53 protein-coding genes and 1 pseudogene (2 of these 54 running past the window's edge) are annotated in these 56,312 nt (G+C 67.4%); 21 read left to right on the top strand and 33 right to left on the bottom strand.

The genetic code is table 11. The features are described 5' to 3' along the window. The 9 genes from CFB35_RS27425 to CFB35_RS27385 form a co-directional block, all read right to left on the bottom strand. Positions 1 to 732, bottom strand: partial view of a heme ABC transporter ATP-binding protein gene (locus CFB35_RS27425; RefSeq protein ID WP_059581923.1) — the 5' portion only. It extends 99 nt beyond the left edge of the window; only the first 732 of its 831 coding nucleotides appear in the window; it begins with the start codon at positions 730 to 732; the stop codon falls past the left edge of the window. Between the two features lie 19 nt (positions 733 to 751). Then, on the bottom strand, positions 752 to 1,840 hold the full coding sequence (locus tag CFB35_RS27420; RefSeq protein ID WP_089465829.1) for an iron ABC transporter permease: 1,089 nt from the start codon (positions 1,838 to 1,840) through the stop codon (positions 752 to 754). Between the two features lie 15 nt (positions 1,841 to 1,855). Continuing rightward, positions 1,856 to 2,773, bottom strand: coding sequence for a hemin ABC transporter substrate-binding protein (locus tag CFB35_RS27415; RefSeq protein ID WP_060968264.1), 918 nt, complete (start codon positions 2,771 to 2,773; stop codon positions 1,856 to 1,858). Further along, positions 2,770 to 3,861, bottom strand: a complete 1,092-nt coding sequence (locus CFB35_RS27410) for a hemin-degrading factor (RefSeq protein ID WP_059641480.1) — start codon at positions 3,859 to 3,861, stop codon at positions 2,770 to 2,772. Before CFB35_RS27410 ends, CFB35_RS27415 begins: the two co-directional genes overlap by 4 nt. Positions 3,862 to 3,910: 49 nt before the next feature. Then, positions 3,911 to 6,184, bottom strand: coding sequence for a TonB-dependent hemoglobin/transferrin/lactoferrin family receptor (locus CFB35_RS27405; protein WP_060011254.1), 2,274 nt, complete (start codon positions 6,182 to 6,184; stop codon positions 3,911 to 3,913). 245 nt (positions 6,185 to 6,429) lie between these two features. After that, positions 6,430 to 6,657: a hypothetical protein gene (locus tag CFB35_RS27400; protein ID WP_059581936.1), complete on the bottom strand. Its 228-nt coding sequence runs from the start codon at positions 6,655 to 6,657 to the stop codon at positions 6,430 to 6,432. A gap of 187 nt (positions 6,658 to 6,844) precedes the next feature. After that, entirely contained in the window at positions 6,845 to 7,228 is a 384-nt protein-coding gene (locus CFB35_RS27395; RefSeq protein WP_059641486.1) for a DUF6232 family protein, read from the bottom strand. 124 nt (positions 7,229 to 7,352) lie between these two features. Then, positions 7,353 to 7,613 carry a DUF2866 domain-containing protein gene (locus CFB35_RS27390; RefSeq protein ID WP_011548992.1) on the bottom strand — a complete coding sequence of 87 codons (261 nt, stop codon included), beginning with the start codon at positions 7,611 to 7,613 and terminating at the stop codon, positions 7,353 to 7,355. A gap of 206 nt (positions 7,614 to 7,819) precedes the next feature. Further along, positions 7,820 to 8,977, bottom strand: coding sequence for a porin (locus CFB35_RS27385; protein ID WP_059581942.1), 1,158 nt, complete (start codon positions 8,975 to 8,977; stop codon positions 7,820 to 7,822). Positions 8,978 to 9,286: 309 nt separating this feature from the next. Here CFB35_RS27385 and CFB35_RS27380 point away from each other — a divergent pair, with 309 nt between their 5' ends. Beyond that, the gene (locus CFB35_RS27380) at positions 9,287 to 10,093 is read left to right on the top strand and encodes a MetQ/NlpA family ABC transporter substrate-binding protein (protein WP_089465828.1); all 807 of its coding nucleotides are present in this window, start codon (positions 9,287 to 9,289) and stop codon (positions 10,091 to 10,093) included. Between the two features lie 162 nt (positions 10,094 to 10,255). On the opposite strand, the gene CFB35_RS27375 is transcribed toward CFB35_RS27380, so the two are convergent. The 4 genes from CFB35_RS27375 to CFB35_RS27360 all read right to left on the bottom strand — a co-directional run bounded on the left by CFB35_RS27375 (position 10,256) and on the right by CFB35_RS27360 (position 14,539). Further along, entirely contained in the window at positions 10,256 to 11,371 is a 1,116-nt protein-coding gene (locus tag CFB35_RS27375) for a succinylglutamate desuccinylase/aspartoacylase family protein (protein ID WP_059581947.1), read from the bottom strand. A gap of 224 nt (positions 11,372 to 11,595) precedes the next feature. Beyond that, entirely contained in the window at positions 11,596 to 12,378 is a 783-nt protein-coding gene (locus CFB35_RS27370; protein WP_059641491.1) for an ABC transporter substrate-binding protein, read from the bottom strand. A 226-nt stretch (positions 12,379 to 12,604) separates the two neighbouring features. Next, positions 12,605 to 13,525, bottom strand: coding sequence for a LysR family transcriptional regulator (locus CFB35_RS27365; RefSeq protein WP_059581952.1), 921 nt, complete (start codon positions 13,523 to 13,525; stop codon positions 12,605 to 12,607). A 66-nt stretch (positions 13,526 to 13,591) separates the two neighbouring features. Beyond that, positions 13,592 to 14,539, bottom strand: a complete 948-nt coding sequence (locus CFB35_RS27360) for a GlxA family transcriptional regulator (RefSeq protein WP_059581954.1) — start codon at positions 14,537 to 14,539, stop codon at positions 13,592 to 13,594. Positions 14,540 to 14,645: 106 nt separating this feature from the next. On the opposite strand from CFB35_RS27360, the gene CFB35_RS27355 reads away from it, so the two are divergent. Together CFB35_RS27355 and CFB35_RS27350 are read left to right on the top strand one after the other, a co-directional pair. Continuing rightward, complete coding sequence (locus CFB35_RS27355; protein ID WP_060011258.1) at positions 14,646 to 14,954, top strand: DUF3817 domain-containing protein; 309 nt, start codon at positions 14,646 to 14,648, stop codon at positions 14,952 to 14,954. After that, on the top strand, positions 14,951 to 15,352 hold the full coding sequence (locus CFB35_RS27350; RefSeq protein WP_089465827.1) for a CopD family protein: 402 nt from the start codon (positions 14,951 to 14,953) through the stop codon (positions 15,350 to 15,352). Before CFB35_RS27355 ends, CFB35_RS27350 begins: the two co-directional genes overlap by 4 nt. Before the next feature lie 174 nt (positions 15,353 to 15,526). Here CFB35_RS27350 and CFB35_RS27345 read toward each other — a convergent pair whose 3' ends face one another. Together CFB35_RS27345 and CFB35_RS27340 are read right to left on the bottom strand one after the other, a co-directional pair. Beyond that, a complete protein-coding gene (locus CFB35_RS27345) occupies positions 15,527 to 16,915 on the bottom strand; it encodes an NCS2 family permease (protein WP_059641498.1) in 1,389 nt (462 codons plus the stop codon). 449 nt (positions 16,916 to 17,364) lie between these two features. Beyond that, positions 17,365 to 18,042: a TetR family transcriptional regulator gene (locus CFB35_RS27340; RefSeq protein WP_089465826.1), complete on the bottom strand. Its 678-nt coding sequence runs from the start codon at positions 18,040 to 18,042 to the stop codon at positions 17,365 to 17,367. A gap of 48 nt (positions 18,043 to 18,090) precedes the next feature. Here CFB35_RS27340 and CFB35_RS27335 point away from each other — a divergent pair, with 48 nt between their 5' ends. Next, positions 18,091 to 18,756: an O-methyltransferase gene (locus CFB35_RS27335; RefSeq protein WP_089465825.1), complete on the top strand. Its 666-nt coding sequence runs from the start codon at positions 18,091 to 18,093 to the stop codon at positions 18,754 to 18,756. A 121-nt stretch (positions 18,757 to 18,877) separates the two neighbouring features. Here CFB35_RS27335 and CFB35_RS27330 read toward each other — a convergent pair whose 3' ends face one another. The 7 genes from CFB35_RS27330 to CFB35_RS27300 form a co-directional block, all read right to left on the bottom strand. Further along, positions 18,878 to 19,396 carry a DUF3455 domain-containing protein gene (locus CFB35_RS27330; RefSeq protein ID WP_089465824.1) on the bottom strand — a complete coding sequence of 173 codons (519 nt, stop codon included), beginning with the start codon at positions 19,394 to 19,396 and terminating at the stop codon, positions 18,878 to 18,880. A 139-nt stretch (positions 19,397 to 19,535) separates the two neighbouring features. Beyond that, positions 19,536 to 20,498, bottom strand: a complete 963-nt coding sequence (locus CFB35_RS27325; RefSeq protein ID WP_089465823.1) for a cyclase family protein — start codon at positions 20,496 to 20,498, stop codon at positions 19,536 to 19,538. Positions 20,499 to 20,517: 19 nt separating this feature from the next. After that, a complete protein-coding gene (locus CFB35_RS27320) occupies positions 20,518 to 21,633 on the bottom strand; it encodes an alkene reductase (protein WP_060011264.1) in 1,116 nt (371 codons plus the stop codon). A 69-nt stretch (positions 21,634 to 21,702) separates the two neighbouring features. Then, the gene (dkgB, locus tag CFB35_RS27315; RefSeq protein WP_060011266.1) at positions 21,703 to 22,509 is read right to left on the bottom strand and encodes a 2,5-didehydrogluconate reductase DkgB; all 807 of its coding nucleotides are present in this window, start codon (positions 22,507 to 22,509) and stop codon (positions 21,703 to 21,705) included. Between the two features lie 148 nt (positions 22,510 to 22,657). Then, a complete protein-coding gene (locus CFB35_RS27310) occupies positions 22,658 to 23,608 on the bottom strand; it encodes a TIGR03571 family LLM class oxidoreductase (protein ID WP_060011268.1) in 951 nt (316 codons plus the stop codon). 16 nt (positions 23,609 to 23,624) lie between these two features. Then, positions 23,625 to 23,948, bottom strand: coding sequence for a hypothetical protein (locus tag CFB35_RS27305; protein ID WP_059581980.1), 324 nt, complete (start codon positions 23,946 to 23,948; stop codon positions 23,625 to 23,627). A 28-nt stretch (positions 23,949 to 23,976) separates the two neighbouring features. After that, the gene (locus tag CFB35_RS27300; protein ID WP_059581982.1) at positions 23,977 to 25,179 is read right to left on the bottom strand and encodes an MFS transporter; all 1,203 of its coding nucleotides are present in this window, start codon (positions 25,177 to 25,179) and stop codon (positions 23,977 to 23,979) included. Between the two features lie 101 nt (positions 25,180 to 25,280). On the opposite strand from CFB35_RS27300, the gene CFB35_RS27295 reads away from it, so the two are divergent. Further along, positions 25,281 to 26,222 carry a LysR family transcriptional regulator gene (locus CFB35_RS27295; protein ID WP_059581985.1) on the top strand — a complete coding sequence of 314 codons (942 nt, stop codon included), beginning with the start codon at positions 25,281 to 25,283 and terminating at the stop codon, positions 26,220 to 26,222. Between the two features lie 70 nt (positions 26,223 to 26,292). Here the strand turns inward: CFB35_RS27295 and zwf are convergent, their stop codons facing one another. Next, complete coding sequence (zwf, locus tag CFB35_RS27290) at positions 26,293 to 27,768, bottom strand: glucose-6-phosphate dehydrogenase (protein WP_059581987.1); 1,476 nt, start codon at positions 27,766 to 27,768, stop codon at positions 26,293 to 26,295. Positions 27,769 to 27,968: 200 nt separating this feature from the next. Here zwf and CFB35_RS27285 point away from each other — a divergent pair, with 200 nt between their 5' ends. The 3 genes and pseudogenes from CFB35_RS27285 to CFB35_RS27275 all read left to right on the top strand — a co-directional run. After that, complete coding sequence (locus tag CFB35_RS27285; protein ID WP_059641525.1) at positions 27,969 to 28,547, top strand: TetR/AcrR family transcriptional regulator; 579 nt, start codon at positions 27,969 to 27,971, stop codon at positions 28,545 to 28,547. A gap of 152 nt (positions 28,548 to 28,699) precedes the next feature. Beyond that, positions 28,700 to 29,575 (top strand): SDR family NAD(P)-dependent oxidoreductase, encoded by an 876-nt coding sequence (locus tag CFB35_RS27280; protein ID WP_059581993.1) that lies wholly within the window; start codon positions 28,700 to 28,702, stop codon positions 29,573 to 29,575. Positions 29,576 to 29,599: 24 nt separating this feature from the next. Next, positions 29,600 to 29,776, top strand: a pseudogene (locus CFB35_RS27275) (amidohydrolase family protein); the annotation flags it as partial. Between the two features lie 277 nt (positions 29,777 to 30,053). On the opposite strand, the gene CFB35_RS27270 reads toward CFB35_RS27275, so the two are convergent. The 3 genes from CFB35_RS27270 to CFB35_RS27260 are packed head-to-tail and all read right to left on the bottom strand — an operon-like array spanning position 30,054 to position 32,485. Beyond that, positions 30,054 to 30,848: an SDR family NAD(P)-dependent oxidoreductase gene (locus CFB35_RS27270; RefSeq protein ID WP_059581995.1), complete on the bottom strand. Its 795-nt coding sequence runs from the start codon at positions 30,846 to 30,848 to the stop codon at positions 30,054 to 30,056. 59 nt (positions 30,849 to 30,907) lie between these two features. Next, positions 30,908 to 31,750: a type 1 glutamine amidotransferase domain-containing protein gene (locus CFB35_RS27265; protein ID WP_059582205.1), complete on the bottom strand. Its 843-nt coding sequence runs from the start codon at positions 31,748 to 31,750 to the stop codon at positions 30,908 to 30,910. 21 nt (positions 31,751 to 31,771) lie between these two features. Then, positions 31,772 to 32,485, bottom strand: coding sequence for a type 1 glutamine amidotransferase domain-containing protein (locus CFB35_RS27260; RefSeq protein WP_059581998.1), 714 nt, complete (start codon positions 32,483 to 32,485; stop codon positions 31,772 to 31,774). Positions 32,486 to 32,606: 121 nt separating this feature from the next. On the opposite strand from CFB35_RS27260, the gene CFB35_RS27255 reads away from it, so the two are divergent. The 6 genes from CFB35_RS27255 to CFB35_RS27230 all read left to right on the top strand — a co-directional run bounded on the left by CFB35_RS27255 (position 32,607) and on the right by CFB35_RS27230 (position 39,842). Beyond that, on the top strand, positions 32,607 to 33,515 hold the full coding sequence (locus CFB35_RS27255) for a LysR family transcriptional regulator (RefSeq protein WP_059582208.1): 909 nt from the start codon (positions 32,607 to 32,609) through the stop codon (positions 33,513 to 33,515). 499 nt (positions 33,516 to 34,014) lie between these two features. After that, on the top strand, positions 34,015 to 34,377 hold the full coding sequence (locus CFB35_RS27250; protein ID WP_306427107.1) for a DUF3331 domain-containing protein: 363 nt from the start codon (positions 34,015 to 34,017) through the stop codon (positions 34,375 to 34,377). A gap of 277 nt (positions 34,378 to 34,654) precedes the next feature. Further along, a complete protein-coding gene (locus CFB35_RS27245) occupies positions 34,655 to 35,845 on the top strand; it encodes a M20 aminoacylase family protein (protein ID WP_059582001.1) in 1,191 nt (396 codons plus the stop codon). 56 nt (positions 35,846 to 35,901) lie between these two features. Then, the gene (locus CFB35_RS27240) at positions 35,902 to 37,233 is read left to right on the top strand and encodes an MFS transporter (RefSeq protein WP_060011272.1); all 1,332 of its coding nucleotides are present in this window, start codon (positions 35,902 to 35,904) and stop codon (positions 37,231 to 37,233) included. 151 nt (positions 37,234 to 37,384) lie between these two features. Continuing rightward, entirely contained in the window at positions 37,385 to 38,500 is a 1,116-nt protein-coding gene (locus CFB35_RS27235) for a succinylglutamate desuccinylase/aspartoacylase family protein (protein WP_060011275.1), read from the top strand. Between the two features lie 271 nt (positions 38,501 to 38,771). After that, positions 38,772 to 39,842 carry a YhcG family protein gene (locus tag CFB35_RS27230; RefSeq protein ID WP_060011277.1) on the top strand — a complete coding sequence of 357 codons (1,071 nt, stop codon included), beginning with the start codon at positions 38,772 to 38,774 and terminating at the stop codon, positions 39,840 to 39,842. A gap of 18 nt (positions 39,843 to 39,860) precedes the next feature. Here CFB35_RS27230 and CFB35_RS27225 read toward each other — a convergent pair whose 3' ends face one another. Further along, a complete protein-coding gene (locus CFB35_RS27225) occupies positions 39,861 to 40,649 on the bottom strand; it encodes an IclR family transcriptional regulator (protein WP_060011279.1) in 789 nt (262 codons plus the stop codon). A gap of 227 nt (positions 40,650 to 40,876) precedes the next feature. Here CFB35_RS27225 and pcaF point away from each other — a divergent pair, with 227 nt between their 5' ends. Then, positions 40,877 to 42,079: a 3-oxoadipyl-CoA thiolase gene (pcaF, locus tag CFB35_RS27220; protein WP_059582016.1), complete on the top strand. Its 1,203-nt coding sequence runs from the start codon at positions 40,877 to 40,879 to the stop codon at positions 42,077 to 42,079. Between the two features lie 163 nt (positions 42,080 to 42,242). On the opposite strand, the gene CFB35_RS27215 is transcribed toward pcaF, so the two are convergent. Further along, complete coding sequence (locus CFB35_RS27215; protein ID WP_059582019.1) at positions 42,243 to 42,803, bottom strand: GNAT family N-acetyltransferase; 561 nt, start codon at positions 42,801 to 42,803, stop codon at positions 42,243 to 42,245. Then, the gene (locus CFB35_RS35485) at positions 42,800 to 43,018 is read right to left on the bottom strand and encodes a hypothetical protein (RefSeq protein ID WP_059582021.1); all 219 of its coding nucleotides are present in this window, start codon (positions 43,016 to 43,018) and stop codon (positions 42,800 to 42,802) included. The genes CFB35_RS27215 and CFB35_RS35485 overlap by 4 nt, the downstream gene beginning before the upstream one ends. Positions 43,019 to 43,329: 311 nt before the next feature. Here CFB35_RS35485 and CFB35_RS27205 point away from each other — a divergent pair, with 311 nt between their 5' ends. Both CFB35_RS27205 and CFB35_RS27200 read left to right on the top strand, forming a co-directional pair. Beyond that, the gene (locus CFB35_RS27205) at positions 43,330 to 44,874 is read left to right on the top strand and encodes a PAS domain-containing methyl-accepting chemotaxis protein (RefSeq protein WP_059582026.1); all 1,545 of its coding nucleotides are present in this window, start codon (positions 43,330 to 43,332) and stop codon (positions 44,872 to 44,874) included. A 411-nt stretch (positions 44,875 to 45,285) separates the two neighbouring features. Beyond that, positions 45,286 to 46,830 carry a PAS domain-containing methyl-accepting chemotaxis protein gene (locus CFB35_RS27200; protein WP_089465821.1) on the top strand — a complete coding sequence of 515 codons (1,545 nt, stop codon included), beginning with the start codon at positions 45,286 to 45,288 and terminating at the stop codon, positions 46,828 to 46,830. 120 nt (positions 46,831 to 46,950) lie between these two features. Here the strand turns inward: CFB35_RS27200 and gabD are convergent, their stop codons facing one another. Both gabD and CFB35_RS27190 read right to left on the bottom strand, forming a co-directional pair. Further along, positions 46,951 to 48,420 (bottom strand): NADP-dependent succinate-semialdehyde dehydrogenase, encoded by a 1,470-nt coding sequence (gabD, locus tag CFB35_RS27195; RefSeq protein WP_059582028.1) that lies wholly within the window; start codon positions 48,418 to 48,420, stop codon positions 46,951 to 46,953. Positions 48,421 to 48,521: 101 nt separating this feature from the next. After that, positions 48,522 to 49,805 carry a 4-aminobutyrate--2-oxoglutarate transaminase gene (locus CFB35_RS27190; RefSeq protein WP_059582213.1) on the bottom strand — a complete coding sequence of 428 codons (1,284 nt, stop codon included), beginning with the start codon at positions 49,803 to 49,805 and terminating at the stop codon, positions 48,522 to 48,524. A gap of 126 nt (positions 49,806 to 49,931) precedes the next feature. Here CFB35_RS27190 and CFB35_RS27185 point away from each other — a divergent pair, with 126 nt between their 5' ends. The 4 genes from CFB35_RS27185 (at position 49,932) to CFB35_RS27170 (ending at position 54,635) form a co-directional block, all read left to right on the top strand. Further along, positions 49,932 to 51,440, top strand: a complete 1,509-nt coding sequence (locus tag CFB35_RS27185) for a PLP-dependent aminotransferase family protein (RefSeq protein WP_089465820.1) — start codon at positions 49,932 to 49,934, stop codon at positions 51,438 to 51,440. A 144-nt stretch (positions 51,441 to 51,584) separates the two neighbouring features. Further along, complete coding sequence (gene selD / locus CFB35_RS27180) at positions 51,585 to 52,649, top strand: selenide, water dikinase SelD (RefSeq protein WP_089465911.1); 1,065 nt, start codon at positions 51,585 to 51,587, stop codon at positions 52,647 to 52,649. An 81-nt stretch (positions 52,650 to 52,730) separates the two neighbouring features. After that, positions 52,731 to 53,324, top strand: coding sequence for a LysE family translocator (locus CFB35_RS27175; protein ID WP_059582036.1), 594 nt, complete (start codon positions 52,731 to 52,733; stop codon positions 53,322 to 53,324). Positions 53,325 to 53,555: 231 nt separating this feature from the next. Beyond that, positions 53,556 to 54,635 carry a purine nucleoside permease gene (locus CFB35_RS27170; protein WP_059582041.1) on the top strand — a complete coding sequence of 360 codons (1,080 nt, stop codon included), beginning with the start codon at positions 53,556 to 53,558 and terminating at the stop codon, positions 54,633 to 54,635. Between the two features lie 222 nt (positions 54,636 to 54,857). Here the strand turns inward: CFB35_RS27170 and CFB35_RS27165 are convergent, their stop codons facing one another. Beyond that, entirely contained in the window at positions 54,858 to 55,151 is a 294-nt protein-coding gene (locus CFB35_RS27165) for a DUF4148 domain-containing protein (RefSeq protein ID WP_059582042.1), read from the bottom strand. Positions 55,152 to 55,556: 405 nt separating this feature from the next. Beyond that, a protein-coding gene (ceoR, locus tag CFB35_RS27160; RefSeq protein ID WP_059582046.1) for a putative multidrug efflux transcriptional regulator CeoR crosses the window boundary here: on the bottom strand, positions 55,557 to 56,312 show its 3' portion. It continues 249 nt past the right edge of the window; only the last 756 of its 1,005 coding nucleotides appear in the window; its start codon lies beyond the right edge, outside the window; its stop codon occupies positions 55,557 to 55,559.

Below are 56,312 nucleotides of genomic sequence, written 5' to 3'. Positions count from 1 at the left end.
GCGCGGTGCGCCATGCGCGACGATCGTGCCGTCGGCGAGCATCGCGATCGTATCCGCATGCCGCGCGGCGAGGTTCGGATCGTGGACGATGGCGAGCACGCCGAGCCGCCATTCGCGCGCGACGGCGCGCACGGTATCGAGCAGGCGGTGCTGGTGCGCGAGATCGAGCGCGGCGGTCGGTTCGTCGAGCAGCAGGTAACGCGGGCCGGTTTCCATCGCGTCGTGGTCCGGCCACAGCTGCGCGAGGACGCGGGCGAACTGCACGCGCGCGAGTTCACCGCCCGACAGCGTCGTGACGTCGCGGCCGACGAGCGCGTCGGCGCCCGCGCGTTCGAGCGCGCGCCACGCGATGTCGCGATCGCGATGCGCGATCACGTGGCGCGCGCCGCCGCGCCGCGCATGCGGATAGCGGCCGAGCAGCACGATTTCGTCGACGCTGAACGGGAACGCCGGCTGCGCGGCCTGCGGCAGCACCGCGCGCAGGCACGCGAGCCGCGGCGCGTCGATGCGCGCGAGCGGTTCGCCGTTCAGCGTGACGTCGCCCGTCACGCGCACGCCGTTCGGTGCGATGCTGCCGGTCAGCTCGCCGGCGAAGGTTTTCAGCAGCGTGCTCTTGCCGGCGCCGTTGCGCCCGAGCAGCGCGGTCACGCGGCCGGGTTCGATCGACAGCGACAGGTCGCGCAGGATCGTATCGTGCCGGCGGGCGACATCGAGGTGGTGGGCAGTCAGCATGGTCGTCGTGATGAAGGGATTACCCGCCGAGCGCGCCGCGGTTCTTCCACAGCAGCACGAGGAAGAACGGCGCGCCGAGCAGCGCGGTCAGCACGCCGAGCGGAATGTCGGCGGGCGCGGCGACGGTGCGCGCGGCGAGATCGGCCGCGAGCGTCAGCAACGCGCCGAGCAACGCGGCGCCGGGCAGCACGATGCGCTGGTCGGGGCCGCACGCGAGGCGCACGCAATGCGGCGCGACGAGCCCGATGAAGCCGATGACGCCCGCGCAAGACACGAGCGCGCCGACCGCCAGCGCGACCGCGACGAGCACACGCCGCTTCAGCCGCTGCACCGGCACGCCGAGATGCAGCGCTTCGGTTTCGCCGAGCTGCAGCGCGTTCAGCGCGTCGCGTTCGCGCACGAGGAGCCCGCAGCCGAGCGCGACGCATGGCGCGACGGCCGCCAGCGTCGTCCATTGCGCGCCGCCGAGGCTGCCGAGGCTCCAGAAGGTCAGCGAACGCAGCTGGGCGTCGTCGGCGACGAACGTGAGCAGCCCGATCGCCGCGCCGGCCAGCGCATTGATCGCGATGCCGGCGAGCAGCAGCAGCGGCAGTGCGAGCCGGCCGCGCGACGCGGCCAGCCGGTAGACGAGCGCCGCGACCGCGAGCCCGCCCGCGAATGCGGCGACCGGCAGCGCGGCCGCGCTCGCGTGCGCGGCGAAGAGCGCGGGCCCGAGCACGATCAGCGTGGTCGCGCCGAGCGCGGCGCCGCTCGACACGCCGACGAGCCCCGGATCGGCGAGCGGATTGCGGAACAGCGCCTGCATCGCTGCACCGGCCGCGCCGAAGCCGCCGCCGACCAGCAGCGCGAGCACGACGCGCGGCGCGCGGATGTCGAGCAGCACCGCGCGCGCCTGCTGTGCGGCCGCGTCGCCGCTCAGCGCGGCCCAGGCTTGCGCCAGCGGAATGCGGTACGCGCCGATGCACAGCGCGACGACGGACATCGCGGCCACCAGAACGGCGAGCGCGGCCAGGACGACCGGCGCGAAGCGGCGCGACGTGCCGAGGCGCGCGGCGCCGGTGCGCGCGGCGCGCCGCGGTGCGTTGAAGGGCGAAGCGTGAGCGGGCATCGGGTCGATCCGGAATCAGGCGAGCGCATCGGACAGGCGTCGATGCAGGGTCGTGACGGCGAGCGGCAGGCGCGGGCCGAAGCCGAGCAGGAACAGCGCGTCGAGCGATACGACGCGCCGCGCGCGGCCGGCCGGCGTCGCGCCGAACCCGGGCGTCGCGAGCAACGCGGCGTGACCGCCGACGGCCGCCAGTCCTTCGTCGGTGATCAGCACGACGTCGGGCGCGGCCGCCGCGAGCGCCTCGGTGGTCAGCGGCTTGTAGTGATCGAAGCCCTGCATCGCGTTGCGCGCGCCCGCATAGCGAATCATCGCGTCGGCGGCCGTGCGCTGGCCCGCGACGAGCGCTTGCGCGCCGGTATGGTTCAGCACGAACAGCACACGCGGCGGCTGCGCGCCGCCGGGCACGCGCGCGGCGACCGCGTCGCGCGCGGCCTGCCAGTCGCGATCGAAACGCTGCAGCAGCACGGTGCCGGCGTCGCGCACCTCGAGCGCCTGCGCGACGCCGGTGATCTTCGCGCGCACCGATTCGACGTCGTGGCGCTCGTCGAACGTCGTCACGGCGACGCCCGCGCCTTTCACCTGCGCGATCGCCGTCGGCGGGCCGGCTTCCGCCGAGGCCAGCACGAGATCGGGTCGCAGCGACAGCAGCCCCTCGGCCGACAGCGCGCGCTGGTAGCCGACCTTCGGCAGGCGCTTCGCGGCGTCGGGATACGTGCAGGTCGTGTCGGCGCCGACGAGCCGGTAACGCGGCGTCTCGGCGCCGCCGAGCGCGAATGCGGTTTCCGCGAGCGCGCCGCCGATCACGATCACGCGCTTCGGGGCGGCGGCCGCGACCTGGGCGAGCACGCCGCCGGGCAGCGCGCCGGCGAGCGCACCGGCCGCCGCGCCGGCCAGCAGCGACCGGCGGCGCGGATCGAACGGCCGCGCGCTCACCGCGCGGCCCCGCGTGCGGCCGCCGGCAGCGTCGCGACGAGCGAGCGCCAGTCGTCGCGCTCGACCTTGCCGGGCTTGCGCTCGCCGAACAGCAGCGCGACGTGCTCGCCCTGCCGGTCGAACAGCTCGAGCGACGTGACGATGCCGTCGCTCGTCGGCTTCTTCACGACCCATGCGGCGGCGATCAGGTCTTCTCGCACATGCAGGTTGAAGCCCGGATCGAGGACGTTGATCCACGCGCCGACCTCGCGCACGTTCGCGACGGGGCCCGTATGGATCTGGATCATTCCCGCATTGCCGACGAACACCATGATCGGCTGGCCGCTTTTCGCGGCCTGTTCGAGCACGTGGCGCAACGCATGCGCGGTTTCGACCGGATACGCGTATTGCGGATCGGCGAGACGCAGGGCCTGCAGGCGGCTCACGCCGAAGCGCTGCGTGAGGCCGAAGAACTGGTGCGTGTCGGTCATCGCATCCCACGCGGCGCGAAAGCCCGCGACGTCGATCTCGCTATCGGCGCGCTCGGGCGTTTTCGGCGCGGCGGGCGTGACCTCAAGGCCCGGCTTCTGCGACGGTGCGCGCCAGCGTTCGACGAATGCGTCGTACGCCGCGTGATCGCTGTGCGCGCGCAGATAGACCTTGTGGATCGCATGGCCCTGCGCATCGAAGAACTGCAGGCTTTTCAGCGGGCCGTGCGCGGTCTCGTCGCGCACCGCGAATGCCGACACCCAGTGACGATAGAAGATGCGCAGGTCGATGTCGCCGAGCGCGAGGCCGACCGGGCCGTCGTGGCTCATCTGCGCATATTCGCCATCCTTTTCATGCACGGCCGTGTCGTTGCGCGTGAGCGCCATCACGCGGCCGAGGCGCGGCATTTCCTCGAACATCGCCGGGAAGCGCGCGTCGAGCCGCACGACGTGCTCGCCGACGAACGCGCCGAGCGCCTCGCCTTCGCTGACGCCGAGCGCCTGCGCGACGTCGCGGTTGCGCAACTGGCGCTCGGTCTTGAGCTTGATGAACGCATCGCGCAGCGCGGCGACCGCGCGGGCCGACGTGGCCGGCTGACCGGGAAGGGCGGAATGCATCATGTCGGACTCCTTCGAGTAACGGTTGGGGTGGGTGCGCGGGCAACGCGCATCAGAAATCCACTTTCATGCTGACGGCGACCGTGCGGCCGGGCGACGAATACGCGTCGAGCACTTGCGAATCGGCCGCGATGCCGCGCACGTCCGACCAGTTCCAGTACTTGCGGTCGAACAGGTTGCGGATGCCGATCGTCGCGCTCACGTGCTTGTTGAAGCGGTAGCCGCCGCGCAGGTCGACGACGAACGACGACGGCGGCGTGAAGCACGCCTTGTTCGAACAGTCGGATTTGTCGACGTCCTTGTCGCGTTTGGCGGCCTGGAACAGCAGGTCGGTCTGCACGAACCAGCGTTCGCCCGGTTCATACCGCACGCCGAACACGGCCGAGAACGGGTTCACGGTGTTCAGCGGCTGGCTGGCGGCGCCGTCGTTCTGCGTCGAGCCCTTCGTGAAGGCCATCGCCGTCTTCAGCGTGATGCCGTTCGGCATCGCCCATTCGGCGCGGCCTTCGAGGCCGTGGATGCGCGCATCGGCAAAGTTCACGTACTGGAACACGAACGGGTCGACCGGCCGGCCGCTGCCGGCGATCGTCGTGCGCGAGATGAAGTTGCGGTAGCGGCCGGTGAACGCGGCCGCGCTGTAGCGCACGACGCCGTAGCCGGCGCCGGCCTTGCCGCGCAGGCCGGCTTCGAACGTGTCGCTGGTCTCGGGCTTCAGGTTCGGATTGCCGATCGACGTGTAGCCGTACACGGGGTTCGAGAAGCTGCTGTTCACCTGGTCGGGCGTCGGCGCGCGGAAGCCGTGCGCGTACTGCACGTACGGAATGACCGCGGGCGTGATCTCGTAAAGCACGGCGACGCGCGGCGACAGTTCGTTCGCGCTCGTCGACACGGCCTTGCCGGTGAACAGCGGATCGTTTTCGGTGGGGCTCAACCGGTACGTGTCGAAGCGCAGGCCCGGCGTGACGAGCAGGCGGCCGTAGCCGATCTGGTCCTGCACGAACGCGCCGAACAGCGTGTAGTCGGTGTCGGGAAACGCCTTGTTCGGGAACGCTTCGCCGACGCCCGGCACCGTGCCGTCGCGCAGGTTCGTCACGCGCGACAGGCTGCCGTCCACGCCGTAGAGCAGCTTGTGCGCGAGCGGGCCGGTCGCGAAGCCGCTTTCGGCGAACGCGGAGCCGCCGAACGTACGTTCCTTGTACTGGTTGTCGCGCGAACGCGAGGGCTGCCTGCCGCGCGTCTCGAACGCGTACTGGTCCTGCTTCGCGTCCTGGTAGTAGAACTGCACGTGCGCGGTCTGGAACCAGCGGAATGCATCGTCGCGGAAGTCGTAATCGACGCTGAAGCGATTGCGCTCGAGCCGGTCGTGCGTCGTGAGGCCGAGCGTCGCCGGCGCATTGATCGCCGACAGCACGTCGGTGCTCACGCGCCGCTGCACCGTTTCGGCGGTGAACTTGATCGTGTCGCGCGTGGTGGGCGTCAGCACGAGCTTGCCGAGCAGCGATTCCGAATACACGTCCTGCGGGTTCGACGTCGTGCGCAGCGTGCTCGCCGAGTTGTTGCCGCCGCGCGTGTCGACCTCGTGGCCGCGCCGGCCGTCGGCGATGATCATCCCCTGGATGCGGTCGTTGCCGCCCGCGGCCGACACGGTCGCGCCGATGCTGCGGTCGGTCGAGTCGTAGCTCGGCCGGAACGAGAAGTAGTAAGGCTTGTTGTAGACGGACAGCAGGTCGCGCGGGTCCTTCGTGATGAAATTCACCGCGCCGGTCAGGCCGTCGCTGCCGTAGAGCGCCGACGCCGGCCCGCGCAGGATCTCGATGCGCTTGAGCGTGTCGAGATCGGCATAGTCGCCGCGGCCCGCTTCGAGCGGGCCGAACGAGAACGCGTTCGGCAGGCGGATGCCGTCTTCCATCAACAGCACGCGATTGCCTTCGAGGCCGCGGATGTTGATGCTCGAATCGCCGTCGCGGCCGCCGCCGAGCGCGGCGCTGCCGGGCCGGTACGCGGTGCGGCGCACCGTGATGCCCGGTTCGTAGCGCAGCGCGTCCTTGATGTTGGTGGCCTGCTGCTCTTCGAGATCGTCGTCGGTGATCACCGACACGGACGCCGCCGTGCGGCTCGCCGCGGTGGCGGTGCGGGTGGCCGTGACGGTGACGGGGTCGAGCAGCGCCGCATCGCCGCGCGCGGATGCGGCAGCGGCGGTCAGGACGGCGGAAGGCGGCGTGACGCCTTGCGGCGACGAATCGGCGTAAGCCGTGGCGGCGGACAGGCCGAACGCGCCGAACAGCGCGGCACGGATCGGCCGCCGCGCCAGCATGGAGCAATGCACAGGTGGTCTCCCATTGACGATAACAAGCCCGAAGGCTGGCTGGGTGACGCGTTCACCTGGCTGGCCCGTTTGCGCGCGGCATGCGGCAAACGGCGATTTGAAAGGCAACTGACAACCTTAACAGTGTAAATGAGAATTATTATCAATACAAGGACACAAAGCGGCTCATGCGAGTGAGCGCTCGCCTGCGCGGCTCGGCCGAGCTCGGGTCGGAAATTTGGGAGAAACCGGGGCGCGAACGCGCGCTAAGCCAGCGCTTCGACGCGAATCAGCAGGTTGCGCGCGTGCGCGACGAACGCGTCGTGCGTTGCGCGATCGCCGTGGCTTTCGATACCGGCCTGTTCGGCGAACGCGATCTGGTCGGTGTAGAGCTCGACGAGCGTACGGCGTGCGTCAGGGGGAAGCGCACGGATCATCGACACGATCAGCAGTTCCTGCGCGCGAAGCATGCCGGACAGCGATTGAGCGTTCATGCTGGCCTCCTCGGACGATGCGGCGGCGAGCCGCTCTTTCCATACTAGGCGCTCGGCGGCGGAGGTGGAGGCGAGGTGCGTGCGTGGCGGCGGCCGGCGCGCGATTCCGCGCGAACGCCGGGCGAGCCCACATTCGGCGCGGGCGTGCGGCCGGCGGCAACCGGCACGCAAGCGAATGCGAGGAAAATCAGCCGGCCGTGGTGGCGGACCGCGCATCGCGCACGACCTGCGCGACGCGTTCGACGAACTCGGCGTCGACGCTCGACAGCGCTTCGCGCTTGCCGTCGGGCATCTCGACCATCAGGCGGTAGGTGACGTCCTGCGTGGTCCAGGCGAGATAGCCGACGACGGCGAGCATCACGCCGACCACGAGCGCGGCGCTCGATGCGCCGATGCCGCCCGCGATGGCGATGGCCGCGCCGATCAGCGAGATCAGCGACGGCACGAGACGGTTCTTCGGAATCTTGACGACGTCGACGTGGCGGATGTCACGCAGTGCGAATACCTGCCCGGCGGCCGACAGGCCGTTGCGCGTGACCATGACGCCACGTTCGTTGAATGCGTTTTCCATCATGTGTTGCGTGGACGAAAACGCGCAGCGTAGCAGGTTTCGTTGCCGCGTCAAACGAGACCGACTGCCGCACGATGCGCGCGGCGCGGCCGACAGACGGGGGGCCGGGGGAACGGAAACGTGCTCAGAACTGTAGCCGGCCGTCGCCGTAAAGCCGGCCCGGCACGTGCGACGCGACGACCTCGGCGATTTCTTCGTCGGTCGATTCGGCCGGCACGATCTGGCGCCGCGCGGGCGCGTCGAGATGCATCGTCCATTCGACGAGGCGATACGGGCGGCCCCAGGGGCGCTGCATTTCAACCGAGACGCGGCAGCTCTGGACCGGCAGCGAGTGTTGGCACGTGAGAATCGCGTGCAGATGGCTGAAAACGGTATCTTCGATCATCATGGCCTCCGATCCTGTCTTGTGGGCAATCGATGGCGGCGCCGTCGGCGTTTAAAAAAAAAGCCGCCGATGCTCAGGCGGCCAACAGGGGGGGTGAGAGCATCGTCTCAGCCCAGAATTAAGCGAAACTTAAAAGCCCATAAAAAAGCGCCCCGCGTGGAGCGGGGCGCTTCTTGCCGTCGTGATCCGCGAGTTAAGCGGATGCTTTAGAACTTGTGACGGATACCGACGCGAGCGGCCAGCTGGTTCGACGAACCCGTACCCGACGTGTTGAAGTAGCTCGTGCTCGAACCGATCTGCGCCTGCACGTTGTTGCCCGACGCCTTCTGGTAGATCACCAGGCCATACACGTCCGTGCGCTTGCTCAGCGCGTAGTCGAGGCCCACGTTGCCCTGGTTCCAGTGCGCCGAGCTGCCGCTTTGCGTCGCGTTCGTGTACGTGTAGCCCGCTGCCGCCGACAGCGCCGGCGTGAACGCATACTTCACGCCTGCTTCGTATGCGTTGTAGAACGTGCCCGATGCGCCGGCCGCGATCGGGGTGAACTGCGTGCGCGTCCAGAGCAGCCATGCCGTTGCCGGGCCGAAGACGTAGCGGCCGCCGACGCCGTACGTGCGCAGGTCGCGGATGTTCGTCAGCGCGATGTTCGCGATCGACGTCGAGAAGGCCGGCGTCGACTGGCTCGGGAAGCGGATGTCCGTGTATGCCGCGCCGAGGGCGAACGGGCCGTTCGCGTAGTTCAGGCCGAAGCTGTATGCGCGCGACGAGCCGGGCGTCGTCGTGGTGCCCGTCGTCGTCGACGGTGCGCCGGCGAAGTCGGTCGAGTTCGAGAAGCCGTACAACGCGCCGAACGTGAAGCCGGCGTAGTTCGCGCTCTGGAACTTCACCGCGTTGTTGATGCGGCTCGACGTGAGCTGGTCGATGTCGTTCACGTGGTACGCGTAGTTGCCCGCGACCGTGTTGCCGCCCGTCGAGTAGTTCGAGCCGAGGATGTCGGTCGAGAACGAGTACTGGCGGCCGAACGTGACCGTGCCGTATTGCGCCTGGCTCAGGCCGACGTACGCTTGACGGCCGAAGATCGCGCCGCCCTGGCCGATCGTGCCGTTGCCGCTGTTGAAGCCGTTTTCGAGCACGAAGATCGCCTTCAGGCCGCCACCGAGGTCCTCGGTGCCGCGCAGGCCCCAACGGCTGCCCTGGGCCACGCCGTCGTCGTACTTGAACAGCTTGCCGCTGCCGGTAGCGGTCTTGCTGTGGTTCACGTAGCTGATACCGGCATCGATGACGCCGTACAGGGTCACGCTGCTTTGTGCGTGCGCCGTGCCGGCCGTTGCTGCGAGGGCGGCGATGGTCAACAGTTTCTTGTTCAAAGGATTCTCCGAGCGATTGAATGGCGTGTCCAGTTGCGGTTCCGGCGCTCTCTGCGGGCGCTCTCACGGACCGGCGCAACTTTATCGGCGGGCCACGTAATGAATATGACAGCGACTGTCATATGACGAATGTGTGGTGCCGATGCGACACGGAATTCTGCCCGGGTTGCCTGGCGAGGGTTATACCGATTTCGGCTGAGATTCGATCCCGATCCGGAATATGCACATGAAATAAGCTTGGTTTGCGGCGTTCGCGCCCCGTGCCACGATCCGTCCTCCAACACACGACACGGGACAAAGAGGACACCCATGCGACGTTCGATCCTGACCGGCCTCGGCGCACTCGCCGCCGCGCTGGCATTCGCCGCGCCCGACGCGCACGCCGACCCGCAAACGCTGAAGATCGGCACGATGAGCGGCCCCGACGCGCAAATCTGGACCGAGGTGACGAAGGTCGCCGCGCGCGAAGGCCTTGCGATCAAGGTGATCGAATTCAACGACTACGTGCAGCCGAACGCGGCGCTCGATGCCGGCGATCTCGATGCGAACGGCTTCCAGCACCAGCCGTTCCTCGACAGCCAGATCAAGCAGCGCGGCTACAAGATCGTCAACGTCGGGCTGACCTACACCGCGCCGATGGGCTTCTATTCGAAGAAGCTCAAGTCGCTGAAGGATCTGCCGGTCGGCGCGAAGGTCGGAATCCAGAACGATCCGTCGAACGGCAACCGCGCGCTGTTGCTGCTGCAGAAGTACGGCGTGATCAAGCTTAAGGCCGGCGCCGGCACGAACGGCGTGAACGCGACGCCGCTCGACGTCGCCGAGAATCCGAAGAAGATCAGGATCGTCGAACTCGACGCCGCGCAACTGCCGCGCGCGCTGCCCGATCTCGACGCCGCGTCGATCAACACCGACTACGCGGTGAAGGCAGGGCTCACGCCGGTGAAAGATGCGATCGCGATCGAGGATCTGCGCGGGCCGTACGCGAACCTGATCGCGGTGCGCGCGCAGGACAAGGACAAGCCGTGGGTGAAGAAGCTCGTCGCGGCCTATGAATCGAACGACGTGCGCAAGTTCATCGACCAGAAGTTCGGCGGCGCGATCGTGCCGGCGTTCTGAGCGGCCTTCGCGCCTGGCGGCCGGCGGCGCGGTATCGGCCGCCGACGCGCGCCCCGGAAAGCCAATCGCCCGCGCAAGCGGGCGATTTCATTGGTGGATGCGGATGGTGCGCATGCGCGCCGCGGCCCTGCCCGGCCCGGCGCGCGGGCCGGACACTCGGGCTCAGGCCGACAGCAGCGAGCCGGTGCGGATCGCGGTCGCGCCGGCGATGCGCGCGACTTCCATGCCGGCCGTCGCGAAGCGCACGACCTGGCGCGCGTACAGCACGCCCGACACGCTGCTCTTCAGCGTGACGACGCGATCGGTCAGCGGATCGACGATGTCGGCCACGGCCTGGCCGGCCTCGATCATCACGCCGACCGGCGTACGGAACACGATCACGCCCGACACGGGCGCGACGAGCGGATCGGTGCCCGCGAGCGGCGTGGCCGGATGCGCGAGCGGCGGCAGCGGTGCCGGCGTGCCTTCGACGACGCCGCGCTCGGTCAGGTATTCGACGATCGCCTGGGCATCCTTTTCGGCGAACTCGTACGACACGTCGCGTTCGCTGCGCAGTTCCACCGTGACGGAAATCGCGCCGTTCGGGATCGGGAAGCGGTCGCCGAAGCGGTTGCGCAGATCCGACCAGCAGAAGCTGTGGATTTCGTCGAACGGGTTGCCGACCGAATTCAGCGCGAGCAGCGACGCCTTGGCATCGAGATAGCGCGCCAGCGGCTCGACGTCCGGCCAGAGATCGGGATTCGTGTAGAGGTGCATCACCGCATCGCTGTCGCAGTGCAGGTCGAGCACGATATCGGCGTCGAACGACAGCTTCTGTAGCGCGAGGCGCTGCGAGTCGAGTTCGGTGCGCGGCTTCTGCTCGTCGAGCGCTTCGCGCATCGCGGTGCGCACGACGGCGAGATTGCGCTGCGCGTCGTTCGTGAGGCGGTCTTCCACGCGCGGCAGCACGAGCGCCGCGAGATCGTAGAAATTGCGGTTGAAGTTCTGCATCGAGCCGAGCTCGAAGCGGCCGAGGTGATCGCCGAACACGTGTTGCGACAGGCCGATCGGATTGGGCACGGGCACGATGACGATTTCGCCGCGCAGCTTGCCGGCCGTCTCGAGCGCGGCGATCTTGCGGCGCAGCAGCGTGGCGACCAGCATGCCGGGCAGTTCGTCCGCGTGCAGCGACGACTGGATGTAGACCTTCTTGCCGCCGCGCGGGCCGTAGTGGAAGCTGGTGATCTGGCGTTCGGTGCCGACGGCGGGGGAAATCAGCGGATGGGTCTGCGTTTGCATGATGAGGGGAGTGCGGCGCAGCCGCGAATGATCCGTGTGCGTGGAAGATCGATTGTACGTTGCCTTCCTCGCCCCCACCAAACCGGCGCCGGAACATCCGGTTTCCCGTTGAGAATCATCGGGTTGGCGCGGAAAAAATAACGTCGTCCGCGCCGTGCCCAAAAAAAACGGGCTCCTTGCGGAGCCCGTCGGTGTCGCGCCGAATCGCGCGTCGGTCGGCCGGATTACTTGCCGTAGACGTCGAAATCGAAGTACTTCTTCGCGATCTTGTCGTACGTGCCGTCCTTGCGCATGCCGGCGATCGCGCCGTCGATCTTCGCCTTCAGGTCGGTGTCTTCCTTGCGCAGGCCAATGCCGGCGCCGTTGCCGAGCGTCTTCGGATCGTCGAGATCCTTGCCGGCGAAGTCGAAGTTCGCGCCGCGCGGCGTCTTCAGAAAGCCGATCTCGGCTTGCACCGCGTCCTGCAGCGCGCCGTCCAGACGGCCGGAGATCAGGTCGGCGTAGACCTGGTCCTGGTTCTGGTAAGGCACGACGTTCACGCCCTTGGACGCCCAGTACGTCTTCGCATAGGTTTCCTGGATCGTGCCCTGCTCGACGCCGACCGACTTGCCCTTCAGCGATTCGGCCGTCGGCTGCAGGTTCGCGCCCTTCTTCGTGACGAGGCGCGTCGGCGTGTTGAACAGCTTCGCCGAGAACGCGATCTGTTCGGCGCGCGCCGGCGTCATCGACATCGACGACAGCACGCCGTCGAACTTGCGGGCCTTCAGCGCCGGGATCATCCCGTCGAAGTCGTTCTCGATCCACACGCACTTCGCGTTGATGCGGCGGCAGATCTCGTTGCCGAGATCCACGTCGAAGCCGACCACCTTGCCGTCGGCGCCTTTCGATTCGAAGGGCGGGTAGCTTGCGTCGACGCCGAACCGCACGGTCGACCAGTCCTTCGCGTACGCGCTGCCGGCCGATACGGCGAGCAGGGCCACGGTCACAGCCGCAAGAATCTTTTTCACTCGGTGACTCCTCGTTTTGTTCGATGGGTGCGCGGTTGTGCCGCGCCGTAAGCCTTCGGCCCGCCGCGGCTTCGCGTCGGACAGTCCGTTTCGCTCGCCCGATGGGGGCGCGCGACGTGCGCAAGATTATCAAGACAAAATACCGGCGGGGCGCCTAGGACAAGCCCCGATACCGGGCCCGGCGGCGGCGCGTCGGACGCACCGCCGTTTCACACACAGGAACGATTCAGCCGAGCGTTTCGTTGACCGCGCGCTGCAGGCACGTGACGAAGTGCGACACGGCGGGCGTGGGCAGCAGGTCGCGCCGCGCGATGATCGACAGGTCGAAGCGCGGCATGCTTTCGTCGAGTTCGGCCGTGCGGATGCCGAGCGGCGCGACCATCGCGGCGAGCGGGCGCGTGAAGCAGCCGATCACGTCCGAGCGCGCGACGAGCCCGAGCGTCACCGCGAACGACATCGGCGAGCGCAGCAGGCGTTTGGGCAGCGGCAGCCCGTGCGCCTCGAACATCCCGACCATCACGCTGTGCGGGAACTGCTCGGCGCCGACCGTGACGATCCATTCGGCATCGAGCAATTCCTCTAACCGGCGTGCCTGCGCGAGCGGGTGGCCGTCGCGCATCACGATCGTGAATTCGGTCGACAGCAGCGGCAATTGCGTGAAATCGCGGTCGAGCGCGGGCACATGGTGCATTGCAGCGATGTCGAGCGTGCCGTTGCGCAACTGCGCGAGCGCGTCGGGCACCGTCACTTCCTCCAGATGCAGGCTGACGTTCGGCATCGACTCGCGGAACGCCGTCACCGCGTGCGGCAACGCCGTCAGCGCGATCGACGGCATCGTGCCGACCGCGACGCGGCCCGACATCTCGCCTTTTACCTGCTCGACGGCCTCGACCGTGCGGCGGACGTCGCCGAGCAACTGCTCGGCGCGCGGCAGCAGCGCCTCGCCGCACGCGGTCAGCTCGACGCCGCGCACGCTGCGCGCGAGCAATTCCGCGTTGAGCGCCGTTTCGAGCTCGCGGATCGTGTGCGTGATCGCCGGCTGCGTGACGCCGAGCTCGCGCGCGGCGGCGCGCAGGCTCTTCAGGTGCGCGGCGGAGACGAACGCCTGGAGCTGCGCGATGTTCAAGGGATTGCGGATGCGGGTCATCGGTCGGGTCCGGTTGGCGCAAAAGGGGGCGGCGGGTTCGGATTCGGGCGGCGATCCGGATGCACGTCACGCGTCGGCGCGTGCGCGGAACGCCTGCCGATAGCGCTGCGGCGACGTGCCGACGATGCGTGAGAAGCGCTCGCGAAACGCGGTGACCGAACCGAACCCGGCTTCCGTCGCCACATGTTCGATCGACAGTTCGGTCACCTCCAGCAACTGCTGCGCATGCCTGACGCGCGCGGTCTGCAGCCATTGCCCCGGCGACGTGCCCGTCTGCTCCTGGAAGCGCCGCGTCAGCGTGCGCACGCTGGTCGACGCCTTGCGCGCGATAGCGTCGAGCGTCAGCGGCTGGCGCAGGTTCGCGTGCAGCCAGTCCATCAGGTCGTGCAGCCCGTCGCCGCCGGCCGGCCATTCGGGCGCGATGAACTGCGCCTGCCCGCCTTCGCGCACGCGCGGCGCCACCGCGCTGCGGGCCGCGTCGACGGCGACGGCCGCGCCATAGTCGGCCTGGATCATGTGCAGGCACAGATCGAGACCGGCCGCCGCGCCGGCCGAGGTCAGGATCCGGCCGTTGTCGACGAACAGCACGTTCGCATCGACGTCGACGTTCGGGTAGCGGCGCGCGAGTTCGGCGGCCGCGAGCCAGTGCGTCGTCGCGCGCAGGCCGTCGAGCAGCCCGGCCTCCGCGAGCACGAACGCGCCGCTGCAGATCGACGCGATCCGGCGCCCGCGCGCGGCCGCCGCGCGCAGCGCATCGAGCACGCGGCGCGACGTGGGCGCGAGCGGCACCGACGTACCGGGGACCATGATCGTGTCGGCGTCGGCCAGCGCATCGAGGCGAAACGGCGGGCGCAACTCGAACAGGTCGCCGCCGACGCGCGGCTGCTCGCTGCATACGCGTACACGGTACGCCTGCGCGGCGTTCGGCGCCCGCACGCGCGCGAACGTGTCGCAGGCGACGCCGAGATCGAACGGGACGACATCGGGCAAGGCAAGAACGGCGACCGTATGCATGGCGTTCGCGGCCGTGGCCAGAATCCGTTGAAAGATGTCATTCTAGCCAATGGCTCGACCCGGCACCACACGCGACAATCGCGGCGGACCACCTGGAGGCCTGCCGATGAAACAAGACGATCGCAACGCGTTGCGGAACCTGCAATACCTGTCGCTGCTGGAAGCGGCCACGCTCGTCGTGCTGGTGTGCGTCGCTGTGCCGCTCAAGCACCTGGCCGGGTATCCGGTCGCGGTATCGATCATGGGCCCGGTTCATGGCATCGCGTTCGCGATGTACGTTTGGGCGGTGGTCGGCACCGCGTCGAGCGGGTTGTGGAGCAAGGGCGAGGTCGCGCGGCTCGTGCTGTCGGCCGTGGTGCCGTTCGCGGGTCTGGCGAGCGCCGGCTGGATCGCGCGCAGGCGGCACGCGCGATGATTTACCTGGTGCTGAAGGCCGTGCATCTGGTCGCCGTCGTCACGTTCGTCGGCGGGCTGCTGCTGTCGTCGGTCGCGGTCCGTATCGCGAACCTCGCCGTGCATCGCGCGGTGCGGCGCTGGGATCGCACGGTGACGGCGCCCGCGCTCGCGATCGTCTGGATCGCCGGCATCGCGCTCGCGTTGAGCGGTCACTGGTTCGGCGCCGCGTGGCTGTCGGCGAAGCTCGCGCTCGTCGTCGCGCTGTCGGTGCTGCACGGAATCCTGGCCGGCACGCTGCGGCGCATGGAGCGCGACGATCTCGTCGCCGTGCCGGCGCCGTGGCTCGGGCGGACGGCGGGCGCGGTGATCGTCGCGATGGCGCTCGTCGTTGGGCTGGCCGTGATCAAGCCGTTCTGACGGGGCGGGTTCGCGCCGTTTTCGCGACGGGCGTCACGCCGCGCCGCACCGGCAAAAAAAGGCCTGGAAACTCGCGTTCCCAGGCCGGCAGACCATCGACGACGATGGTGGAGGAGACGATCTCGTCCCGATGCGCGCCGCCTTCGTGCCGGCGACGTCGCGCATGGCGTGCGCTCAGATGGCCCAGCCGCCAAGATAGAACGTGACGAGCACGGCCGCGATCAGCACGGTGCCGACGTTGAGCTTGCGGAATTCGCCGCTGGCGAGGCGGCCGATCACGAGCGTCGAGAAGCCGAGCATGATGCCCGTCACGATGTTCGCGGTCAGCACGATGAACACCGCGCACACGAGGCCCGACATCGCGTCGACCATGTCGTCCATGTGCAGCTTGCTCACGCTGCCGAGCATCAGCAGGCCGACGTACATCAGCGCGGGCGCCGTCGCATACGACGGCACGAGGCCCGCGAGCGGCGAGAAGAACATCACGACGAGGAACAGCAGGCCGACCACGGCGGCCGCGAGCCCCGTCTTCGCGCCGGCGGCCACGCCGACGCTCGACTCGATGTAGGCGGCCGCCGGCGCGCCGCCGAGGAAGCCGGAGAAGATCGAGCTGACCGAATCGGCGGTCAGCGCACGGCCGCCGTTGATGATGCGGCCGTTCTCGTCGAGCTGGCCGGCCTGGCCCGCGACCGCGCGGATCGTGCCGGTCGCGTCGAACACGGCGGTCATCACCAGCGCGAGCACGCTCGGCAGCACGGCCATCGACAGCGCGCCCTTGATGTCCATCGCGCCGATCAGCGATGCGTGGCCCGGCGCGCTCAGCGACGGCAGCGCGAAGATGCCGCGGTACTTCACGCCCGGATCGAAGATCAGGCCGAACACCGAGATCGCGATCACGACGAGCAGGATCCCGCCCGGCACGCGGCGCTTTTCGAGGCCGAAGATCGCGGCGAGGCCGATGACCGACATGATGACCGGGAACGCGGTGATCTGGCCGAGCGAGACCGGCAGGCCGGCGCCCGGGTTCTTGATCACGAGGCCGACGTCGTTCGACGCGATCAGCAGCAGGAACAGGCCGATGCCGATGCCCGTGCCGTGCGCGACGCCCGCGGGCAGGTTGCGCAGGATCCACGAACGCACGCCGGTGATCGAGATGCCGGTGAACACGAGGCCCATCAGGAACACGGCGCCGAGCGCGACCGTCGGAGGCAGCCCCTTGCCGAGCACGAGGCCGAACGCGGTGAACGCGGTCAGCGAGATCGCGCAGCCGATCGCGATCGGCAGCTTCGCCCACAGGCCCATCAGCAGCGAGCCGAACGCGGTGGTGACGCACACCGCGACGAACACGGCGCTCGTGTCGAAACCGGCCTTGCCGAACATGCCGGGCACGACGAACACGGAATAGACCATCGCGAGGAACGTGGTCACGCCGGCAATGATCTCGCGGCGCTGCGTGCTGCCGCGCGACGAAATGCCGAAATAGCGGTCGATGACTCCCTGGGCGCCGAAGTCAGTTTCTTCCGCGCCGACGCCGACCGTCGGCTGCACCGGGGTATCACTCATGAGCTTGCTCCTTTATCAGCATGCTGAAACGGCCCGTTGCGAACCGTCGTCAGGGTGTCTCGTATCTGGTTGGGATTGTTCGGCAACGTCGTGGGGACGAACGACGCGCGATGCGTGTCGTTACGCTCGAATCGAAACGATCGCGAGGGTGTCGCGTCGGACGACGCGTGCCGTGGTCGACTCCGTCGCGTGTGCCTTGCCGTAGCGAAGGTTAGGCGAGCCGCCCATCACGTCCCATCGGGGGACGAGCATGCAGCGCATGTCGCAGCGCTTATATCGGCGTGCGACGGGGCTCCGCCGCGCCGACACGCGTGTATACGCCTAGTTCGAATCCGTTAAGGCGACTATTTGAATGCGGGGGCGGCGGGCGGGGCGTTGGGTATTACGAATGACTTTCAGGGCGGCCCGGAAGGCCAGCGCGCATGCGCGGCTTCCGTCCCGGCGCGGCCTCAACTGCGCGCGAGATGGGCGAGATACGCGCAGAACATGTCGGCCATCCCGTCCGAGTACGCATCGATTTCCGCCGAGGTGCGCGCGGTTTCGGAGAACGCCTTGCCGCCCGTCGTGAGCGTCGTCAGGATCAGTTCGCACGCGAGCGCATGCGTGGCGTCGGGCACGTCGGGCAGCGCTTCGCGCATGAACGCGGTGAACACCCGGTTGCCCTCGGCCTTCACTGCCTGCGCCTCGGGGGCGTCGCGATAGAGCGGGGCGGCGTCGTCGAGAGCGATCCGCATCGGCGCCTCGTCGCATTCCGAACGGATGAACGCGTGGACGGCGGCGCGCACGCGCTCGGGCGGCGTCTTCCGAGTGTCCTGCAGGATCCCGCACAGCATGTCGTGCGTTTGCCGCCACTCGTCGTGCTGGAGCCGGAACAGCACGGACGCCTTGTTCGGGAAGTACTGGTACAGCGAGCCGACGCTCACGCCGGCCCGCTCCGCGACGCGCGCCATCGTGAAGCGCTGCGCGCCCTCGCTCGCCAAAACCTGAATAGCCGCCTGCAGGACGTCCTCGACGAGACGGGTCGAGCGCGCCTGCCGAGGCAGCTTGCGCGTGGCGATCGGGGCGTTTCGGCGGTCGGTCATGAGCGGTTTGCCAATGCGAATAGTAAAACCTGAATGGTTCGTCATATTCTAGTTGGGTGCAACGACGCACTCAACCCGATACCGGAGATTCGCATGACCACCCTGATGCTCGACCCGCTGGCTTCGCTGCTGGCGCGCCTGTTCGACGAAGCCGACGCGTCGTCGCCCGCGACGAGCCCGGCCTTCGCCAACGTGTCGCGCAACGAGCAAGCGCGGCTGATGCGCAGCAAGACCGACTACGCCGATCTGTATGCGCGCTTGAAGGATTACCCGCTTCCCGTGTCGCGCGAGACGGGCATGCTGCTGTACATGCTCGCGCGCAGCGGCAGTGCCAAGGCAATCGTCGAATTCGGCACGTCGTTCGGCATTTCGACGCTGCATATGGCGGCCGCGCTGCGCGACAACGGCGGCGGGCGGCTGATCACGAGCGAATTCGAGCCGACGAAGGTCGTACGCGCGCAGGCCAACCTGGCGGCAGCCGGACTGGCCGATCTCGTGGAGATTCGCGAAGGCGATGCGCTCCACACGCTGGCCGCCGGTCTGCCGGATTCGGTCGACCTGTTGTTGCTCGACGGGGCGAAGGCGCTGTATCCGGAGATTCTCGCGCGGGTCGAGCCGCGGCTCAGGGCGGGGGCATTCGTCGTGGCCGACAACGCGGAATACAGCCCCGACTATCTTGCTTACGTGCGCGCGCCGGAAAACGGCTATCTGTCGGTGCCGTTCGGCGGCGACGTCGAATTGTCGATGCGGACACGCTGACCAGGCGGAACGAGGGTGTCGACGATTTCACGCTTCCCCGTATCAAATATAGGAGGCCTGATTAATGGAAGCGCGGCGAAAGGCGACGGGATGATGCCGGTCGCTTGCGCTGCCTTGCGCGTCACTTCAGGAACACGTAGCGCGCGAAGTACGGGAAGCGGCCGACCGCATGCTCGGTCGTGCACGTCGCGGCCGGCGGCGTGCCGCCCGCCGTGTCGAGCCGCTGCACGAAGCGCACGCTGGCGAGCGTGCCGGTTGCGGCCGGCGTCGCCGCGAGCAGCAGTTGCGGAATGCTGGCCGCGCTTGCGCTCGGCATTTCCGCGAGCTTCTTGCCGGTAATACGGCTGCCATCGAGCGCTTCCCACGACGGCCCCGCGCCGTGCCGCACGACGAGCGCGCCGTTTTCATCGAACAACGTCGCCTCCGGGCGCTTGAAGGCCCACGCGAGCCGGTGGTCGGCATCGTATTCGCACGAATAGATCTGCACGCCGGTCGCGGTGGTCGCCAGCACCGGCGTGGCCGGCGCCGGCGGCGCGAGGCCGGCAGCCTCGTCGGCGTGTGCGGGCGCGGTAAAAGCCGCCAGGGAAAGACCGGCCGCAAGGGCCAGCAGCATGTCGCGTGTCGGGGATCGGCTTGGCATGACGGGGCGTCCTTTCAGGTCGGGTGACGGTCGTACGACGTCGATCCCGTCAACGTTAGACGCCGATCGCACAGGCTGCAATGCGGAAATGACAATCGCGGCGATAGTCGCCGCGATTGCCGAAGGAGCGGACCCGCGATCAGCGGATCGCGATCGGGTTGATGTTGACCTGCGTGGAGCCGACGTACAACGGCTGGCCGAGCACGAACAGGAATTCCCATGCCTTGTCGCGCACCAGCGCGCGGCTGTCGATCAACTCCAGGTTGTAGATGCCGCGCTTCGCGAGCATGTACTGGTTGACCGGGAATTCGTCCCGCGTGTGCGGATTCGGATAGACCTCCGACGCCCACGTGTCGCCGCCGAACGCGACGATTCCCTGATCGGCCAGCCACTTCGCCGCTTCCATGCCGATGCCGGGCTCGACGTCGAGGAACTGCTTGTCGTCCTTGCCGATCAGCTCGAGCCAGCCGGTGTTGAACAGCACGACGTCGCCCTTGCGCAGCGTCAGCCCCTGCTGCTTCAGCACGGCCTGGATGTCGGCGACCGTGAATTCGGTGCCTCCCGGCACGATCGGCTTGCCGTAGCGGGCGGTCATGTCGAGCACGACGCCGCGCGTGACGATCGGCGGCACCTTCTCGACGCCGAGCTTCTTCACGCCGTCGACGGTCACGAAATCGGCCGCCCGGTTGCCGTTGTAGTACACGTTGTCGATGCCGATGTGGCCGATGCCGTTGAGCTGCGTGCCGACGCCGGTCCACGCGTTGACGAGTTCGTCGTTGAACGTGAACTTGTTCGGGCCGAGGCTCTTGCCGGCCTGCTGGCCGACCTGCACGTTGTACAGCCGGAAGCTGCGATGGCGGAACGCCGGCAGGTGCTTGTCCACCGGCACGGCCAGCGGATAGGTCTTGCCGGCCTTCACGAGGCCGACCGCGTGCTTGACGACGTCGGGCGTCAGCAGGTTGGCCGCGCCGATTTCGTCATCGGCGCCATAGACGGACGGATACCAGTCGGCCGCCGCGGCCGACGCGGCGGCGTGGGCAGCTTGCGCGGCCGCGAACGGCAGGATCGCGGCGAGTACGAGCCGGGCGAGCGTTGCTTTCATTCGGGGCTCCTGTCGCGCGTTACGCCGCGGCTTGCGCGAGCGTCGGGTAGTCGGTCAGGCCGTGGGCGCCGCCGCCGAACAGCGTGTTGCGATCGTGCGGCGCGAGCGCGGCGCCGGTGCGCAGCCGTTCGGGCAGGTCGGGGTTCGCGACGAACGGGCGGCCGAATGCGGCGAGGTCGGCCCAGCCGGCGGCGATCGCTTCGCGTGCGCGCTCGGCGGTGTACGCGCCGGCATAGATCAGCACGCCCGGGAACGCGGCGCGCAATTGCTGCTTGAAGGCGACCGGCATCAGCGGCGCGTCGTCCCAGTCGGCTTCCGCGATGTGCAGGTAGCCGACGCCGAGTTCGCCGAGCAGCTTCGCGGCGGCGAGGTAGGTCGTTTCCGGGTCGTCGTCGACGCAGCCGTTCAGCGTGGTCAGCGGCGCGAGGCGGATGCCGACGCGCGACGCGTCGCCGGTCCCTTCGATCAGCGCCTGCGTGACTTCGCGCAGGAAGCGCAGCCGGTTCTCGAGCGAGCCGCCGTACTGATCGGTGCGCGTGTTCGCGTTCGAGTCGATGAACTGGTTCACGAGGTAGCCGTTCGCGCCGTGCAGCTCGACGCCGTCGAAGCCGGCCTCGATCGCATGGCGGGCGGCGGTCCGATATTGACTGACGATCTCGCGGATCTCGTCGACCGACAGCGCGCGCGGCTCGGAGGCCTGCACGAAGCCGGGCGTGCTGCCGTCCTCGCCGGCGATGAACACGTTCACGCCCTTCGCCTGGAGCGGGGACGACGACACGGGTTGCGCGCCGCCGAGCAGGCTCGTGTGGCTCAGCCGGCCGACGTGCCACAGCTGCGCGAAGATGCGGCCGTGCGCGGCATGCACGGCGTCCGTCACCTTGCGCCAGCCGGCGACCTGCGACGGCGTGTGAATGCCGGGCGTCCACGCGTAGCCCTTGCCGAGCGGCGCGATATAGGTGCCTTCGCTGACGATCAGGCCCGCACTCGCGCGCTGCGCGTAGTACGCGGCCATCAGTTCGTTGGCTTCGTCGCCGGGCTGGCTCGCGCGCGAACGCGTCATCGGCGGCATCACGATGCGGTTCGGCAGCGTCAGCGCGCCGAGTCGCAGCGGTTGGAAAAGCGGGTCCTGGGTCATGGTGAATTCCTGTCGGTGCCGCGGCCGGCGGGCTGCGGACGGGTCATGTCGGATGAAGGTGCGGCGCGCTCAGTCCCACTGCGGCGCGAGGCCGGCCGGGTCGACCTCGCGGCCGTTGCGCTCGAGCGCGGCGATCTGCGCCATGTCTTCGTCGGTCAGGCGCAGCGTCTGCGCGAGCAGGTTGCTCGCGAGGTTCTCGCGCTTGGTGGACGACGGAATCACCGAGTAGCCGAGCTGCAGCGCCCATGCGAGCGCGACTTGCGCCGGCGTCGCGTCGTGACGCTGCGCGATCGCGCCGATCACCGGATCGCCGAGCACCTTGCCGTACGCGAGCGTCATGTACGACGTCACGTGGATGCCTTCGGCGTTCAGGAACTCGACCAGCTTGCGGTTCTGCAGGTACGGGCTCAGTTCGATCTGGTTCGTCGCGATCGCGTCCTTGCCGACGGCCGCGATCGCTTCCTTCGTCAGCGCGATGTTGAAGTTCGAGATGCCGATCTGGCGCGTGAGGCCCTTCGCCTTCGCGTCCGCCAGCGCGGTCATGAACGCGTCGATCGACACGCCGTTGCCGGGGGCCGGCCAGTGGATCAGCGTCAGGTCGACATAGTCGGTGCGCAGCTTGCGCAGGCTTTCCTCGAGGCTGGCCGCCAGCTTGTCCGGCGCGTAGTTGTCGACCCAGATTTTCGTCGTGAGGAACAGGTCGTCACGGCGCACGCCCGACGCGGCGATCGCTTCGCCGACTTTGGCTTCGTTGCCGTAGATCTGCGCGGTGTCGATCGCGCGGTAGCCGACTTCGAGGCCGTTGCGGACCGAGTCGACGACGACCTGGCCTTGCAGGCGGAACGTACCGAGGCCGAAGGCCGGAATCTTGCTCATCGTGTGCTCCTGGAAGAGGGAAACGGTTGCGGTATGCGAATCATTCTGGCGCTTGAGACTGATGAAATAAACGCCTTTAGAGGTCAAAAATATTTGACTTCAAATCAAATATCGGGCGTGTCGTGGGCGCGTGCGGGCCGTGGCGGCCTTATGCGACGCGCGCCTGCGGATCCGTGATCGAATGGAACGCCGGCAGCACGTCCGATGCGATCTCGGCCATCGTCTCGTCGAGCGGCCGCCGGTTGCGGCGGAAATGCAGGCCGATGTGCCGCACGCCCGCATCGCGCATCGCCGCGAGTTCTTCCGTCAGCGCGATGCGTCCCGCGCGCGCGCCGAAGCGGTGCCGCTGCAGCGGTTCGTACGGATCTTCCGCGAGGTCGAGGTGGATGAAGCTCACGTACGGCTTGTCGCCGGCCACCGCACGCCAGTTCGCGGCGCGCTGCGCGTGGTCGGCCGGCGTGCCCGGATACGCGAGGCAGCCGTCCATGTATTCGCCGATCCACGCGGGCGTCTGCTGAGCGAGGCCGGCGACGAGAAGCGGCACCGGCGAGCGCGCGGCGGGCAGCACTTCCAGGCCGGGCGGCAGATGCCCGCGTGCGCCGTCGCGCAGCAACGCGATCTGGTCGCGGAAGTTCGCCCCGCGCGACGCGAAGTCGCGGCCGAACAGCGGATATTCGACCGGCCGGTCGCCGCTCGCGACGCCGAGCAGCAGGCGCCCGCGGCTCAGTTCCTGGATCGTCGCGGCCGATTTCAGCGTCAGCAGCCGTTCGCGCAGCGGCAGCACGACGGCGGCCGTGCCGAGCAGGATGTCGCGCGTGATGCCGGCGAGGTAGCCGAGATACGAGAACGTTTCGAACACCTGCGCGGCGTCGCCGAACGACGGGTCGTACAGCGGCACGTCGCGCACCCAGAGCGCGCGAAAGCCGAGCGTGTCGGCCAGTTGCGCGAGCTCCGCGTGGATTTCCAGGTCGGGCACGCCGGGGTGGCGGCCGTCATGCCGGCGTTTCGCGTTGCCGGACGCGGTCCAGTCGTTGTCGAGCGGCAGTTCGACGCCGATGCTGAAGCCGCCGGCGGCGAGCTTGTCGAGAGAGGGGGACATGATCGGGTTGCTCCGTTCAGACCGCGCGCAGGCTGCCGTCGAGCCGGTAGAAGTCGAGCGACGCCGCGGTGAAGAACGAGCGCGACGTGCCGGCGGCGAAGTCGTCGACATGCACGACGGTGGCGCGATCGGCTTCCTGCCACGAGATCGCGTAGGTGTCGCCGGCCACGCGCTGCCACGTGTATTCGACTTCACCTTTCGCGCCCGCATACGGGCCTTCGGTGATCTCGTAGCGCATATGAAGGCCGTCCTCGTCGTACGCGTTGAGCGCGGTGAGGCCGTCGTAGCGGACTTCGAATGTCTTGCCGGCGAACGGCGGACGTTGGGTCGATGCGTTCATGCTGGTGGCTCCTGTGAAAAGGTGACGTTCAATGCGCGAGTTCGACGGGTTCGGCCGTGCGTTCCGGCAGCCCGTGGCGGCGGTCGAGACGGCCGCTCAACGCGGTGAGTGCAAACGCCCCGAGCGTGACGACGGCGGCGATCCACGGGGTGTGGCCGAGGCCGACGTTCGCGACGATCAGGCCGCCGAGCGACGAGCCGCCGGCCACGCCGAGGTTGAAGGCGGCGATGTTGAAACCCGATGCGACGTCGGCGGCGTCCGGCGCGAAGTGGCGCGCCTGCTTGACGACGTACACCTGCAGCCCCGGCACGTTGCCGAACGCCACGGCGCCCCACGCGAGCATCGTCAGCACCGCGAGCCATTTCACGTGGATCGTGAAGGTCAGCGCGAGCAGCACGATCGCGAGCAGCAGGAAGATCCGCTTGAGCGCCTTCACGGGGCCGACGGCGTCCGCGAGCTTGCCGCCCCACACGTTGCCGACCGCGACCGATACGCCGTAGCCGACCAGCACGAGGCTGACCTGCGACGGCGTGAAGCCGGCGATCTGTTCGAGCAGCGGCGCCATATAGGTGAATGCGATCAGCGAGCCGCCGTAACCGACCGCCGTCATCGCATAGACGAGCAGCAGGCGCGGCTGGGCCAGCACGCGCAACTGGCGGGCGAGGGGGGCCGGCGGCGTCTGCGGCAGCGCGCGCGGCACGAAGGCGACTGCGCCGACGAATGCGACGAGGCCGAACAGCGCGACGATCAGGAACGTCGCGCGCCAGCCGAAGTGCTGGCCGATGAAGGTGCCGAGCGGAATGCCGGCGACGAACGCGACGGTCATGCCGCTGAACATCGTCGCGATCGCGCTCGCGGCCTTCTCCTTCGGCACGAGCGTGGTCGCGATGATCGAGCCGACCGAGAAGAACACGCCGTGCGCGAGGCCGGTGAGCACGCGTGCGACGATCAGCGATTCGTAGCCGGGCGCCTGCCATGCGACGAGGTTGCCGACGGTGAAGAGCGCCATCAGCCCGGCGAGCAGCGCCTTGCGCGGCACGCGGCCGGTGAGCGCGGTGAGCAGCGGCGCGCCGATGGCGACAGCCAGCGCGTACAGGCTGACGAGCAGGCCGGCGGACGGCAGGCTGACGCCGAGGTCGGCGCCGATCGTCGGGATCAGCCCGACGATCACGAATTCGGTGGTGCCGATGGCAAAGGCGCTGATGGTCAGCGCAAGCAACGCGAGTGGCATGACGGGATCCGGGTTTCAGTAGGAATGGATCGCAGTGTGCCGGCTTTACTTTTGCTGAAAAACTCGTCTATAAACCAAATTGTTTTGATTTCAACTCAACAATGAAGACCACCCTCGACGAACTCCAGGCCTTTACCGCCGTGGTCGATACCGGTTCGATCACGGCGGCCGCCCAGCAGCTCGATCTCACCGTGTCGGCGACGAGCCGCACGCTCGCGCGGCTCGAGGAAAAGCTGAAGACCACGCTGCTGCGCCGGACCACGCGCCGGCTCGAACTGACCGAGGAAGGGCGCGCGTTCCTGCAGGACGCGCGCGCGATCATCGAATCGGTCGAGAACGCGGAGGAGCAGATGCTCGCGCGGCGCGAGATGCCGTCCGGGCGCCTGCGCGTCGACGCCGCGACGCCGTTCATGCTGCACGTGATCGTGCCGCTCGTGCGCGGCTACCGCGAGCGCTTCCCGAAGGTCGAGCTGGAACTGAACAGCAACGAGGGCATCACCGATCTGCTGGAGCGGCGCACCGACGTCGCGGTCCGGATCGGCCGGCTGAAGGATTCGACGCTGCACAGCCGGCGCATCGGCAACAGCCGGCTGCGTATCCTAGCGAGCCCCGCGTATATCGAAGCGCATGGCCAGCCGCGCAAGGTCGAGGATCTCGACAAGCACACGCTGCTCGGCTTCACGCAGCCCGAATCGCTGAACGTATGGCCGATCCTCGGCACGGACGGCGAAGCGTACCGCATCGAGCCGGACGTGTATTCGTCGAGCGGCGAAACGCTGCGGCAGCTTGCGCTGGAGGGCACGGGTGTCGTCTGCCTGTCCGATTTCGTGACCGCGCAGGATCGCGATGCGGGGCGGCTGGTGCAGGTGCTCGCGCGCCAGACGCTCGACGTCCAGCAGCCGATTCACGCGGTGTACTACCGCAATACCGCGATCTCGTCGCGGATCGCGTCGTTCGTCGACTATCTGATCGAGGTGCTGGGCGGCGGCAGCGGCGGTGACGGGCGGGCGCGGCGCAAGGCCGCGTGGATGGAGCCGCAGTAGCGACGCAGGGCAGGCGGCGCTGCCCTTCGGGAGCCGGCGTGCCGCGCGTCGGCACGCCGTCGTGCGACGATTACGCCTCTTCGGCCCACGACATCCCGTCGCGCGCGAGCAGCGCCGACGAGGCCGCGGGCCCGAACGTGCCGGCCGTGTACAGGCGCGGCCGGTCGCCGAGCTGCTTCCAGCCGTCGAGGATCGGCTCGACCCACGACCACGCGGCTTCGAGCTCGTCGCGGCGCATGAAATGCGTGAGGCGGCCGCGGATCACGTCGATCAGCAGCCGTTCGTACGCTTCCGCGCGCCGTTCCGGAATCGCCTGCTGCAGGTCGAGGTTCAGGCTCACCGGCACCATGTTCATGCCGCTGCCCGGCTCCTTCGCGAGCATCTGCAACTGGATCGACTCTTCCGGCTGGAGCTGGATCACGAGGCGGTTGCCGTAATTGCGCGGGCCGGTCGGGATGATCGAGAACGGCATGTCCGCGAACTCGATCACGATTTCCGACTGGCGGCGCTGCAGCCGCTTGCCGGTGCGCAGGAAGAACGGCACGTTCGCCCAGCGCCAGTTGTTGATGTGCGCGCGCAGCGCGACGAAGGTTTCCGCGCGGCTGTCCGCCGGCACGTTGTCTTCCTCGAGATAGCCCTTGACCGGCTGGCCGTCGACCGCGCCGGCCGTGTACTGGCCGCGCACCGTGTCGCGCGCGACGTCCGACAGCGACATCGGCCGCAGCGAGCGCAGCACCTTCAGCTTCTCGTCGCGCACCGCGTCCGGGTCGAGCGACACGGGCGGCTCCATCGCGACGATGCACAGCAGTTGCAGCAGGTGGTTCTGCACCATGTCGCGCAGCGCGCCGGTATGGTCGTAGAAGCCCGCGCGGCTGCCGACGCCGACCGTCTCCGCGACCGTGATCTGCACGCTGCGGATGTTCGGCGCCTGCCACAGCGGCCCGAAGATCGGGTTGCCGAAGCGCAGCACCATCAGGTTCTGCACGGTTTCCTTGCCGAGATAGTGGTCGATCCGGTAGATCTGCGATTCCTCGAAGTGCTTGCCGACCGCGTCGTTGATCGCTTTCGCGGAAGCGAGATCGTGGCCGAGCGGCTTTTCGAGGACGACGCGCGAATGCGCGTCGACGAGGTGCGCGGCCGACAGGTTGTCGCAGATCGTCGTGAACAGTTCCGGCGACGTCGACAGGTAGAACACACGCACGGCCTCGCCGCGCGCCGCTTCGGCGAGCCGCTGGTAGTCGTCCGGCGCGTTCACGTCGATGAGCACGTACTTGAACAGGTCGAGGAAGCGGGCCCACGCGTCGGCGTCGAACGCCTTCGCGTCGATGAACGGGCGCGACTGCTCGTCCATGAACTTGCGATAGCCGTCGATGCCCCAGTCGCGGCGGCCGACGGCGATGATGCGCGTCTCGGGCGGAAGATTGCAGTGCAGGTGCGCCATGTACAGCGCGGGCAACAGCTTGCGGGCGGCCAGGTCGCCGCCGCCGCCGAAAATGATCATGTCGACGGGCCGGTCGGCCGCGGTCTGGGAAGGCTGATTCGTCATGGGAGGTTCGCGGTTTGAAACGGTGAACGTGAAACGAACGTCGAGGGCATCGGGCGCCGGTTGGCCGGCGCCGGTACGGCAAAACGCTAATAGTGCACCGTTTTGATGGTTTGCGTCTGTGTTCGCGCGATGTAACGGGGCTTGCATTTCCGATGATGGGTCGATTATGATTGAGCACTCACTCATTAAAGGAATCGACCGTGGCCCGACCGCGCAGTCCCGACAAGCACGAAGCCATCCTCGCGGCTGCCGCGCGCGCGCTCGCCGAGGACGGCGCGAGCGCGACCACCGCGCGCATCGCACGGCTTGCCGGCGTGGCGGAAGGCACGGTGTTCACGTACTTCGAGACCAAGGATGCGTTGTTGAACGCGCTGTACGTGAGCCTGAAGGCCGACATGCGCGAAGCGATGATGACCGGGTTTCCCGATCATGCGCCGGCCGAGCAGGCGGTGCGGCATGCGTGGAACGGCTATGTGTCGTGGGGCGTCGCGAATCCGGACGGCCGGCGCGCGTTGCGGCAGTTGGGCGTGAGCGGGCGCATCGACGATGCGCATCGGGCCGCGGGCTCGGAAGGCTTCGGCGGGATCGGCGCGCTGCTGCGCGAACAGGTCGCCGCGTCGGGCGCGTTGAGCCGCGACGAAGCGCATGCGTTCTGCTCGGCGTTGTTTACGTCGATCGCGGAAACCGCGATGGAGTCGATCGCCCGCGATCCGGCGCGCGCCGATGCATACCGGGAAGCCGGGTTTCGCGCGTTGTGGGCGGTATTGCACGCGGTGTGAGTCGAGGAATGGCGTCGTGGCGGCATGTGCCGCGGCGACGGCGGGGTGGGGCAGGCAGGACGGCGCAGGTCACGAACGATCGACGCGTCGCCCATATTAATGAGTGAGTAATCATTCATTTTGATGGTTTCATCACGATCAAGGAGTGGAAAATGTCGAAAGTCTGGTTGGTAACGGGAGCCGCGCGCGGCCTCGGTCGCGCGATTTCGGAAGCGGTGCTGGCAGCGGGGGACCGGCTGGTGGCCGGCGCGCGCGATCCCGCGCGACTGGCCGATCTGGCCGAACGGTATGGCAACCGGCTGCTGCCGGTCGAGCTCGATGTCACCGACGAAGCGGCGGCCGCGCAAGCCGTCGCGGCGGCGCGCGCGGCGTTCGGCCGTATCGACGTGCTGGTGAACAACGCGGGCTACGGCCACACGGCGCCGTTCGAGCAGATGAGCGCCGAAGCCTTCCGCGACCAGATCGAAACGAACCTGTTCGGCGTGGTCAACCTCACGCGCGCGGTGCTGCCGACGATGCGCGCGCAGCGCGCGGGGCACATCTTCCAGGTGTCGTCGGTCGGCGGGCGTACGGCGACGCCCGGACTGTCCGCATATCAGGCCGCGAAGTGGGCGGTCGGCGGATTCAGCGACGTGCTCGCGAAGGAAGCCGCGCCATTCGGCGTGCGCGTGTGCACGCTCGAACCGGGCGGCATGCGCACCGACTGGGCCGCGCAGGCGAAGCGCGACATCGACGATCTGCTGCCCGACTATCAACCGTCGGTCGGGAAGATCCTCGACCTGCTCGGCGCGTATGGCGGCCACGAGATCGGCGATCCCGCCCGGATCGCGGCGCTGATCGTCGACCTGTCGCGCCGCGACGACGTGCCGCTGCGCCTGCTGCTCGGCGGCGATGCGCTGTTCGTCTGCGAGCAGGCGGAACGGCAGCGCGCGGAAGAGGCGGCGCGGTGGCGGGATGCGACGCTGTCGACGCAGTTTCCGGATGCGGTGCTGCCGGACGGGCTGCGGGCGTTGAAGGAAATTGGCTGAGCCGGGCGGTTCGTTGCCGGCGGCATCGACATGGCGCCGGAGCGCATGCTCTGGGGCACCGACTGGCCGCACCCCACGCAGAAGACGGACAAGCCCGACGACGCAAGCTTGCTGGACGTGATCGCCGGGTGGATCGGGCGCCCTGACTGGCAGCAGCGGATATTCGTCACGAACCCGGCGAAGTTGTACGGGTTTGCATAGGCCGGGGAGGATGTCGCGAAACTTGAAGCCGCCAACAAAGCGATGTCCTCCGCAATCGGGGGATACATTTGAAGGCGGATGGGGCAAGCGCCCGCTTGGTCGTGCTCATAACGCAAGGGTAATCCCACCTGATACCAGCTTCGGCGATCTGGTACCGGTTGCGACGGCGACTTCGCTCGCCATCGAAAAAGACGGCAACCCAAAACCGCGTATCGCTTATCCGATCGGCCTGTTCTTCGATGGTATCGCCTGGCGTCGATGCACTTCGCGTGCCATCTCAGAGAATCGACCGGTAGGTGCCGCCCTCGACGCGCACCGCGGCGCCATTGGATGCCGCACCCAGAGGACTGGCGAGCAACGCCACCATCGCGGCAATCTCGTCGGCCTCGATCATGCGGGCAATCAGCGAGCTCGGACGATACGTGTCGAAGAAGTGCGATTCGATTTCCGCATCGGTCATATCGGGCCGCGGCGCGGTTTGGCGAAGATATGCGACGATGCCTTCGGATCGCGTGGCGGATGGCAGTACGCTGTTGACGGTCACGCCGGTTCCCTTCGTCAGTTCGGCCATTCCGCGCGAAACCGCGAGTTGAGCCGATTTGCTGACACCGTAGTGCACCATGTCCGGCGGCGTGAAGGCGCCGACTTCGCTGGACATGAAAATCACTCGCCCCCAGTTCTTCGCGAGCATGCGAGGAAAGTAATGACGTGACAGCCTGACACCTGACATCACGTTGACGTCGATCATTCGCAGCCAGTCGTCATCGGTGATCTCCGCGAACGGCTTGGCTTCGTAGTAGCCGAGATTGTTCACGAGAATATCCGTGTCCGGCTGTGCATCGATCAGCTCCGCGACGCCTCGGTCGCCGCTCACGTCGGCGACGACGCCGCGTACGCTGCCGCGCGGCGCGGCAGCGCAGAGCTCCGCGACGGCTGCGTCGAGCTTGTCTCGTTGCCGCCCCGTGATCGTGACCGCGACGCCTTCCGCGGCCAACGTTCGCGCGATGGCCATGCCGATGCCGGCAGTGGCGCCGGTGACGATCGCAGTTTTTCCTTCAAGTTGCAGATCCACGGTTTGCTTCTCCTTTACTCATCGAGTAACCGGCATTGCCGGTCGATTGCACGGCATGACTACTTGAGCCGCTTCAGCATTTCGCCGGCGACGTCCAGCGCCGACGCCGGATTCTGTCCGGTGATCAATTCGCGGTCGGTGACCATGTGCGCGGTAAACGGCACCGCGTTGCTGCTGTAGATTCCACCCGCGCGTTGCAATGCAGTCTGCGGATAGAACTTCATCGCGCCGCCGCCGAGCAGCCCTTTGGCTTGCTCTTCTTCCGCGTTGCTGATCACCGTCATCCGGTAGCCGGCGTAGATCCATTTCGTGTCGCCATCGCCCGCGTTTCCCGCCGCGAGCTTTCGTACAAAGCCCGGCGCATCGGGCAGCGTCGACAGCAGCGCAATCGGGCCGTGGCAAACGAGCGCCGTGGTCTTGCCGCGCGCGTGAAAGTCGGCCAGCAATCTGCCCACGGCGGCACTGGTCGACAGGTCCTGCATCGGCGCATGGCCGCCGGGAACATAGACGGCATCGAAGTGCGCGTAGCCGATCTGCTCCACCCGCGACAGGCTGATCACCGGGGAATGCGTGCGCGACGTGATTTGTAGCCGGTCGAGCAAGGCCCGATAGTCGCGCATCGCGTTGTCGTCGCCGTTGAAGTACATCTTGTCGGCCGACGTGACGTCCAGCGTCGGCGCCTTGCCCTCCGGCGTGGCGAAGGTCACCTGATGGCCGGCATCGAGCAGCGCCTTCACGGGCTGCATCAGCTCGTTCAGGTAGAAGCCCGTCGCGAAGACCTTGTCATCCTTCAGGTCGAGGTGATCGGAATCCGACAACACCACGAGCACGTTGGCCGCGTGAGCGCCGCACGCGGCAATGCCGAGCATTGCCGCAACGGCGAGCTTGCGCATCGAATACATCGTTTTCTCCATCGGGAAGGTTCAAGCTTGTCGTGAACGGGCGAGCAACAGATGACGCATCGCGGCGCCCACGCCGGCGGCCGACTGCGGGTTCTGGCCAGTCACGAGCCGTCCGTCGACGACGACCTTGGCGGTCCAGTTCGGCACGGGATGGTGAAGTGCGCCGCGCTGCTTCAAGGTGCTCGCGAGCAGGAACGGGACGACGCGATCGAGCTGGACCTCCCGTTCTTCCTCGTCCGTGAAGGCGCTCAGATTCTTGCCGGCGACGAGATATGTACCGTCGCCGAGCTTCACGTCGACCAGTGCGGCCGGCCCATGACACACCGCGCCGACCACCCCACCCGCGTCATGGATGTCGCGGGTCACTTTCTGCACGTCGGGATTGCCCGGAAAGTCCCACATCGCGCCGTGGCCGCCGGCAAAGAAGACAGCGGCATACTTCGACGCATCGACGTCGCCCAGCCGCTGCGTGTGGCGCAGCGCGTCGCGGAAATCACGGTCGTTCCAATAGCGCGCATTGATTTCATCGGTCAGGTCGAGCCCGTCGACCGGCGGTTCGCCGCCCTGAATCGATGCGAATTCGACGGGAATGCCGGCCGCGTCCAGTTCAGCCAGCGGATGCGTCACTTCGCCGAGATAGAAACCGGTCGGCTCGCCGGTTGAGCCTTTCTTCGCGTGGCTCGTGAGTACGAATAGAACCTGCAGATGCTGCCGCTCGCGATGTTCGCCATTCATGCTGTGCTCCTGGATTTCAACGGGTGACTCGACGATGCAGTCACGACGCACGCACTTTATTTGGCTCATCGATGAAGATAAACTGGCGCGAAAGTAAAGCTTTTGTTCTTTGGAGGACAAGATGGCGCGTAAATTCGATCACCTCGGTGACGTGGAAGCGTTCGTGACGGTGGTCGAAAAAGGCTCGATGACTGCCGGTGCGGTCGCATTGGGGAGCACGCCTTCCGTGTTGAGCCGGGCCATCACACGTCTGGAGGCCCGGCTGGGCACGCAGTTGCTGCGTCGTTCCACGCGGCGGTTGAGCCTGACGGAGCACGGCAGGCTCTATCTGGAGCAATCGCGCGCGGCGTTTTTGCTGATCGATGACGCCGAGCGGGCCATTCAGGGGCACGGCGGTACGTTGACCGGCCATGTCCGGCTGAGCGTACCGACGACGTACGGGCACTATCGTCTGCCGCCGCTGCTTCGACGGTTCACGCGGGAACACCCGCACGTTCGCGTGGAGTTGAACATCGCGAACCGGAACGTGGATCTCGTGGCCGAAGGTTTCGACCTGGCGATCCGTCTGGGCGAATTGCCGGACAGCGGTCTGGTCGCGCGCAAGCTCGAGGATGCGGCGCTGTGCCTTGTCGCGTCGCCCGAGTACGTCGCCCACGCCGGCACGCCCGGAAACGTGGCCGACCTGGAGCACCATCTTTGTTTGCCGTTCATGCTGCCCAGCAGCGGCCGTATCGCGCCCTGGGTATTCCGTGACGGCGATCGCGACATCGATTGGCTGCCGGCTTCGAACGTCGCGGTGTCCGACGACGTGCTCGGTGTCGTGTCGATGGCGCAGAGTGGCGCCGGTATCTGCCAGACCTATGACTTCATCGTCCAGGATCGGATCCGGGCCGGAAATCTCGTCGAGGTATTGCCCCATCTGCGCGGGCGCACACGGCCGTTTTCAGTCGTGTACGCACCGCATCGCCGCCTGTCGGCCGCGTCCCGCACCTTGATCGACATGTTGGTCGCGTCGACGGGCGAGGCTTGAAGCGATTGCGATACGTTCTGCGCTGTGGCACGCGGTGGAAGGGCCGGCGCCACGGTCGTCAAATGCCAGCGTCCCGTTCCGTCGGTAACTGGCCCATGTTGACGCAGTATGTTGACGTCAACGGAACGTGGGACGTCAACATGGCGACTGGACGACCGAAGGCGGAACTCGTGCTGAACGAAGACGAGCGTTGCGAGGTGACGCATTGGCGAGCTACAAAGATGGCTGCTTACCGCCGGCGCCGGGCCTCGAGGCGACATCTTTACCTCGCAAACGGTGACAGTTTCATTTTTGTTCTACGGCTCGCGGCCTCATGAATATCTGATGCGTAGGCGCATCGTGCGTGCACGGCTGCTGCTGCTCGAATCGCGCGCCTTGTGCGGCGCGCGCCGGGAGAAAAACAAGTCAACGTACCGACGCAACGAGGATAACGATGAATTCCGCGACTGACGTGATGGCGGTGGATCCATGAAAGCAGACGCTGGGTCTGCTTCTCCAATTGTGCCGAAGCGACGATGCGCGATCGTTCGCGTCTTCGAGCGAGTCGTTGTGTGCACACCGGACGGAACGTCGGTTGCGCCTGCGGACGACCGCCGCGGAGCGGCGGACCGTCTCGGTGAGGTTCGTCGACCGCGTGAGCGCGACAGCGGTAACGATGGCATGGCACGATTCGACGCATTGTTCGTATGGCGATCAGGCGTGGCATGCAACTCGCGCTCGCACCAGCGCGGTGTGTGCGATCAGCGGCCGGCCGGTCCTGCCCGGTGACGCCGTCTATCAGCCCCGTGGCCGCCCAAGGCCGCTCAATGCCGACGCGATGATCCTTGCGTCGGCGCTCCACGAAGCGGAAGAGAATCGTTGATGTCTACGAGACTTGGGCAAGCTTCGTTCGGACGGGATTTCGGTTACGGGCGTTTCAGCGATGCGTGAGGAAGCCATAGCCGGATCTAATCGAAAGCCGTACCCGTATCTGACCGAAAGCCACGGTTGTGACCCGTCAGGCCGCGTTAACCCTGATTAAAAAACGTTATCACGGTGAAAAATTCCGCATCTTATTGAACCGATATCGGCTCGATATAGTGGCTCGCTTTCCCGCACGCCTCGCCCGGCGTGCGCAGACGAACGGCAGGAGCCCCTTGATGACCACCGATACCCGATTCACCGAAGTCGAGGATCTGATGCCCGCCGCCGGCGGGCTGCGCGAGATCCGTCACCACATCCATCACCATCCGGAACTCGCATACGAAGAGCACGACACGGCCGCGCTCGTCGCGGACAAGCTCGAGCAATGGGGCTGGCAGGTGACGCGCGGCGTCGGCAAGACGGGCGTCGTCGGCACGCTGCGCGTGGGCGACGGCGCGCGCAGCATCGGCATTCGCGCGGACATGGATGCGCTGCCGATCGTCGAGGCGACCGGCCTGCCGTATGCGAGCGGCACGCACGGCAAGATGCACGCATGCGGCCACGACGGCCATACGACGATGCTGCTCGGCGCCGCGCAGCATCTCGCGAAGACGCGCAACTTCTCCGGCACCGTACACCTGTATTTCCAGCCGGCTGAGGAGCACGGCGTCGACAGCGGCGCGAAGAAGATGATCGACGACGGCCTGTTCGAGCGCTTCCCGTGCGACGCCGTGTTCGGCATGCACAACCATCCGGGCGCGGCGCCGGGCGTGTTTCTCACGCGGCGCGGCCCGTTCATGTCGGCGGGCGACAAGGCGATCATCACGATCGAAGGCGTCGGCGGCCATGCGGCGCGGCCGCACCTGACGGTCGATCCGGTCGTCGTCGCGGCGAGCATCGTGATGGCGCTGCAGACGATCGTCGCGCGCAACGTCGACCCGTCGCAGCCGGCGGTCGTCACGGTCGGCTCGATGCACGCGGGCACCGCGAACAACGTGATTCCGAACGGCGCGCGCCTCGAACTCAGCGTGCGTTCGTTCAGCCCGGAAGTGCGCGCGCTGCTCAAGCGCCGCATCACCGAGCTGGCCGAAACGCAGGCCGCGAGTTACGGCGCGACCGCGAACGTCGAATACATCGAAGGCTATCCGGTCGTCATTAATTCGGATGCCGAAACCGACTTCGCGGCTCAGGTCGCACGCGAACTCGTCGGCGATGCGCACGTGGTCGAGCAGACCGACCTGCTGATGGGCAGCGAGGATTTCGCGTTCATGCTGCAGCAGCGGCCGGGCTCGTTCGTGCGGCTCGGCAACGGCGAAGGCGAGGACGGCTGCATGGTGCACAACCCGAAATACGACTTCAACGATCGCAACCTGCCGATCGGCGCGGCGTTCTGGACGCGCCTCGTCGAGCGTTACCTCGGGCAGTGATCGCGGCGGCGGCGTGCGGCCGGCGCTTCCGGCTGCTTTGACAGGAGAGGATAGCGATGCAGAAAGACCATCTCGCGCTGCACCCCGCGTCGACGGGCGCCGTCGAAGGCGATGCGCGCGGCGCGCCTGCCGTCACGCGACGCGGCGCGATCGCCGCGGCCGTGATCGGCAACTGGCTGGAATTCTTCGACTTCACCGTGTACGGCTTCTTCGCGGTGCTGATCGGCAAGCTGTTCTTCCCGTCGAGCGACCCGACCACGTCGCTGCTGCTGTCGGTCGCGACCTTCGCCGCCGGCTTCTTCACGCGGCCGCTCGGCAGCGTCGTGCTCGGCGTCTACGCGGACCGCAAGGGGCGCAAGGCCGCGCTGAACCTGACGATCATGCTGATGGCGCTCGGCACCGGGCTGATCGCGATCGCGCCGACCCATGCGCAAGTGGGCGTGGCCGCGCCGTTGCTCGTCGTGTTCGCGCGGCTGTTGCAGGGCTTCTCGCAGGGCGGCGAATTCGGCGCGGCGACGTCGACGCTGCTCGAACAGGGCGGCACGTCGCGCCGCGGGTTCCGCGCGAGCTGGCAGCTCGCGACGCAGGGCGGCGCCGCGCTGATGGGCTCCGGGTTCGCGGCGCTGCTGTCGAACACGATGACGAAGGACGCGCTGGAAAGCTGGGGCTGGCGGCTGCCGTTCCTCGTCGGCGTGCTGATCGCGCCGGTCGGGATGTTCTTGCGCCGCCGGCTCGCGGACGACGCGCCCGGCGACCGTCATCACGGCATCGAGCGCGGCGTGCTGCACGAACTGTTCTCGAAGCACACGCGCACGGTGGTGCTGCTGATGCTCACGGTAATGGGCGGCACGGTGTCGACCTACATCCTGACCTTCTACATGCCGACCTACGCGATTCATACGCTCGGTCTGCCGATGAAGCTGTCGATGTTCGTCGGCGTCGCGTCGGGCTGCGTGATGCTGGTCACGTGCCCGCTGTTCGGCTGGCTGTCGGACAAGCTCGGCAGCCGGCGCCTGCCGATCTTCGTCGGCCGCGGCGTGCTGGTCGCGCTGCTGTTCCCGGCGTTCTGGCTGATGAACCATCATCCGACGCTGTCGGTGATCCTGCCGCTGACCGCGCTGATGCTGTTGTTCTATTCGCTCGGCTCGGCGTCGGAAATGGCGCTGATGTGCGAGTCGCTGCCGCGCCACGTGCGCGCGACGGGCATCTCGATCGCGTATGCGCTCGCGGTGACGATCTTCGGCGGCACCGCGCAACTGATCGCGACGTGGCTCGTGAAGACGACCGGCAGCAAGCTCGCACCGGCCGGCTACGTGGCCGCATGCGTGGTGCTGTCGCTGATCGCGGTCGCGATGCTGCGCGAGACGGCGCGCGAATCGCTGGACTGACGCGCGATGCGGGTGGCGGCGCGGCCATGCGCGCCTACCGCCCGCGCACCGCTGGATCGCGGAGCAGTATTTCGATTTCAACCCGTACGGCGACTGAGCGCCGCGCCGGCTCGTTTCCCCGATTCCCCTTTTCATCGGTTCAGGACCATCGATGCAGATTCGCACCACGCCGCTCCTGTCGCCGTCGATCGGCACGCAGCGCACGCTGACGAGCTTTCATTTCGGGCCGGCCGACTGCGGCCGCAAGATCTACCTGCAGGCCGCGCTGCACGCGGACGAGACGCCCGCGATGCTTGCCGCGGTCATGCTCAAGCAGCGCCTCGCGCAACTCGACGCCGAAGGCCGGCTCGCGGCCGAAATCGTGCTCGTGCCGGTGGCGAACCCGGTCGGCCTCAATCATCATCTGCTCGGGCAGTTCATCGGCCGGTTCGATCTCGCGAGCGGCCGCAACTTCAATCGCGGCTTCCTGCCGCTCGCGGAGATCGCCGCACGTGCGCGCGACCGGCTGGGCGACGACGGCGTGCGCAATCGCGCGATCGTGCGCGAATGCGTCGGCGCGGCGCTCGATGAAATCGCGCCGCGCACCGAATTCGATGCGCTGCAGCTTGCGCTGCTGAAACTGTCGCACGACGCCGACGTCGTGATCGACCTGCATTGCTCGCTCGAAGCGGTGATGCACGTGTACACGAGCGACACCGCGTGGCCGGACGTCGAGCCGCTCGCGCGTTATCTCGGCGTGGAGGTGTCGCTGCTCGCGGAGGATTCGGGCGGCCATGCGTTCGACGACGCGCATCATCTGCTGTGGTCACGGTTGCGCACGCATTTGCCGTCCGGCACGCCGATGGCGGCGGGTACCGTGGCCGTGACGGTCGAGTGTCGCGGCCAGCGCGACGTGACGTACGACTACGCGCGCCGCGACGCCGGCGCGCTCGTCGACTATCTCGTCTGGTGCGGCGCGGTGCGCGGCGAACGCGCGCCGCTGCCGCCGCTGGCCGCGCCGGCCACGCCGCTCGCGGGCAGCGAGCAGTTTTACGCGCCGGTGAGCGGGATTCTCGTGCACCGTGCGCCGATCGGCGCGATGATCCGCGCCGGCGATCCGCTGTTCGACATCGTCGATCCGCTGACGGATGCGGTCACGACGATCTCGAGCGCGACCGACGGCGTGTTCTACATGCGGCGCGCGATCCGCTTCGTGACGGCCGGCGCGCCGCTCGGGCGCGTGACGGGCACGGTGCCGGTGCGAAAGGGGATGCTGCTGGGGGCGTGACGACGCCGTGTCCGACGGATTCGGAGCGCAATTTCGTTCCCGTCAAATTGATCGGACGCGCGCGCGCCCGTAAATTGAGCGACGCGGAGTTCGCTCCGTGTTTTGCAAGAAGGATGTTGCAGAGCGATTGGAGTTTTCGCGGGCGGCCTGTGTCGCCCGTTTTTTTATTTCACTGCGACGACGGTTCGGCAGCGGGCCGATGTCGGCGCCCTCGAGGAGCACGCGAGCGGATACCGGACGATTGCGGCCGCGGCGCATAGGAGGCAACAACATGATCCGACGTAAGGTTGTCGTCGCATCGCCCGTCGCGACACGAACCCTGTTGGGGAACATCCGCGCCTTGATCGAAGCGGCGCGGCAGCGCGCCGCATCCGCGGTGAATAGCGAGCTGACGATGCTTTATTGGCGCATTGGCCGGCTCGTTCATGTCGAAGTCCTTGCGGGCAAACGGGCCGACTATGGTGAGGAAGTGCTTCCCACGCTTGCGGCGCAGTTGACGAAAGATTACGGCGGCGGCTTCGCCGTGAAGAATCTTCGCCGCATGGTGCAGTTTGCCGTGACCTTTCCGGACGAGCGGATTGTCGTATCGCTGATACGACAATTGAGCTGGACACATTTCATTGCGTTGATTCCGCTGAAAGACCCGCGTCAACGTGACTACTATGCGCAGATGGCCAATGTGGAACGCTGGAGCGTCAGGACGCTGCGCGAGCGTATCGACTCGATGTTGTACGAGCGCACCGCGCTTTCACGGAAGCCGGATGCGCTGATCGCCACGGAGCTGGCAACGATGCGGGATGCACAACGCATGTCACCCAGCCTCATCATGCGCGATCCATATATTCTCGATTTCCTGGGTTTGCGCGACACCTGGCAGGAAGGCGACCTGGAGACCGCGATCATTCGCGAAATGGAAGCCTTTCTGCTGGAGCTGGGTGCCGGCTTCACGTTCGTCGCGAGGCAAAAGCGCATCCAGATCGACGACGAGGATTTCCATCTCGACTTGCTGTTCTACAACCGGAAGCTGCGGCGGCTGGTCGCTGTAGAGTTGAAGGTCGGTGAGTTCAAGGCCGCGTACAAGGGGCAGATGGAGCTGTATCTGCGCTGGCTCGACAGACACGAGCGGGAGGCTGATGAAGCGCCACCCCTTGGAATCATTCTCTGCACCGGAAAAAAATCAGAGCAGATCGAGCTGCTGGAACTGGATAAGTCCGGCATCCACGTGGCGGAGTATCTGACGGCTTTGCCGCCGCGTGCGGTGCTGACCGAACGGCTGCAGCAAGCGATGCAACGGGCACGGTTGCAAATCAGGCCCCGCAGCGCAGCGCGGAATACGGACTGATGTGTTCCGCGCCCGCGCTCACCCCCGCCGCGCCACTAGTTCCGATACCGTCTGCGCGGCCTGCTGCAGCGGGCCGAGAAACTCCTTCACCATCTGCTTCGCGGTATGCCGCTGCGCGTTGCCGCTGATGTTCATCGCGGCGATGATCTGCCCGCGCCGGTTGCGGATCGGCGCGGACAGCGACATCAGCCCCACCTCGAGTTCCTGATCGACCACGGCCCAGCCCTGCTGGCGCGCCTGCGCGATCGTCGCCTTCAGTTCGCCGATGTCGGTGATCGTGCGCGGCGTGTGCGCGCGGATGCCGCTCTGCGCGAGCGTTTCGTCGAGCGCCGCGTCGTCGAGCGCGGACAGCAGCACGCGGCCCATCGACGTGCAGTACGCGGGCAACCGGCTGCCGATCGACAGGTTGATCGTCATGATCTTGCGGGTCGGCACGCGCAGCACGTAGACGATCTCGGTGCGGTCGAGCACCGCGGCCGAACAGCTTTCGTGGATCTGTTCCGACAGTTGCTCCATCACCGGATCGGCGAGATTCCAGAACGGCATCGACGTCAGGTACGCGAAGCCGAGCTCGAGGATCTTCGGCGTGAGCCGGAACAGCCGGCCGTCGGCCTCGACGTAGCCGAGCGTCTGCAGCGTGAGCAGGATCCGGCGCGCGCCCGCGCGCGTGAGGCCGGTGGCCGACGCGACCTCGGTGAGCGTCTGCTCCGGGCGCGCCGCGTCGAACGCGCGGATCACCGCGAGGCCGCGCGCGAACGACTGTACATAGGAATCGCCGGGTTTCGTCTGAATATCGTCGGTTGTCATGAGGGCCTGGAATGTCGTGCAGCCGAGAAGATAGCGCATGGGGCCCGACACGCCAACCGCCCGGCGCGCCGCGCGCTTGACAGGGCATCCCCGCACTCCCTATGATGCGTTGAACGTTCGATACACGATCTTATGTTCGTATATAGAACATTTAAGCGCATCCCGGCGGGCAATGCAAGGGGCGCGCCCTGTTCATTTCCCAGCCTTTCACGGGACCGGAGACACTGATGACCGAAGCTTTTCTGTGTGATGCGATCCGTACGCCGATCGGGCGTTACGGCGGTGCACTGTCGGGCGTGCGCGCCGACGATCTGGGCGCGGTGCCGCTCAAGGCGCTCGTCGAGCGCAATCGCGACGTCGACTGGACGGCGATCGACGACGTGATCTACGGCTGCGCGAACCAGGCCGGCGAGGACAACCGCAACGTCGCGCGCATGTCGCTGCTGCTCGCGGGCCTGCCGCAGGGCGTGCCGGGTTCGACGATCAACCGCCTGTGCGGTTCGGGGATGGATGCGGTCGGCGTGGCCGCGCGTGCGATCAAGTCGGGCGAAGCCGCGCTGATGGTCGCGGGCGGCGTCGAGAGCATGACGCGCGCGCCGTTCGTGATGGGCAAGGCCGCGAGCGCGTTCGCGCGGCAGGCCGACATCTACGATACGACGATCGGCTGGCGCTTCGTCAATCCGTTGATGAAACAGCTGCACGGTGTCGATTCGATGCCGGAAACCGCCGAGAACGTCGCGGTCGACTACAACGTCAGCCGCGCGGATCAGGACCTGTTCGCGCTGCGCAGCCAGCAGAAGGCGGCGCGCGCGCAGCAGGACGGCACGCTGGCTGAAGAAATCGTGTCGGTCACGATTGCGCAGAAGAAGGGCGATCCGGTGGTCGTGTCGCGCGACGAGCATCCGCGCGAAACGTCGCTCGAAGCGCTCGCGAAGCTGAAGGGCGTCGTGCGCCCGGACGGCTCGGTCACGGCCGGCAACGCATCGGGCGTCAACGACGGCGCCGCCGCGCTGCTGCTGGCGAACGAGGTAACCGCGAAGCGCTTCGGCCTGACGCCGCGCGCCCGCGTGCTGGGGATCGCGACGGCCGGCGTCGCGCCGCGCGTGATGGGCATCGGCCCCGCGCCGGCCACGCAGAAGCTGCTCGCGCGGCTCGGGATGACGATCGACCAGTTCGACGTGATCGAACTGAACGAAGCGTTCGCGTCGCAGGGCCTCGCGGTGCTGCGCATGCTCGGCGTCGCCGACGACGATCCGCGCGTGAACCCGAACGGCGGCGCGATCGCGCTCGGCCATCCGCTCGGCGCGTCGGGCGCGCGCCTCGTGACGACCGCGATGTACCAGCTGCATCGCACGAACGGTCGCTTCGCGCTGTGCACGATGTGCATCGGCGTCGGCCAGGGCATCGCGATCGCGATCGAACGCGTCTGACCGGCGCGATGTGGTGAAGCGGTCGCATACGCGCCGCTTTACCGTTGCGCTGTTTCCGCCATGACGGGCGGCACGAGTTGTCTCGTGCCGCCCGTCGTCGCTTTCGTCGTTAATCGGCCTGCGACAGTCGCGGCAGACGCGCCGCTATCCGCGTACCGGGCCGTCAGGCCGTCGGCCCTTCGAGGTGAATGTCCTCGGGCTCGAGCGCGTAAAGCTCGGGATCGGGCGCCGTGCTGACCGTGAAGCCGAGCCGCAGGTAGAAGTCGATCGTGCGCCGCGACGGCGTGGCCGATACATACAGGCGCTCGGCACCCATTGCACGTGCGTGCACCTGCGCCGCGCGATAAAGCTGTTCGCCGAGTCCGCAACCGCGCCAATCATGGCTCACGTGCAGGAACTTCAACTGAAGCATGTCGCGCTGCGGGCCCAGCGGCCGGCTGTCGACGACGACGGCCGCGACGAGCCGCGTGCCGTCGAACCTGCCGAGAAACCAGCCGCCGCGGTCGTGGCAGTCGAGCAGGATCGGCGTGTAGTGATCGGCTTCGCCGTCGGGCCAGCCGGCCACGTCGTAGAACTCGGGCACGAGATGCAGCGCGCCGTCGCGCAGCACGTACAGGTGTTCGATGATTTCGCGCCGGTCGATGGTCCACACGAGCGGCACGTCGTCGCGGGCCAGCGGGCGGGCCGACAGCGCGTCGCGTTCGGCGGCGGTGCGGCGGGTCATGCTGCCACCCGGTGCGCGGCGATTGCGTACATCACCGGCAGGCGCGGCATGCCTTCGGGCGGCAGCATCCGGTGGCCGTCCGGTTCGTGTTCTTGCGGAAACCGCGCGGCGTCGCCGTTGCGGAGAAACGCGGCCTGATCGCCGGTATGGCTGTCATGCTCGACCGTCGTCGTATTCGAGGACAGCCGATTCACTTCATGCAATGCCTTTTTCATCAGAATTCGAATTCAGGTGGAATGGAGCAGGATAGGCCGATCGTTTCGCCACTTGCAACGGCCGCACGCATTGTCAAACCGTACGGCGCTCCGAGACAGACAAATAAACGAGCGTGGCGATTATCGCCGGATTATTTGATCGAAATCATGGCAATCGCCCGATTGCCTATTTTATGCGCATCGGGATTAAGGTTTTCCGGTGAATTGCCGACAGTAAGGACGAGAGTGTCGTAAAGCGATCAACCGTTTTTCGGCTACTGAGCGCGAATTCAGCGCGGCGCGGACGATAGATCCGCCTTTCGGAGCCTTGCATGCGCAACAACCAGCCCGTTACCCAACAGGAATTCGATTTTCCCGACGACGTCACGCTGATGTCGACGACCGATGCCGACAGCATCATCACTTACGCGAACACGACGTTCGCGCAGGTAAGCGGTTTCTCGAACGAGGAACTCGTCGGCCAGCCGCACAACGTGGTGCGTCACCCGGACATGCCGAAGGAAGCGTTCGCCGACATGTGGGCGACGCTTCAGGCCGGCGAGCCGTGGACCGCGCTCGTGAAGAACCGCCGCAAGAACGGCGACCACTACTGGGTGCGCGCGAACGCGATTCCGGTGATGCGCGACGGCGCGCCGCAGGGCTACATGTCGGTGCGCACGAAGGCGCCGCACGAGGAGAGCGAAGCCGCGGACGCGCTGTATCGCGCGTTTCGTGAAGGCAAGGCCGGCCGGCGCCGGTTCCACAAGGGGCTCGTGATCCGCACCGGGCTGCTGCGTGTCGCATCGCTGGCGCAGACGATGTCGGTGCGCGCGCGCGTTCATTCGGCACTGTGCGTGCTGGCGCCGGCGGTCGTCGGCGCTGGCTGGGCGGGCGGGTTGACCGGCGGCGGGCTCGCGGCGTTTGCCGGCGTGACGGCCGGCGTGGCGGCCGCGGCCGGCTGGTGGCTCGACGCGCAGATCGTGCAACCGCTGAAGCGGCTGCACGAGCAGGCGCTGAACGTCGCGACCGGTGAAAGCCGGCGCGGCGTGCGAATGAACCGTGTCGACGAGATCGGCATGACGCTGCGCACGATCAACCAGCTCGGGCTGATGTTTCGCTGGCTCGTCGACGACGTCAGCGAGCAGGTGCACAACGTCCAGCGCGCGAGCAACGAGATCGCGCAGGGCAACAGCGACCTGAGCGCGCGTACCGAGCAGGCCGCATCGAGCGTGCAGCAGACGGCCGCGTCGATGGCCGAGATGACGGCTACCGTGTCGAGCAACGCGGAAACGGCGCTGCAGGCGAATCAGTTGTCGGTTTCCGCGAGCGAGGCGGCCGGGCGCGGCGGGCAGGCGGTGAGCGAAGTCGTCGCGACGATGAACGACATCACCGCCAGCTCGCGCAAGATCGCGGACATCATTGGCGTGATCGACGGCATCGCGTTCCAGACCAACATTCTCGCGCTGAACGCGGCCGTCGAGGCCGCACGCGCAGGCGAACAGGGGCGCGGCTTCGCGGTGGTGGCGGGCGAGGTGCGCGCGCTCGCGCAGCGCAGCGCGAACGCGGCGAAGGAGATCAAGACGCTGATCGGCGCGAGCGTCGAGCGCGTCGAATCGGGCGCGCGGATCGTCGACGGCGCGGGCAAGACGATGGAGGACATCGTCACGCAGGTGAAGCGCGTGTCGGATCTGATCGCGGAGATCAGTTCGTCGACGGCCGAGCAGAGCACGGGCGTCGCGCAGGTTGACCAGGCGGTCGTGCATCTGGACAACATCACGCAGCAGAACGCGGCGTTGGTCGAACAGAGCACGGCGGCGTCGGAAAGCCTGAAGCAGCAGGCGACGCGACTCGTGGATGCGGTGAACGTGTTCAGGTGACGGCGTAAAAGCGTGCGCGATGCGCGGGTTCGATCGATGAATCCGGCGTGTCGCGCACAGCGTTCATTCGGATTTTTGGATTGAATCGAATGGCGGAAAACGAGAAATATTCGTATTTCCGATTTTACCGGCGCACGTTGAATCAGGCCGGATGCACGACGTCGAATGATCAGACGAATCGCCGGCAAACCCTTGCCCGACAAGGCAATTCGTTTATCCATGAACATATTGTTCGGCAAAAACACGATGATGCATGTTTAATGCATATTTATCCGGATTCGGCATAATGTTTTCGCCGAATTTGCCGAAAGCGCAGGAGTCGACTTACACGCATGCGACTCGATCGTCATGCGTGGGGTCTCGAATCAATCGACGAGCGGACGCAAGATCCGCCACCCGGAGCTCCACACCATGCGCAACAACCAGCCCGTCACGCAACGCGAATTCGAATTTGCCGACGATGCGACGCTGATGTCGACGACCGATGCCGACAGCTACGTCACGTACGCGAACGCGGCATTCATTCAGGTCAGCGGCTTTTCTCCCGAGGAGATCGAAGGTCAGCCGCACAACGTGGTGCGGCATCCGGACATGCCGAAAGAGGCGTTCGCCGACATGTGGGCGACGCTCCAGGGCGGCGAGCCGTGGACCGCGCTCGTGAAGAACCGCCGCAAGAACGGCGATCACTACTGGGTGCGTGCGAACGCGATTCCGGTGATGCGCAACGGGCAGCCGAAAGGCTACATGTCGGTGCGCACGAAGGCGACGCGCGACGAGATCGCGGCCGCCGAGGCGCTGTATCGCGATTTCCGCGAAGGCAAGGCCGGCAGCCGCCGGTTCCACAAGGGATTGATCGTTCGCACGGGCGCACTGCGTGTGGCGTCGCTGTTCCAGACGATGTCGGTGCGAGCCCGGCTGGTATCGACGCTGTGCGTGCTGGCGCCGGCCGTCATCGGCGCCGGCTGGGCGGGCGGGTTGACCGGCGGGGCGCTCGCGGCATTTGCCGGTGCGGCGGTCGGCGTGACGGCGGCGGCCGGGCTGTGGCTCGACGCACAGATCGTGCGGCCGCTGCGGGAACTGCGCGACGAGGCGTTGCGCGTGGCGACCGGCGAAAGCCGCAGCGGCGTGCGGATGAACCGCGTCGACGAGATCGGCATGACGCTGCGCACGATCAACCAGCTCGGGCTGATGTTCCGCTGGCTCGTCGACGACGTCAGCGAGCAGGTGCTGAACGTGCAGCGCGCGAGCAACGAGATCGCGCAGGGCAACAGCGACCTGAGCGCGCGTACCGAGCAGGCCGCATCGAGCGTGCAGCAGACGGCCGCGTCGATGGCCGAGATGACGGCTACCGTGTCGAGCAACGCGGAAACGGCGCTGCAGGCGAATCAATTGTCGGTTTCCGCGAGCGAGGCGGCCGGGCGCGGCGGGCAGGCGGTGAGCGAAGTCGTCGCGACGATGAACGACATCACCGCCAGCTCGCGCAAGATCGCGGACATCATCGGCGTGATCGACGGCATCGCGTTCCAGACCAACATTCTCGCGCTGAACGCAGCCGTCGAGGCCGCGCGGGCGGGCGATCAGGGGCGCGGCTTCGCGGTGGTGGCGGGCGAAGTACGGGCGCTCGCGCAGCGCAGCGCGAACGCGGCGAAGGAGATCAAGACGCTGATCGGTGCGAGCGTCGAGCGTGTCGAATCGGGCGCGCGGATCGTCGACGGCGCGGGCAAGACGATGGAGGACATCGTCACGCAGGTGAAGCGCGTGTCGGATCTGATCGCGGAGATCAGTTCGTCGACGGCCGAGCAAAGCACGGGCGTCGCGCAGGTCGACCAGGCGGTCGTGCACCTGGACAACATCACGCAGCAGAACGCGGCGTTGGTCGAGCAGAGCACGGCGGCGTCGGAGAGCCTGAAGCAGCAGGCGACGCGTTTGGTGGAGGCGGTGAACGTATTCCGCTGATCGCGGAACGACAGGAAGGGTGACGCGGGCGCGACGGAGAGGGGTACCGGCCCGCGTCGGGCCGCCCGGTTCCGGCCGGGCGGCCAGGGCCTGGCGCCGAAAGCGGCAGGCCCCGAACCGTCAGACGGCGAGGCAGAGGTACTTGATCACGACGTAGTCGTCGATGCCGTAGTGCGAGCCTTCGCGGCCGAGGCCCGACTGCTTGACGCCGCCGAACGGCGCGACTTCGTTCGAGATCAGGCCCGTGTTCACGCCGACCATCCCGTATTCGAGCGCCTCGGCCACCTTCCACACGCGGCCGATGTCGCGGCTGTAGAAGTAGGCGGCGAGGCCGAACTCGGTGTCGTTCGCGAGACGGATCACCTCGTCGTCGCTGCCGAACTTGAACAGCGGCGCGAGCGGCCCGAACGTCTCTTCCTTCGCGACCTTCATCGCCGGCGTGACGCCCGTCAGCACGGTCGGCTCGAAGAAGCCGTGGCCGAGCGCGTGGCGCTTGCCGCCCGTCACGACAGTCGCGCCCTTCGCGAGCGCGTCCTCGATGTGCGCCTCGACCTTCAGCACGGCGGCTTCGTTGATCAGCGGGCCCTGCGTGACGCCCGGCTCCGTGCCGCGGCCGACCTTCAACTGGCCGACGGCCGCCGCGAGCTTCTGCGCGAACTGGTCGTACACGGCTTCGTGCACGTAGAAGCGGTTCGTGCACACGCACGTCTGGCCGCTGTTGCGGTACTTCGACGCGATCGCGCCCTGCACGGCCGCATCGAGATCGGCGTCGTCGAACACGATGAACGGCGCGTTGCCGCCGAGTTCCAGCGACACCTTCTTGACCGTCGCCGCGCATTGCGACATCAGCAGGCGGCCGACCGGCGTCGAGCCGGTGAACGACAGCTTGCGCACGATCGGGTTCGACGTCAGCTCGCCGCCGATCGCCTTCGGATCGCCCGTGACGACGCTGAACACGCCGGCCGGCACGCCCGCGCGCTCGGCCAGCACGGCCATCGCGAGCGCGGAGAACGGCGTCGCCTCGGCCGGCTTCACGACGATCGGGCAGCCCGCGGCGAGCGCCGGGCCGACCTTGCGCGTGATCATCGCCGCCGGGAAGTTCCACGGCGTGATCGCCGCGCATACGCCGATCGCTTCCTTCGTCACGACGATGCGCTTGTCGCTCGCCGGCGTCGGGATCGTGTCGCCGTACACGCGCTTGCCTTCTTCCGCGAACCACTCGAGGAACGACGCCGCGTAGGCGATCTCGCCCTTCGCTTCGGCCAGCGACTTGCCTTGCTCGGTGGTCAGGATCAGCGCGAGGTCGTCGGCGTTTTCCATCATCAGGTCGTGCCACTTGCGCAGGATCGTCGCGCGTTCCTTCGCGGTCTTCTTGCGCCACGCCGGCCATGCGGCGTTCGCGGCCTCGATCGCATGACGCGTCTCGGCCGTGCCCATCGCCGGCACGGTGCCGAGCAGGCCGCCCGTCGCCGGATTGCGGACGTCGAACGACTCGCCGGTCGCCGCGTGTTGCCATTCGCCATTGATGTACGCCTGCTGGCGGAACAGCGACGGATCTTTCAGTGCCAGGGTTTCCTGAACGGTGCTCATGTGAATCGCCTGCTTCGAAAAAGGACGGATAAGGACCGATGAAAACGGCCGCCGCCGTCTTCACGACGGCGGCGGCGCATTCAGTTGACGTGGACGGGCACTCAGGCCGGCACGCCGACCGTTTCCTTCAGCACTTCCTCGAGGATCGCGAGCGCTTCGTCGAACACGGCTTGCGGGATCGTCAGCGGGAACAGGAAGCGCACGACGTTCGAGTACACGCCGCACACGAGCAGCAGCAGGCCGCGCTCGAGCGCACGCGTCTGCACGCGCTTCGTGAATTCGGCATCGGGCTCGCCCGAACCCGGCTTCAGGAATTCGACCGCGATCATCGCGCCCGGGCCGCGCACGTCGGCGATCTGCGGCACGTCGGCCTGCAGCGCATTCAGCTTCGCCTTCAGCACGTCGCCGAGCTGCGTCGCGCGCTCGCACAGCTTCTCTTCGTCGATGATTTCGAGCACCGCGTGCGCCGATGCGACGGCCAGCGGGTTGCCCGCGTAGGTGCCGCCGAGGCCGCCGGGCGCCGCTGCGTCCATCACGTCCGCACGGCCGACGACGCCCGACAGCGGCATGCCGCCGGCGAGGCTCTTCGCCATCGTGATCAGGTCGGCCAGCACGTCGTAGTGCTGCATCGCGAACAGCTTGCCGGTGCGTGCGAAGCCCGTCTGCACTTCGTCGGCGATCAGCAGGATGCCGTGTTCGTTACAGATCTTGCGCAGCGCGCGCACGAATTCGGCCGGCGCCGGGTTGAAGCCGCCTTCGCCCTGGACCGGTTCGAAGATGATCGCGGCGACACGCTTCGGATCGATGTCGGCCTTGAACAGCATCTCGATCGCCTTGATCGAGTCGGCGGTCGTCACGCCGTGCACGGCGTTCGGGTACGGCGCGTGGAACACGTCGCCCGGGAACGGGCCGAAGTTCAGCTTGTACGGCGCGACCTTGCCGGTCAGCGCCATGCCCATCATCGTGCGGCCGTGGAAGCCGCCCGAGAATGCGATCACGCCCGGACGGCCGGTCGCCGCACGCGCGATCTTGATCGCGTTCTCGACGGCTTCGGCGCCGGTCGTGAAGAACGCGGTCTTCTTCGGGAAGTCGCCCGGCGCGCGTGCGTTGATCTTCTCCGCCAGCTCGACGTACGACGCGTACGGGACGATCTGGTAAGCGGTGTGCGTGAAGTTGTTCAACTGATCCGCGATCGCCTTGACGATCTTCGGGTGGCGGTGGCCCGTGTTCAGCACCGCGATGCCGGCGGCGAAATCGATGAAGCGGCGGCCTTCGACATCCCACAGCTCCGCGTTCTCGGCGCGGGCTGCGTAGAAATCGCACATCACGCCGACGCCGCGCGGGGTGGCGGCGTTCTTGCGGGCCTGCAGATCGGCATTCTTCACGGTCATCTCCTTGATGTTCTTCCCGGTGAGTAGAAAATCGGCCGCCTTGGCGGCCCATGGAGGCGACTATAATCACATTTGGCTCCGGCAATCAGAGCCATTTCAATAAATATTCAGGAGCCAATCATGCGCGCGAGCGTGTTGTCGGACTGGCTGGCGCAGCGCCTCGTGCGCGGCGGCGAACAGCCGATCTACCGGCAGCTTCACCGGCTGCTGCAACAGGCGATCCTGTCGCGCGAACTGCCGGCCGGCACGCGCGTGCCGTCGTCGCGGCTGCTGGCCGCCGAGCTCGGGATCGCGCGCAACACGGTCACGCAGGTTTACGAACAGCTTGCGCTCGAAGGCTACGTGAACTCGGCGACGGGCCGCGGCACGTTCGTCGCCGACAGCGCGCCCGACGAGATCGTCGGCGCGCCGGCCGATCCGGCTGGCGGGCCGGCGGTCGTGCCTTCGTCCACGCGGCGGTTGTCTACGCGCGGCACGCGGCTCGTCGAGGGCGCCGGCGTGTCGAAGCGCCAGGGCGGCGCGTTCATGCCGGGCGTGCCCGATGTGTCGCGATTTCCGGCGCGTGTCTGGACGCGGCTGCACAACAAGTACTGGCGGCGCCTGCGCCCGGACCTGCTGACCTACGCACCCGGCGGCGGGCTCGCGCTGCTGCGCGAGGCGCTGGCCGACTACCTGCGCACGTCGCGCTCGGTGCGCTGCACGCCCGAGCAGATCGTGATCACGACTGGTATCCACCAGTCGATCGATCTCGCGGTGCGCTTGCTGACCGACCCGGGCGACGCGATCTGGACCGAGGATCCGTGCTACTGGGGCGTGCGCAGCGTGCTGAACGTGTCGGGGCTGACCACGCGGCCGATCCCGGTCGACGACGAAGGCATCGCGCCGTCGGCCGCCGATCTTGCCGAGCCGCCGAAGCTGATGCTCGTCACGCCGTCGCACCAGTATCCGCTCGGGATGGTGATGAGCCTCGCGCGGCGGCGGATGCTGCTCGAATACGCGCGCCAGCACGGCTGCTGGATCATCGAGGACGACTACGACAGCGAATTCCGCTACGGCAGCCGGCCGCTCGCGTCGCTGCAAGGGCTCGACACGGCCGGGCAGGTGATCTACGTCGGGAGTTTCGGCAAGACGCTGTTCCCGGGGCTGCGGGTCGGCTATCTGGTCGCGCCGGAGCCGCTCGCGGAAAGTTTCGCGACCGCGAGCGCCGAGCTGTATCGCGAAGGGCAGTTGCTGCAGCAGGCCGTGCTCGCCGAATTCATCGCGGAAGGGCATTTCGTGTCGCATATCCGCAAGATGCGTACGCTGTACGGGCAACGCCGCGAGGTGCTGCTCGACGCGGTCGCGCGCCGCTACGGCGATACACTGCACGCGCTCGGCAGCGACGCGGGGCTGCATCTCGTCACGCAATTGCCGGCGGACGTCGACGATCGCGCGGTCGCGCAGGCCGCGCTCGAACGCAACATCGTCGTGCGGCCGCTGTCCGGGTATTACGCGGATCGCGAGCGCGCCGCGTCGGGGTTGCTGCTCGGCTATGCGTGCGTGCCGGAAGACGAGATCGCGACCGCGTTCGCGACGCTGGCCGAGGCGATCGACGAGCGGGCGTTCGGCGGGGCCGTGGCGCTGGCTTGACGCGTGAGCACGGCAATATCGGCTCGTTGCGATTCCGCCAAAGACCGACCGAAGCGCAATACGCTCGGCAACGCGGAGAGCGTACCGGGCGCGCTCGCGCGGAATTGTCGATAATAGAACGTTGTTATTCACCGGATGCCGACGATGACCGAAGCCACCCAAGCCCCGCCCGCCGTTCCGCGCCTCACGAGCCTGTCGCACGGCGGCGGCTGCGGCTGCAAGATCGCGCCGGGCGTGCTGTCCGAACTGCTCAAGCGCGCGACGCCGCCCGCGCTGTTCCCCGATCTGCTGGTCGGCACCGAGACGTCCGACGACGCGGCCGTCTACCGGCTCAACGACGAGCAGGCGATCGTCGCGACCACCGATTTCTTCATGCCGATCGTCGACGATCCGTTCGACTTCGGCCGCATCGCGGCCGCCAACGCGCTGTCCGACGTTTATGCGATGGGCGGCAAGCCGATTCTCGCGCTCGCGCTGGTCGGCATGCCGATCAACGTGCTGCCGCACGAAACGATCGCGGCCGTGCTGCGCGGCGGCGAATCGGTATGCGCGGAGGCCGGCATTCCGGTCGCGGGCGGTCATTCGATCGATTCGGTCGAGCCGATCTACGGGCTCGCGGCGATCGGCGTCGTGCATCCGTCGCGCGTGAAGCGCAACGCGGCCGCGCGTGCGGGCGACGTGCTCGTGCTCGGCAAGCCGCTCGGCGTCGGCGTGCTGTCGGCCGCGCTGAAGAAGAACCAGCTCGATGCCGCGGGTTACGCGCAGATGGTTGCGACCACCACCAAGCTGAACCGGCCGGGCGCCGAACTCGCCGCGCTGTCGGGCGTGCATGCGCTGACCGACGTCACGGGCTTCGGGCTGCTCGGCCATACGCTCGAACTGGCGCGCGGCGCGCGGCTCACCGCGCGCGTGCACTATGCGTCGCTGCCGTGGCTCGCGGGCGTCGAGACGTTCGTCGCCGACGGCGTGTTCACCGGTGCGTCGGGCCGCAACTGGGCCGCGTACGGCACCGATGTGCGGCTCGCCGACGCGCTGCCGCCCGTCGCGCAGGCGCTACTGACCGATCCGCAGACGTCGGGCGGGCTGCTGGTCGCATGTGCGCCGGAAGCGGTCGACGACGTGCTCGCGTGCTTCCGTGCCGACGGTTTCGACCGCGCGGCGGTGATCGGCGAGATGGTGGACGGGCCCGCACGCGTCGACGTCGCCTGACGCCGGATTCACACGCCGCATCGTTTCGACGTCGCCGGAATCGACGCTTTCCATCGACGGTATCGATGCCATCGACGACCGATGAACGACTTCCTGTTCGGGCTGACGATCGCGCTGTCGGTCGGGCCCGTCGCACTGATGATCGCGCACTACGGCATGCGCGCCGGTACGGCGACCGGCGTGCGCGCGGCGCTCGGAGTGGCCGCTGCCGACGGCTGCTATGCGGTCGTCGCGTTCACGATCGGCGCGCTGCTCGCGGGCACGCTGGCGTCGTATCTGTCGGTGTTCCGCAGGGTCGGTGCGTTCGTGCTGCTCGCGATGGGCGCGCGGATGCTGTGGCAGGCGCTGCGTGAGCGGCGCCGCACGCTCGACGGCAGCGTACCGACGCCGCCGGCCGATCGCCCGTTCATGTCGATGTTCTTCGTCACGCTCGCGAATCCGCTGACCATCCTGCTGTTCTACGGCTATGCGACCGCTGCCGCCGGTGCGCACCGGCACTGGCTGCTCGGCGCGGCGTGCGTGTTCGCGGGCAGTCTCGCCGGGCAGCTCGTGTTCGCGTTCGGCGGCAGCGCGATCGGGCGCTTCGTGAAGTCGCCGGGATGGCTCGCCGCGAGCCATGTGGTCGCCGCACTCGTCGTGCTCGGATATGGCGTCGCGGGGCTGTTGCGCGTGTAGCGCGCCGAGAAGCGGCCGACGTCGCGGTTGGCGGCAAACAAGATAGCATTCCTGACGTTTGCAGGGCCGCGACGAGTGGGCAATTTCCCGTCGCGCAACACGCATCCGTTCGCACGAAACACGGCCCGCCGTTTCGTAGTCGGGTTCCGCATCGCGCACGCCCGTTCTATACTCCCTCGCGCAGTCTCCGACAGCCGTTCTCATCCAACATCACTGATACAAGGAACGCCGATGCTGACTCGCTCCATCCTTTCAGCCGCTGCATTCTCGCTCGCGGCCTGCGCGACCGCGCCGTCGATCGCGCAGGACAACCAGGGCAACAACGCGGGCAACGCCGCATTCGCCGAGACCGGCGCACAGGGCCGCCCGGTCAAGGTCATGATCATCACGATGTTCGGTCCGGAAGGCCAGGCGTGGCTCGACCGGCTCGGCCCGTGGCGCGACATTACCGTGCCCGGCCTGTCGCCCGACTATCCGGCCGTCCACTGCAACAAGCAGGACGTGTGCGTGGTCACGACCGGCATGGGCTATGCGAACGCGTCGGCGACGATCATGGCGCTCACGTTCTCGCAGCGCTTCGACCTGCGCCGCACGTATTTCCTGGTTTCGGGCATCGCGGGCGTCGACCCCGCGCAAGGCACGGTCGGCTCGGCCGCGTGGTCGAAATACCTCGTCGATTTCAGCCTGCAGTGGGAGCTCGATGCGCGCGAGATTCCGGCCGGGTGGAACACCGGTTTTCTCGGCATCAACACGAAGAGCCCGAACGACAAGCCGCCGCTCGACTATCGCACCGAAGTATTCCAGCTCAACCCGCAGTTGACCGACGCCGCATACGCGCTGTCGCGCAACGTCGTGCTCGCGGACAGCGCACAGGCGCAGGCCGCGCGCGCGAAGTTCACGTACGCGCCGGCCAACCGGCCGCCGACGGTGATCCAGTGCGATACGTCATCGGGCAACACGTGGTTCTCGGGCACGCTGATCGGCGAGCGCGCGCGCCAGTGGACCAAGATCCTCACGGACGGCAAGGGCACGTACTGCATGACCGCGCAGGAAGACAACGCAACGTACGAAGCGCTCAAGCGCGCGGCGAGCGTGAAGCGGGTCGACCTGTCGCGCGTCGCCGTGCTGCGCACGGGGTCCGATTTCGACCGGCCGTACGCGGGACAGACGAGCGCGGACAACCTGCTGAACTACGCGGACCAGGGCGGCTTTGCGCCGGCGACCGAAAACCTGTACCGCGCGGGCAATCCGCTCGTGCAGGACATCGTCACGCACTGGGGCGAATGGCGTGATGGAGTGCCGCGCCGTTGATCGCCGCAGGACGGTATCGGCGACACGTCGCCGCGAGCGTCAATGCGATTGCGACCCGGAGCGGAACGGCGTCCACACCGGCGTGGTGTCGTCCCAGTGATCGAGCGGCGAAGGAAGTTGATCGTTCATCATGTGCTCCTGCAACTCACTGACTCAGCGAGTCGTCGACGAGGTGGTTCGAGACACCGCGCGCGGGGCAACCCGCTGCGCGGCCTCGCGCGGTTACCGGCCCCCGCCGGCGAGCTGGTTGCTTTCCGGCATCGGGCGATAGGCGCCTTGTGCGAGCTCGAGCCCTTGCGGGTACGACGTTGCCTTGCGCAGGTACGCGAGCGTGCCGTCCTTGCGTGCCTGCACGACCTCGGCGCTCACTTCGGCGCGCGTGCGCGGGCCGTTGTGCTGCGAATACCACGACGTGTTGCCGTAGTCGCCGGCGTGCGGCGTACCCGAATCGGCGAAGGCCGGTGCGGACACGGCAAGCGTGAGAGCAAGGGCCGAGAGAAGATGGCGGCGGTTCATGGCGTCACTCCTAAGATGTCGGAGCGGGCGCTTGAGCGCTTACTCCGGTCCCGCCAGGCGGGATCTGTTCGATGCGCAACGAGGTGCGCGACAGGGTTTACTCTAGGTGTCCGTTCCGTCGCGATAAATGCGGCTCGCACGAATTGAATTGTCGCGAGACTGGAACAATCGGAATCCGTACGTGCGGTGGGGGAATGCGGAAACGGCCCGCAGCCCCGTGGCGCCGGCGTCGCAGGGGCGGCGGCGAGGAGGCGCCACGACGCACACGGCCGATTGCCGCGGGTTGCGCAAAGGCTTACTGCGGATTCGGGAAGGATCGGGGCGCCGCGCTTGGAGAGGGTGCCCAGGCGGCGCGCAGGCGGGACGACGTGCGGGCGCCGCGGCCCGCACGCGCGGTTCAGACGATTACGCGACCCACTCGTTGATGACCGGCGTATCGAGCGCCGGCGCGCGTTCGGCTTCCTCGAACGTGCGCTTGCTGCACGTCGCGTCGAGGCTGCCCTTGCCGCTGAGCAGCGGGCAGCGGTCGAACACTTCGGCCACCCAGTCGACGAACACGCGCACCTTCGGCGACAGATGGCGGCTGTGCGGATACACGACCGAGATCGGCATCGGCAGCGGCTTGACGCCGGGCAGCACTTCCTTGAGCCGGCCCTCGCGCAGGTGCGGCAGCACCATGAAGAGCGGCGGCTGGATCAGCCCGAAGCCTTCGATACCGCAGGTCACGTACGCATCCGCGTCGTTTACCGACACGATGCCCTCCATCTTCATCTCGACTTCCTTGCCGTCGATCAGGAAGGTCCAGTCGATCGTGCGGCCGGTGCGGCTCGAGAAGTAGTTGACGGCCTTGTGCTGGCTCAGGTCGTCGATCGTCTGCGGCTCGCCGTTGCGCTCGAGATAGTCGGGCGACGCGACGGTCACGCATTCGAACAGGCCGACGCGGCGCGCGACGAGCGACGAATCCTGCAGCGCACCGACGCGGATCACGCAGTCGACGCCTTCCTGCAGCAGGTCGACCGGCCGGTCGGACAGGCCGAGCTGCAGGTCGATGTCCGGATAGCGCGTATGAAATTCGCACAGCGACGGAATCACGAGCAGCCGACCGATCGAGCCCGGCATGTCGATACGCAACTTTCCGTGCGGCTTCCGGTTGTTGGCCTG

This window comes from Burkholderia sp. AU16482, from assembly GCF_002223285.1.
Classification (GTDB): domain Bacteria; phylum Pseudomonadota; class Gammaproteobacteria; order Burkholderiales; family Burkholderiaceae; genus Burkholderia; species Burkholderia semiarida.
Note: the sequence above shows the minus strand (reverse complement) of the source record. Positions and strands in the feature narration are given on the sequence as shown.

Bases quoted from the DNA above. Each gene is read 5' to 3' on its own strand.
- CFB35_RS27420 (WP_089465829.1), bottom strand. From the start codon at position 1,840: ATGCCCGCTCACGCTTCGCCCTTCAACGCACCGCGGCGCGCCGCGCGC.
- CFB35_RS27410 (WP_059641480.1), bottom strand. From the start codon at position 3,861: ATGATGCATTCCGCCCTTCCCGGTCAGCCGGCCACGTCGGCCCGCGCG.
- CFB35_RS27400 (WP_059581936.1), bottom strand. From the start codon at position 6,657: ATGAACGCTCAATCGCTGTCCGGCATGCTTCGCGCGCAGGAACTGCTG.
- CFB35_RS27395 (WP_059641486.1), bottom strand. From the start codon at position 7,228: ATGGAAAACGCATTCAACGAACGTGGCGTCATGGTCACGCGCAACGGC.
- CFB35_RS27390 (WP_011548992.1), bottom strand. From the start codon at position 7,613: ATGATCGAAGATACCGTTTTCAGCCATCTGCACGCGATTCTCACGTGC.
- CFB35_RS27380 (WP_089465828.1), top strand. From the start codon at position 9,287: ATGCGACGTTCGATCCTGACCGGCCTCGGCGCACTCGCCGCCGCGCTG.
- CFB35_RS27375 (WP_059581947.1), bottom strand. From the start codon at position 11,371: ATGCAAACGCAGACCCATCCGCTGATTTCCCCCGCCGTCGGCACCGAA.
- CFB35_RS27365 (WP_059581952.1), bottom strand. From the start codon at position 13,525: ATGACCCGCATCCGCAATCCCTTGAACATCGCGCAGCTCCAGGCGTTC.
- CFB35_RS27360 (WP_059581954.1), bottom strand. From the start codon at position 14,539: ATGCATACGGTCGCCGTTCTTGCCTTGCCCGATGTCGTCCCGTTCGAT.
- CFB35_RS27355 (WP_060011258.1), top strand. From the start codon at position 14,646: ATGAAACAAGACGATCGCAACGCGTTGCGGAACCTGCAATACCTGTCG.
- CFB35_RS27350 (WP_089465827.1), top strand. From the start codon at position 14,951: ATGATTTACCTGGTGCTGAAGGCCGTGCATCTGGTCGCCGTCGTCACG.
- CFB35_RS27345 (WP_059641498.1), bottom strand. From the start codon at position 16,915: ATGAGTGATACCCCGGTGCAGCCGACGGTCGGCGTCGGCGCGGAAGAA.
- CFB35_RS27340 (WP_089465826.1), bottom strand. From the start codon at position 18,042: ATGACGAACCATTCAGGTTTTACTATTCGCATTGGCAAACCGCTCATG.
- CFB35_RS27335 (WP_089465825.1), top strand. From the start codon at position 18,091: ATGACCACCCTGATGCTCGACCCGCTGGCTTCGCTGCTGGCGCGCCTG.
- CFB35_RS27330 (WP_089465824.1), bottom strand. From the start codon at position 19,396: ATGCCAAGCCGATCCCCGACACGCGACATGCTGCTGGCCCTTGCGGCC.
- CFB35_RS27325 (WP_089465823.1), bottom strand. From the start codon at position 20,498: ATGAAAGCAACGCTCGCCCGGCTCGTACTCGCCGCGATCCTGCCGTTC.
- CFB35_RS27320 (WP_060011264.1), bottom strand. From the start codon at position 21,633: ATGACCCAGGACCCGCTTTTCCAACCGCTGCGACTCGGCGCGCTGACG.
- dkgB (WP_060011266.1), bottom strand. From the start codon at position 22,509: ATGAGCAAGATTCCGGCCTTCGGCCTCGGTACGTTCCGCCTGCAAGGC.
- CFB35_RS27310 (WP_060011268.1), bottom strand. From the start codon at position 23,608: ATGTCCCCCTCTCTCGACAAGCTCGCCGCCGGCGGCTTCAGCATCGGC.
- CFB35_RS27305 (WP_059581980.1), bottom strand. From the start codon at position 23,948: ATGAACGCATCGACCCAACGTCCGCCGTTCGCCGGCAAGACATTCGAA.
- CFB35_RS27300 (WP_059581982.1), bottom strand. From the start codon at position 25,179: ATGCCACTCGCGTTGCTTGCGCTGACCATCAGCGCCTTTGCCATCGGC.
- CFB35_RS27295 (WP_059581985.1), top strand. From the start codon at position 25,281: ATGAAGACCACCCTCGACGAACTCCAGGCCTTTACCGCCGTGGTCGAT.
- zwf (WP_059581987.1), bottom strand. From the start codon at position 27,768: ATGACGAATCAGCCTTCCCAGACCGCGGCCGACCGGCCCGTCGACATG.
- CFB35_RS27280 (WP_059581993.1), top strand. From the start codon at position 28,700: ATGTCGAAAGTCTGGTTGGTAACGGGAGCCGCGCGCGGCCTCGGTCGC.
- CFB35_RS27265 (WP_059582205.1), bottom strand. From the start codon at position 31,750: ATGTATTCGATGCGCAAGCTCGCCGTTGCGGCAATGCTCGGCATTGCC.
- CFB35_RS27260 (WP_059581998.1), bottom strand. From the start codon at position 32,485: ATGAATGGCGAACATCGCGAGCGGCAGCATCTGCAGGTTCTATTCGTA.
- CFB35_RS27255 (WP_059582208.1), top strand. From the start codon at position 32,607: ATGGCGCGTAAATTCGATCACCTCGGTGACGTGGAAGCGTTCGTGACG.
- CFB35_RS27245 (WP_059582001.1), top strand. From the start codon at position 34,655: ATGACCACCGATACCCGATTCACCGAAGTCGAGGATCTGATGCCCGCC.
- CFB35_RS27240 (WP_060011272.1), top strand. From the start codon at position 35,902: ATGCAGAAAGACCATCTCGCGCTGCACCCCGCGTCGACGGGCGCCGTC.
- CFB35_RS27235 (WP_060011275.1), top strand. From the start codon at position 37,385: ATGCAGATTCGCACCACGCCGCTCCTGTCGCCGTCGATCGGCACGCAG.
- CFB35_RS27230 (WP_060011277.1), top strand. From the start codon at position 38,772: ATGATCCGACGTAAGGTTGTCGTCGCATCGCCCGTCGCGACACGAACC.
- CFB35_RS27225 (WP_060011279.1), bottom strand. From the start codon at position 40,649: ATGACAACCGACGATATTCAGACGAAACCCGGCGATTCCTATGTACAG.
- pcaF (WP_059582016.1), top strand. From the start codon at position 40,877: ATGACCGAAGCTTTTCTGTGTGATGCGATCCGTACGCCGATCGGGCGT.
- CFB35_RS27215 (WP_059582019.1), bottom strand. From the start codon at position 42,803: ATGACCCGCCGCACCGCCGCCGAACGCGACGCGCTGTCGGCCCGCCCG.
- CFB35_RS35485 (WP_059582021.1), bottom strand. From the start codon at position 43,018: ATGAAAAAGGCATTGCATGAAGTGAATCGGCTGTCCTCGAATACGACG.
- CFB35_RS27205 (WP_059582026.1), top strand. From the start codon at position 43,330: ATGCGCAACAACCAGCCCGTTACCCAACAGGAATTCGATTTTCCCGAC.
- CFB35_RS27200 (WP_089465821.1), top strand. From the start codon at position 45,286: ATGCGCAACAACCAGCCCGTCACGCAACGCGAATTCGAATTTGCCGAC.
- gabD (WP_059582028.1), bottom strand. From the start codon at position 48,420: ATGAGCACCGTTCAGGAAACCCTGGCACTGAAAGATCCGTCGCTGTTC.
- CFB35_RS27185 (WP_089465820.1), top strand. From the start codon at position 49,932: ATGCGCGCGAGCGTGTTGTCGGACTGGCTGGCGCAGCGCCTCGTGCGC.
- selD (WP_089465911.1), top strand. From the start codon at position 51,585: ATGACCGAAGCCACCCAAGCCCCGCCCGCCGTTCCGCGCCTCACGAGC.
- CFB35_RS27175 (WP_059582036.1), top strand. From the start codon at position 52,731: ATGAACGACTTCCTGTTCGGGCTGACGATCGCGCTGTCGGTCGGGCCC.
- CFB35_RS27170 (WP_059582041.1), top strand. From the start codon at position 53,556: ATGCTGACTCGCTCCATCCTTTCAGCCGCTGCATTCTCGCTCGCGGCC.
- CFB35_RS27165 (WP_059582042.1), bottom strand. From the start codon at position 55,151: ATGAACCGCCGCCATCTTCTCTCGGCCCTTGCTCTCACGCTTGCCGTG.